Raw genomic sequence first — 49,088 nt, 5'->3', positions numbered from 1 at the left:
CCGCTAACGGGCTGCAAATATACCACCCTTTTTCTCTACCAAACAAACTTTTTATCGCCTTTTTTTGAAAGTTTTTTGTCCAATGCTTATTTACAATAAGTTACATCCAAATTATTTTTGATTCAACCTAATGCTATGACTGCATTAGAACAAAAACCTTCGGTTTTATAATATCTATAATATAAGAACAACTCTTCTATATATATTATATGAAGATGATTTTACCTTTGGGATGAAACGGCATCCTTTTTATGCTTACTACCTATTCTTTATAATATACTATATATATGTATACCTAAAAATCACCTCTTATACTATATATACAATAGCATTAAAAGATATAGTGGACAGCCCGACCAGAAGCACCACGGAGGGTAATGCTATAATACTATAAAAGCCATTTAACTTTGACCTCAGCAAAAGTTTGCGTGTCTTAAACGGAGTAAACATTATTAACCAATTATAACATTTGTAAGATTTAACTATTTTTTCACTGGTTTTATCAAGTAAAGTCTAGATTAGTTAATATTTTTGAATGAAATATAAACAAACACATTATGAATTTAGCAGAAATTGATTTTCAAAGTTTTGACTCTGGAAAGTTAATGGACTTTATCACCGAATACGGATTAAAAGTAATAGGTGCCATTCTTATCTGGATTATTGGATCGTGGATTATTAAAAATATCCTGAAGGCGACTAAAAAAATTATGTCGAAAAGTAATTATGAGGAAAGTCTGCAGAAGTTTTTATTAAACCTTTTTAGCTGGGGCTTAAAAATCCTTTTAATCATTACATTGCTAGGAACCCTTGGAGTACCAACCACATCGTTTGCTGCCATTATTGCTGCTGCAGGTTTAGCCGTAGGTATGGCTCTACAAGGTTCTTTAGGTAATTTTGCAGGTGGGGTTTTAATTATGATTTTTAAACCTTTTAAAATTGGCGATTTAATTGAAGCACAAGGTGAAATAGGCGTTGTAAAACACATTGAAATCTTTACAACAAAATTAACCGGACTTTCAAACAGAGAAATCATTATTCCAAACGGTGCCTTATCTAACGGAAACATTATCAATTATACCACTGAAGGAACACGTCGAGTAGATTTAGTTATTGGTGTTAGCTATGATGCCGACATTAAACAAACCAAAGAGGTTTTAATGAACGTTTTAACATCTCACCCAAAAGTTATTGACACGCCTGCTCCAACAGTTAACGTTCTTGAGTTGGCAGATAGCTCTGTAAACTTCGCGGTAAGACCATGGTGTAACGCTGAAGATTACTGGACAGTTTACTTTGAATGTACCGAAAATATTAAGTTAGCTCTTGATGCTGCAGGTATTGAAATTCCTTACCCACATCAAGTTGAAATACAAAAGAAAGGTTAAGACTTCGGTTTTGGTTTCATAACCACAAAGTCCTTTAAATAATAAGGCTCAAAATAAGCGACATCTTCGGTGTCGCTTTTTTTATACTTAGCATCACTAATTGCCCCCATCTCGTTTGCTGATGGTAATTTATCGTCAACAAAAATAGCATTTGGATGCTGAATTAAAGTTTTTGTTTTTTCAACGCCATTACCTATAAAGTATACTTTACCCTGATTTAAATATTCCGCGAAAGCGTTTTCATCTAAAATCTGAGCTTCGGTTGCTCTTACCTCGTTATAATTTGAATCGTAAATTGCCGAATACACTTCCATACGTCTGGCATCTAACATCGATACGATAATGCCTTCCGTTATTTTCACCTGCCAAGCCAATGCTTGTAATGTAGGCACTGAGACCAAAGGTTTATCTAATGCAAAACATAAGCCTTTTGCTGCCGACACCCCAATACGTAATCCTGTATAAGAACCAGGCCCTTTACTAATGGCAATAGCATCTAAATTATTTGCATCAACATTTGCTTCTTTTAAAACTGAATCTATAAATACATGTAAACTTTCGGCATGCGAATAGTTCTTACTGTTATCTTCTTTTAAAAAGATTGTCTCTCCATCTCTCGATAAAGCTACAGAACAGTTTGTTGTAGCCGTTTCTATGTTAAGTATTAATGCCAATTTTAATTTGTTATTGTTTTTCCCATGTAAAAGTCTAAAACTTTTGTCTTAAAAACAAAATCATACTTCGCATTTATTAATAAATTCTGTGCATTTAAGTATCTTATTCTGGTTTGCTCTAAATCGAAAGCCGTCATATTCCCTAATTTGTAGCGTTCTTCCGCATTTTCGAAGGCCAGTTTTTGAGATTCGATAGATTTTTTTGCAGATTCATATGCTTTCAATGCTGCTTGCGCATCTGTAAAGGCTCTTTGAATATTTCCTTCTAAATCTAATTTAGCTTGTTCTAAATCTAATTTAGAGTTTAATTCCTGTATTTGCGATTTGGCTACTGCCGTTTTGTTTTGAAACTGAGAGAAAATAGGAATGTTTACCCCTAACCTAAAAGAATGCGATTTTTGATTATTAAGCTGATTAAAAAATGAATCTTCATTTTCAGTTAAATTAGAATAAAAAACATTAGACCCAAAACCATATCCAAAACTTACACTTGGCCAATATCCTGCTTTGTTAATTTCGGTACCCAACTCGGCGACTTCTATATTTTTCTCTGCCAGCTTAATTTCATTTCTATTACTATAAGCATATTCTAAAATAGAATCGACATCATGATAAAATAAAGCAAAATAAGACGCATCGATATTTATCATTTCTACCTGAAATCCTTTGTATGGAATTTGAAGCAATTGCGACAATGTTAGCAAGGACAAATTATAATTGTTTTCTGCAGTTGTTAAACTCTGCTCATCTGAAGCCAAAGTGGCTTCGGCATCAAAAATATTGGCTCTGGGCTGAACTCCTGCATCTACAAAACTTTTAACCTGCTCTAATTGTCCTTTTGAAAATTCAATTTGAGCTTTTGCTGCTTCTAAATTCTCCTTGTTGAACAAAATATTTAAATAAGCATTCGCTACATTTAGTGAAATGTCGTCTTTTAATTGCTGCAATTGTAATTCACTAGCTTCCTGAGACAACAAGGATTGTTTATAAATATTGGTATTACGGAAACCATTAAATACATTTTGGGAAACCTGTATCCCCACATTCGTTTGGTGCGATGTACGATTAACAAACTGACCCTGAAACAACTCCTGATTACCAAACCCCATGGATTGGCTTGCACTTGCTCCCAAGGATGGTAATAAATTACCTTTTGCAGCCACTACATTTTGTTCGCTAGTTAATATAGAATTATTGGACTTTTGTACACTAATATTATTTTCTAAGGCATAGTCGACACATTCCTGTAAGCTCCATATTTTTTCCTGAGCAAAAACCGCAGCTCCTACAAAAAATACGACTATACTTATTTTAGTTTTATATTTAAACATACTCTATCTTATCTTTTAGTGTGCAGGTGGTCCTGGTCTTACTTCTACCTTTTCTTCATCAGATGTTTTATTCCAGATTTTTATCTTATCCTCTTTTTTGAGTCCTTCTGTAATTTCAACATTAATACCATCTGAAATTCCTAAAACCACATCTACTTTTTTATACTTTCCTTCTGCTTCTAAAACCTCTACAAAAGGTTTTTCAGTAATTCGATTGTATTGCAACAACGCTTCTCGAATAGCAAAGACACTATCTTTACTTTCAATATCAATTTCTGCATTAGCACTATAGCCCGCTCTTACATTGGTACCTTCATCTATAGTTACGTTAGCCTTTATAGTAAACTGAACAGCGCCGTTTTCTTCAACACCTTTAGGCGCAATAAAGATTAACTTAGCTGGGAAATCTTTATCTTTTATGGCTCCCAATACGACTTTTATCTCTCTACCTTCAGAAAGCTTACCCACTTCGGCCTCATCAACCTTACCTTCAAAAATCATTTGACTCATATCGGCGACAGTGGCAATGGTTGTTCCTTCATTAAAGTTGTTACTCTCAATAACCTGATCGCCTTCTCTCACCGGAATCTCTAAAATAGTTCCTGAAATTTGTGCTATAATATTGGTATTGGCAGAAGATCCTCCTGAAATAGAACCTCGCTTAATAATTTGATAATTATTTTGTGCCTGCTTTAAAGTTTCTTTCGCCTGGTTAAATGTTAATTCACTGTTTTCAAAGTCCTGTTGAGAAATCACCCCTTTTTCAAAAAGCGATTTATTTCTATTGTATAACGTTTCAGCATTACTAAAAGACAACTGTGCAGTTTTAATTTGGCTACTTGCACTCACTAAACTTTGCTCATTAGGTACTACTCGAATTTTAGCAATTAAATCGCCCTTTTCAACCCTATCGCCTTCTTCAACAAGAATCTCATCGATGATTCCGGAAATTTGAGGTTTTAATTCAATTTCTTCTTCAGGATTCAATTTCCCTGTTGCCACAGCTTTGGTATTAATCGAGGTGTAAAATGGCTCTTCAACTTCGTATTCTTCAATAGTCTTTGAATTGGCATCCTTAAAATACTTCAACACTACCAGTAATAGGATTAAAACAACAATTCCTATAATAATTTTTACTGTTTTATTCATGTTTATATTGATTGTTTATTCTTCTCTTAATGCTTCTATTGGTTTTACACTAGTTGCCTTAATGGCCGGAATGAGTCCTATCAACGTTCCAAAAACGACTGAAACAACTAATGCTATAAATAGTACAAGAATAGATACTGATGCATTAACCAAAACTGCTTCACTACCTTGTCCGTAAAAATGATTTAATGTAATTAAAATCCACCCACCAGATATAACTCCAAACATTCCAGCAACCATTGTTAAAAATACCGCTTCGACAACTATTTGTCTTTGAATTTCAAAAGGCGTGGCCCCCAATGCACGCCGAACACCTATTTCTTTAGTACGTTCTTTTACGGTAATTAACAAGATATTTCCAATGGCGAAGACACCTGCTATTAATGTAGCAATACCTACAAACCAGGTTAAAAACTGCATCCCGGTTAAAAACTTATACCTTTTTGCAAACTCCTTTCCAATATTAATAGCCCCAAAAGCCTGATTATCCTCTGGATGTACTTGATTCAGATTTTTTAACAGCAACTTGGTATCCATTTCTATTTGTTCTATATCGTATTCCGGCTTACCTGTAATCATTAAAAAAGAAACTTTATCTGCCTGATTATAGACTTGCTGAAATGTAGAAAAGGGAATATACACATCTTCACTTGGGCCGAAATTATCAATAACTCCCTTTTTGTATACCCCAACAACCAGATAATTAATATCTCCAATTTGAATATATTCGCCTATGGCCTTTTCGTCTTTTTTGAACAGCTGCTTATAAGTATCCTCAGAAATAACCGTTACTTTTTTATGGTTATCAATATCATTCTGATTGATAAATCGCCCACTGATTAGATTTCTTTTTTTGATTTTGTCTAAAACAGGATAATCTCCAAGAACATTTAAATCTGCTGAGAGAAAATCTCTAACCACAAGTGCTTGATTCATATTTCTGGGTACCGTAAACTCAATACCTTTTATATTTTCATCTAATTTTTCAATATCCGACAACCTTAACCGAACCCTTTTTCCTTTTTGAAATCCGTTAAAAGGAATACTAGTTTGACCTCCAAAAACAATAACACTATTCGTTGAAAAATCTCCAAACAAACGATTAAACGTATTCTCCAAGCCACGAGCAGCGCCTAGCAAACTAACCAGTAACAATATTCCCCACCAGACACCAACCATAGTAAGGATGGTTCTCAACTTGTTTTTACTTAAACTGTCGAAAACTTCCTGCCAAGTATCTTTATCGAATAAAAATCTAAACATACTAATCGTTTCTTAAAGCTACTATTGGTTTTATCTCTGACGCCTTCTTAGCAGGAAAATATCCGGCAATGGCTCCAGAAATTATTAAAATTATTGTTGCACTTATCACGAGACTGGTACTTACATATGGATTAATAATAGAATATTGCACCAAACTTGGTCCTATAATTTTTAAAACCCAAACACCAATAAGTAGCCCAACGTATCCGGCAATAGTCGTTACAACTATAGACTCAATTAAAATTATCGAAACAATGGATTTTGGTGACGCTCCTAAAGCCTTTCGTATTCCAATCTCTTTCGTGCGCTCTTTAACTATAAAAATCATGATATTACTAATCCCAACAATTCCAGCTATTAAAGTTCCCAAACCAATAATTAGAATAATACTGGTTAATGCCATACTAAACATACTCACCTTTTGAGCTTCTGAAGCCAGATTATGAACCCTTATCGCACGCTGATCTGTAGCATCTACTGAAAATCTATCTTTTAACTTTATCATTAAAAGATTACTGAATGCCAAAGCCTGATCATAATTTAACTCGGGATTATAAGTTAAATATATTTGATCGATATAATCGTTATTACCATACAAACGCTGAACGGTAGATATTGGCGTATAGATAAGTCGTTCTTCGTCATCTCCACCATCGTCTGTATAAACACCTACAACTTTATATGGAATACCACTTAAATTAATATATTTTCCTAAAGCTTTTGTTTCTTTAAAAAGATCTTCTTCTACAAGTCGTCCAATAACAACAACCTTGCTCGTATTTTGTATATCGTTTTGATTGATATACCGTCCCTCTTTAATTTCTGTTTTTTCTAAAAACTGAAAGTCCGGATGAACAGCCGACAGACTATAACTTTTTTTCTCACTTCTGAAAGATGCATTGACACTTCTGTTAATCCGACCGGTAATAAATTCTATATCGCTATCAAATTCATTTTTTATATAATCGAAATCTTCATTTTTAAACCGAATTCGTCTGCCAGCCTGAAGTCCTTTACTCGCAGTAACCGTTTTCCCTGAATTTATAAAAACCCGATTTAAAGCCTCATCACCGAAAGCTTGTTTAAAGGTATTTTTTAAACCATTGGCGATTCCAAAAAGAATGACAAATAACAAAATAGCAAATGAAACGGTAAAACCAGACATAACACTTCTGGTTCTGTTTTTATTAATACTTTGAAATATTTCTCGCCAAAGATCTAAATCAAACATATTGTTCGGCTCTTACTTGATCAACTTTAGTATCTTCCATAATAACACCATCACGCAAACGGATAATACGTTTACACATATTGGCGATATCTTCTTCATGAGTTACCATTAATATAGTCTTACCTTCATCATTTAACTGCTGAATAAAAGCCATAATTTCATAGGATGTTTTTGTATCCAGTGCACCGGTGGGCTCATCGGCAAGAAGTAATTTTGGGTTGGCTGCCAAGGCTCGAGCAATCGCAACACGCTGCTTCTGTCCTCCGGAAAGTTCCTTTGGTAAATGATGAGACCATTCTGCCAAGCCAACTTTTTCTAAATGAAACATAGCTAATTCTAAACGTTCCTTACGTTTCATTCCTTGATAGTATAAAGGTAAGGCAACATTTTCAAGTGCAGTCTTATAATTGATAAGGTTAAACGACTGAAAAATAAAACCAAGAAACTTATTACGATAAACGGCAGATTTCTTTTCGGTAAGATCTTTTATAGCCAAACCATCCAAAATATAGTCCCCAGAATCGGCTTCATCGAGCATTCCAATAATGTTCAGTAATGTGGACTTACCAGAACCCGAAGAGCCCATGATGGCAACCATCTCACCTTCTTTAACAGATAAATCAATACCCTTTAATACGTGTAAACTGGAATCCCCTATTGGATAGGATTTGTGCAATTCATGAATTTGTAACATATACTAAGAAAGTTTGTTTACTTGGAGTCGTTTTGAAGTTAGACTCACTAAGCAAGAATATGTTACAAAATAGTTTAAATAATTTACACTTTATTTTTTTGAGGTGTTAAATTTCTTATAAATAAGATAGCCAATGCCACCTACTAATATATACGGAAGCGCCATTAAATAGACAATACCATCGTTAATTCCCTGTGCTGCCGACTGCCCTTCTTCACTTTCTAAAACTGCACGACACATGGCACACTGGGCATTTGTTTCTACAAAAGAAAACAATGCTAATAAACCGAATACAATTTTATATTTTACTGAATTAAGCATAATAAGGAGAAATCATTATGTACACAACAACACCTGTAATAGCAACATAAAGCCATAATGGAAATGTAATTTTCGCAATTTTCTTGTGTCTTTCAATATTATTGGTAATACCTCGAACGTATGTTATAAGCACAAAAGGTATTACGATAATAGACATTAAAATATGCGTAATTAAAATAAAATAATACATATACTTTAATATACCTTCCCCACCAAACTTTGTAGAATCACTCGTCATGTGGTACGCCACATACATAACTAAAAACAGTAACGATAATAAGATAGCAAATTTCATAAGTTGCTCGTGCAACTTAATCTTTCCATTTTGAACAGCAATAAAAGCCATTACCAAAACTAAAGCTGTAATCGCATTTATTACGGCATAGATTGGCGGTAAAAAAACAGGTAAAGTTGCATCTATTTTAACACCAAATAAAATCGCTACGACAACCGGAATAACAACCGATAAAACAACGATTAACTTATTATACTTCTTGTCGTCTATAATTTGCTCTGATTTATTCATGAAGTAATTTTTTAATATCTTCTTTTAATGCTGTAATTTCCTGAGGAGCGCCATCTTCATCTACTTGCTCTTCTTCTGAAGCGATTCCTCTGTAATATATAATTGGATTTCCGTAATCGTCTTTTCGTGAACGAATGAATCCGCTTTTGTCGATTAATGCAAAGTTACCAGAATGTTCGAAACCTCCAGCAGCGTTTTCATCTTCGGCTGAATACAAATTAAATCCTTCGTTTGATAATTTATAAATATCATCACGATCGCCTGTCATTAAGTGCCAGTTTGGGTTGGTAACACCATACTGAGTTGCATACTCTTTTAGCACTTCAACTGTATCGTAAGCTGGATTTATAGTGAACGATGCTACCCCAAAATTATCAAAATCTTTAAAGCTGTTTTGTACCTGAACCAGATTTTTACTCATACGCGGACAAATGGTTGGACACGTTGTAAAAAAGAATTCTACCACATATACTTTACCTAAGTAATCTTCATTGGTAATGGTTTTCCCATTTTGGTCGGTAAATGAAAAACTAGGCACTTTTTTAGCCACTCCATCAACTTCAATAAAAGCCAAATCGGATGTAATGTCTCTTTTTTCATTTGCAAAATCGCTGCGGCTTTCGTCTCGAACAACGTCGCCATTTTGAATGCGATCAATAATTTTAGGAATGAACAAAATACCAAACAACAGAATGATAAATGCAATGCCTATGTATGAATAATTATTCTTCTTCATGACTGCTTTTTAAATCGTTTTCTCTTCGGCTTGTCGAATCGAATTCACCTTTACGCTTCTGTCTGTATTCTGTAAACAAGATACGTAAATCGTCACTCATTTTATTTTTAATTTCGGCAACTTCTATAGTGTTATAGCCATATAAGCCATAAACCGGATTGTTCTTTTCTTTCTCTCTATCTTCTCTATCATCGAAGCGCCCACGTTGATAAAGGTCTTTGTCAACAATAAATATTTTGTTGGTTTCTAAACGAGAACCTAAAGCTTCTTCAGTTTTAAGACTTGCATATACTCTTTGAATTTGTTCAGGAGACCCGTAAACAAAATGCCAGAATTTCAAATCCTCATAAGTAAAAACTTCTTCCTTTAATTTTTCAACAGATTTCTCGGTTCCGTTTGGTACAACCAACACAATCTGAAACTTTTTAAACCCTTTAAATTTATCGTAAACCAACTCCTTTAAGTTCGATACTTCAACCGCATTATCAATTGGGTTTATTCCTAAAAATCCCAATACTGTAATATGATTTTTTAAAAGAATCCTTTCTTCCTCTTCTGAAGTAAATCCTTCGATATCCAATACCGATTCATTAACAATATCCAGCGGAGTATAATTATGTGTTGCCGGATATAAAAACAATAGGAACGTTACAGGCAGAAAGAACAAAACTGCTAAAACGACGTATCTACTTATTTTCTTATAATTCATTAAATACCTGTTGTGTATTGCGGTGCAAAAATAAAAAAAGGCGGTTTAATAACCGCCTTTATATTTCTATTTAACTAAATTATAATAGTTAAAAATCTGATTTGATATATCCTTTATCGTAAACATTAAATACATACCCACCTTCTTGTAATAAGATGAAGGTTAAATAAAGAATTAAGAAAATAGTTGTCCAAACAACGGCACGTCTCAAGCCTTTAGTTTCATCACGCATGTGCATGAAATCCCAGGTAATGTAATATGCTTTTACGATAGTTAAAATGATAAATATCCAGTTAAGTAATTTCATACCTAACACTTTTATCATTAACGATTCTGGTTTGTAAATACCTAAAATAACTTCAACTGCAGTTACAAGAGATAAGAATACTAATACACCCCAGATTTTTTGTGTATTCGATTTAAATTTAACTAAACCTCTTAATATTTCTAATTTATGATCTTGTGCCATTTTAACGCTATTTTTAATATTAAACTAGGTAGAAGAATGTAAATACAAATACCCAAACTAAATCGACAAAGTGCCAGTATAATCCAACTTTCTCAACCATTTCGTAGCTCTTACGTTTTTCGTAAGTTCCTAAAACAACATTAAAGAAAATAATGATGTTTAAAACAACTCCAGAGAATACGTGGAATCCGTGGAAACCAGTAATAAAGAAAAAGAAGTCAGCAAATAATGGCGAACCATATTCGTTATGTTGCAAGTTAGCTCCTTCAACAACTAATTTACCGTTAGCTTTTAACTGGTATAGAGATTCAGCTCTTGTTAAAACTGTTTTATGACCGTGCTCGGTTAATTCCTGTGTTCTGATTAAAAGGTTATCGTCAGCCTCAAAACTGTGAATTACATCTTCTACAGTGTAAGTTGGTAAAGAACCTTCACCTACGAACCATAATCCATTTTTACGTTCTTGTTGAACACGCTCATGCTCACCAGCAACAACAAAATCTTTTAATGCTACACGGTGACCTTCAGTATCTACGAACTGTAAAATATTACCACCTTTAGTTTCTACTGCTCCGAAATCTCCTTTAATAAATGTAGCCCACTCCCATGCTTGAGATCCTACGAAGATTAAACCACCAATAATGGTTAAGAACATGTATAAAGTAACTTTCGCTTTATTTAAATGGTGTCCTGCATCTACAGCTAAAACCATAGTTACAGACGACATAATAAGAACGAACGTCATGAATGCCACATAAATCATTGGCAACTCTTGCCCGTGTAAAAACGGTACGTGAGTAAATACTTCATCGGCTATTGGCCACGCATCGATAAATTTAAATCTTGAAAACCCATAGGCCGCTAAAAAACCTGAAAATGTTAAGGCATCCGAAACGATGAAAAACCACATCATCATCTTACCGTAACTTGCCTTAAGTGGCTCATTACCACCACCCCAAGTTTTACCTTCTGTCTCAGTAGTTACAACTGTAGTACTCATATAAGTTGGTTATTATTTTAAAATTTGGACAAAAATAAGTATTTTATTCATGTAATGAAACATCAAACTTAATTTTTAAGGGCTTAAATGCCGATGTTTACCGATGTTTACAAAGATTTTATAAAAATGTGAATTATTTTATCTTACGAAATATAAAAACAGAAATAGATACACCCACAGTATATCAACAAAATGCCAAAATGTTGCAGCTAGCTCAAAGCCAAGCATATTGCTTGATGAATACTTCTGTTTAAAATGATTATAAATTACAACTAACAAACAAACTAACCCCGCTACAACATGTAATATATGCATTACCGCAATAACATACACATAAGACATGGTTACATTACTGGTTGGCCCTGTAAAGTTGTAGCCTAAATCTATGATTTGCTGAAACCCGACAAACTGATTGTAGATAAAAACAACACCTAATATTAAAGTAACAACAAGCCAAAGCATGGCTCCATTCCTATTATCTTTCTTTAAGGCTTGCTTTGCTAATAAAATACTGATGCTACTTAATACAATAACAACTGTACTGATAATAAAAGCATTTGGTAATTGGAAGTCTTTTAACCAGTCTGGTCTAGAACTACTCACAATAAAAGCACTTGTCCATCCTGCAAACGACATCACTAATGAAATGATACCAAACCAAAGCATCATTTTTTTTGCTCTTCCGGTTTTCTCTTCTGTTGTACCTTGTGTTAAATCCATGGTTTATCTTATAAATTTATCTATGACGTATACAATTTGTATTAACGATATATACGATACGCTAACAAGCATTAATTGGCGCGCGGCCTTTTCAGTCATTACTTTAAATAATCGGAAGGCGTAATACAGCATCCATAATCCTAATAAGAATACAATCAGAGCCGACACGATACTTAATTGTAATTTTCCTGTAAAACCAAATACTGGAATAATAGATACCAAAATAGTCCAGATGGTATACATAATAACCTGTACAGCGGTACCTTTATCTTGTTTTCCTGTTGGCAACATAAAGAATCCTCCCTTTTTGTAATCTTCATACAAAAACCAGCCTATCGCCCAGAAATGTGGGAATTGCCAGAAAAACTGAAGCGCAAATAAGGTGCCTGGTTCAATACCAAAATCGTTGGTTGCAGCTACCCATCCTAACATAAACGGTATAGCTCCTGGAATGGCCCCAACAAATACTGCTAATGGTGTCTTAGTTTTTAATGGTGTATACACACAAGTGTATAAAAAGATAGATATCGCACCAAACATTGCCGTTTGCTTATTAATAGCGTACAAAATAATGATACCCGCCAATGTAAATACACACGCTATAATAAATGCTGTGGTTACCGACATACGCCCCGAAGGAATTGGTCTGTTTTTGGTACGGTTCATTAAGGCATCTAAATCCTTTTCTATAATTTGGTTAAATGCATTCGATGCACCAACCATAAAATACCCACCTAAAGCCAGTAATAAAAGTGTCTTATAGTTTACTGTATCTACCCCAAGTAAATAACCGGCAAGTGACGAAAACACGACACTTAATGCCAAACGCATTTTAGTAATTTCTTTAAAATCTGAAATAACCGAAGGGGCTGTTAATGAAGTTTTTGAGTTACCCAATGTTCTTTTTACTTAATCGCTTTCATTTTGCGAGTGCAAAGATACTTTTTAAAACCAATCTGACCAATGCTTTTTACAGGTATTTAAAAAAGTTAACTGACTTTAAAGAACTTACTCTAAAAATCGAAATACCAATTAAATAAATCGGTACGGATTCCGAAATTCATCCAAACGGTGTTTGACTTAAATGTTGATGTTGTTTCGGCTTCCGGATTAAAATCTCTAAAAGTTACATCTGCATAAATTTTTAGGTTTGATGCCGGATTTATTAAATATCCCGCCTGAAGATTTCCATTAAACACAGTGGTTTTATTTCCTTGACCAACTTCAACACCTTTATCGAATGGGCGATCGTCATAATCGCGATACACATCACCTCCATAACTGTAATTGTCCGTTCCATCATTAAAATCTAATCCGCGTGTACCAAAAATCAACTTAGCATTAGCAAACCATCGGTTATAATGATAGCGACCGATTAATATAAATTCACTAAAGTTAGCTCCCCATAAATGTGCCATAGACTGGTTGTTATGCCCGTAATTCGTGGCAATCGTATTATGAGAATAGGTATAAGGACGAATACGATTGTATTCTGCCTGAAGCAATAGATTATCAACTTTAAAGGCATTGTAATATTTAATACCAAACTGATAACCATATTTATTGGACCAACTTCGTTCGCCAGCTTTTACATCGCTGAGTTTAAATTCATCTAATACAAACTGACTATAAACATTAATGTTGTCGTTCACTTTATATTTTGCTGATGCTCCCAGAATGGCATTTCCAGCATCCTGTCCGGTTTCAAACTCTATTGCTCTGTAAAAAATAATCGGGTTTAGGTAATTAATATCAAATCCACGGTTATTAGCATCGGTCCACATTACTGATTCGAAAAAACCAAGATTTAAACGTTTCGATACATTCCAGCTTAAATAATGATTCGCCATGTACTTGGTTAAAAAGGCACCGTCTTCGGTAACTTCCGGACGCACATCGCGCAACCACATCCAGGTGTTGGTGTATTTAATTTTCCAGAACTGCGTATTTAATTTTAAAAACGGGTGCGGACTTGACACATCACTTAATAATAAGGAACGATACCCATCGCCTATAAAGTTTTTACCATGCCCAAACTGAATGTTTAAAAAATCTACAGGTGCATAAGACAAATAAGCTTCGGCAACAGGATAATCATACGAATCTGTTTTGAATCGTTTTGCTATACCTCGTCCGGGAATAATAGCCGGATCAGGCCCGAAAGCTTTTAAGCTTTCTGCATAGTCGTTAAAATATTGAGCAAAACGCCCCTGGCTTTCATAAACCGTAGTGAAAAAATTAAACTTCTTCCCTAATCCTCCTTGCACTCTTAGACCTCTCGTATTATTATAAGTTGAACTGAAATCGGCATCGGTATCTTTACCAACTTCCAAATCGAATATCGGATCGATGGTAAACCAATACTCTTTTCCCTGCAATTGCACTAAATGCTCATTCCATAACTTTCTACCAAACCAGGTCTCTCTCTTCTGCAGAAGCTTTTCTGTTTCTGCATCAAAATCGTAATACTTCGCGACATCCTGATAAACAAAAGGCTTTGATGCCGTATGACTGTTCGTTCCCACTAAGTTGATTTGCCTATCGAATTTGGCATAATCGGCATGCGTAAATGGAATGTTTAACTGACTTGAATACGCCTTATTTTCAAAAGCAACTAAAGTAGCATTAACACTATCAAACTCTGTTTTTGCTTTTTCTTCTATCGCTGTAATGGTTTTCATTTTTGATTCCTGATTTTGAATATCAGATTGATTAACAAGAGGAATCTTCACCTTTATAGAATATTGTTTAAATGTCTTTCTGCCATTATAAGTTGCAGGTGCCACCTTTGGGAATTCTGAAAATACACGCTTTGTTTCCGTTTTCAGTTCTTCATACATGGCATCAACATAAATAACTTTAAAGCTACCAAGCGTATCTACCTCAAAAAGCACCACAATATCTCCTTTATACTTATCGTCATTAACTTTTTGCGGTACATTAAAAGTGTTATAAATATGATTATAAACATTACTATCGAAACACTTTTGTAATTCACTAACCGATACCGAATCGCAATTTGAAAATACCGGTGGTTTCTCGTAATACAATCCATTTTGTGCATATACACTATATTGAAGACATACAAAAAGTAGGATGATGAATTGCTTCATGAATACCAGATTATAGTTGATAGAGTTGAATTTGGCAGAAAGATACTATATTTTTAATAATGCATTCGTTAAAAAAAGCCGATATCGAAAAACGACATCGGCTTAAAATTTTACTGGTTGGATAAAATTAATCCTGAACTTCGAAAATTATTGGTAAATCGTAAATAACATCTACATTTTTATCGCGTTGTTTCCCAGGTGTCATTACAGGGATAAAATCAATAACGCGTTCGGCCTCATTTTTTAATTCCGGATGTGGCGCTCTAATTTGTAAATCTTTTACCTCTCCTTTTTTATCTATAGTGAAGCGCGTTCTAATAACCTGTTTACCCGACAAACCATATTCACCACCTAAACCTGTATTAAATTTACGCTGAATAAGCTTTGTGATTTTATCTGACATGCATTTTTTACGTCCTGCATTATCCTTTTCCTTTTCACAACCCGGATAAATAGGCACTTGTTCTACTCTAATAAAACTAACCGCTGGCTCGACAGTTGGAGCATCAACAAGTTTTATCTTATCTGGATCTAAATCACTATTAGATAAAGAGGGTTCATCTTGTGCTTTAAAATTGTCTGTGGGTTCAATATCCGAATCGTTTTCTATCACTTCGGGTGGTAAATCCGTATCAGGTAATTCTGGTTGTGGTGGCTCTGGAATATCTACTTTTTCCTGATACACTTCGTAGTTTTCAACGTCGATTTCCTGTGGTCCATCATCATAAAAAACATCCCCAAAATCCATAGGCAGTTCAGATTGAAATTTCATTTCTAATAGTCCGTAAGCTGAGAGCAGGCAAACTATTAATCCGATTTGAAAATAGAGGGTCGTGTTTTTTTGTAAATTAGCCTCATGCTTTTGTGATTTTTTCACGATTTGCTCATTTTGCCGAATGAGATCGTGAGTTTTCTTTTGATTACTCATAATTATTAAAAGTTAAATGTTAATATTATGATAAAGTCACAATAAGCATACCAAAAAAGAAAACCCGTTACAGAAATTGTAACGGGTTTTTAATATTATAAACGTTTGTTATTAAACGAGATACCTTAGTCTTGTACTTGAAAAACGATTGGTAAAGAATATGGTACAGTTACCGCTTTTCCACGTTGTTTACCTGGTTCCATTTGAGGAAGCATTCCAATTACACGAGCTGCTTCTTTTTCTAAACCTGGGTGTGGTGCTCTGGCACGAATACCTGTTACCTTACCTGACTTGTCAATTTTAAAGATTACGTTAATACGTTGTCTTCCTGATAATCCTAAATCACTTGCTAAATCGGTATTAAACTTTTTACCAACAAACTGTGTGATTTTTTCAGACATACAATCTTTTTTCTCTTGATTGGTTTTCTTTTTCTCACAACCAGGGAAAACAGGTACGTTCTCGATTACTGCGAAAGGAACCTCAATATCTTCTTCTACTGCTGCTGCAACTTCTACGTCTGCTACCTCAACAATTTCTGTTTCCTGAGATACCTCTGTAGATTCGATAACGGTTTCTTCAACTTCAACCTCATCCTCTACAACTTCAATAACTTCTGGAGCTGCTGGCGGTGGTGGTGGTGGTGGTGGCGTAGCCATTTGGTTTGTTAGAGGAATTTCTTCTTCTATCTCTTGTTCCATCGCTACCATACCGATTTCAACTTCTTTATCGTCGTAAGTTTTATAGTTAATAGCCATGTTTGTTAAAAATAACAACAATGCTAAACCAATTGCAAAGTAAAGTGAACTATTACGTCCAACATTAGCTTTAGGATTCTTTTTAGGTTCCATAATTTAATTTCGTTTTTTCAGGATTGCTAAAATAACCATTTATTTGTCAAAAAAGCAAGTCTTTATAATTTTTTAATCTGTGTTCTGTTGTATACCAACACTACTACTACAGCCAACAAAACCCCTACTGAGTTTGCAATAACATCCTCAAAATCAGGTTTTCGCGTCACCGTTACCATCCCTTGCAATACCTCAATAATTATACCAAAAATTGTTGAAAATAATGCGGAATAAATTAAAGCTTTTACGTTGGGCATCTTAAACTTAAACAAAAACGTACCGTACCACAGTAAAGCTAACACTAAATAGGTCAAACTATGAAATACTTTATCGGCATTTGAAATCCCTACATCAGGCATTTCTTTTAGCTTCATTAAGCAAACGAACGTTAATGCTAAAGTGTAAAGAACACTTATTAAAAACAGATTTTTTTTAAGCACCAATTAGGGCTTTATAATCGTCTGCAGACATTAAACCTTCTACTTGAGAAAGGTCTGAACATTTTACTTTAATCATCCAACCGTCTCCGTATGGGTCACTGTTTACTGTTTCAGGAGCATCTTCTAAACCTTCGTTAAACTCGATAATTTCACCTGATACTGGTAAAAATAAATCTGATACGGTTTTAACAGCTTCTACAGTTCCAAAAATTTCTTCAGCTTCTAAAGTTTCATCAACAGTTTCAACCTCAACATAAACAATATCACCTAACTCGCTTTGTGCGAAATCTGTAATACCAATTGTTGCTACATCACCGTCTATACTTACCCACTCGTGGTCTTTAGTATATTTTAATTCTGCTGGAATATTCATTTTTATTATATATAAGTTTTAGTTTCGGCAAATGTATTTATTCAAAACCTAAATTCAAACACTTATTGTGTTAATTCCCAAAATTATATCGAAGGGTAAAACCTGATCGAATTGTTGTTTGCGGGAAGGCTGTACTAATCGCATAATCTGAAAACGCATAATCGAAATAGAAAATACCGGTTAGGTTTTTACTGAAAGCATAATCGGCCGAATATTTAAGTCCCCAGATGGTTTGACCAGAAGTTACCTGATTGTTTTCCAAATCTAGATATCTAATAATGGTTTTATTATCTCTTACCGAAATATCAGCTTTCATATTCAGATCACTTATAATGCGCTTACTTGGACCAGCCAGATTAGAATTTATTCTTAAGTCTTTAATTCGATACCCTAGCCCAATCACATATTCTTTACCCTGAACTTCGGTCATTAAATTATTATCGAAACTTAAAGATAGTAGTCTGTCGCGTTTAATTTCAGCTAAGATTTTAACTGAATTCTTCATTTCGAAATCAATACGCACTAACGGACTAAACATCTCGGTTAAGTTAATGTTACTGTATAAGGTTTCGTTCTTATAATTTCCCGACTGATTTTTAACATCGGCCGGCTGGCTATCGTATGCTACACTAAAATCAGGTTTTACATAATCTAAATTCGATTGGAATTGATTAATTGTATAAGTTGAACGGTACCCATGCGTTAAAGAGAAACGTTTAAAATTCTTTTTAAACCAGGTAAACTTCATAAATCCGGTATACTTTAAATCCCAGTTAGGAATTGGCATATCTCTAAACGCAGATGTTTTCACTTTCCCTGCATCCTGACCTGAATAAGCGGCTAAAAATGCCGGTAATAATACCGCCTGACTGTTTTTTCCAAATCCTTTAGGGAATCCGTCTGCATCTACATCTGTAATATCAACACCTTTGTCCTGAGCTAAACGTCTTGCAATGGTTAAACGGTTTGCTCTGAAATCGTTGAACGCTGCACTTGAGTTTTCATCACTTGAACTAAACGCTGTCTTAATTAATACAGTAGAAATATTAAAGTTACCAAAATTGTTAGGTGTTAACGATTCGTATTCATACTCACCACCAATATTATTTACTCGGTAATTCTCTGTATAATTATCGTAGTAGGCACGGTTACCAACCAAGTCTATCTTTAAATCTCTTAAAGGCTCTAAACTTGCCGAGATATCTAACTGTTTTGTATTGGTTGTTGAATACTGCTGATTAAACTCTGGAAAAACGGTTAACCATCCTTTTCTCGCGGCCATATATCGCACATCGCTTTGGCTACCAAACGTGAAACCAACAGTTGGTTTTAAGGTTCCAATAAAACCAGGTGTTTGTAAATACCCCGGTAAGAAAGTACCGTTATTCTCTGAATAATTTATCTGAATACGTTTAACAGCTGTTAAAAGATCAATACCTGTATTTAATGCTTTTGTTCCTGCCTGACTGTTTTTCTTAGGTTGATTTTGTTGCGTGCCAGGAGGGTTGTTTCTATTAGTATTAGAGGTACTTGTACGAGCTATTGGCTTTTTAACCAAACCTAATTCTCGATACAATCTATTCATGTCGAAACTTGAATTGATGTTATGCGTATTGGCATTTTGTACCGTATTCCCTAAATCGTAAGTCACGCCATCAACTTCTAATTCTCCATACAAATCAGATCCTTTTTGCCATTGAAAGTTTGCATTATACTGATAAGTGGCACTAATAAAACTTAAGGCCGGAATTTTATTAATCGGTACCTCGTAGGTTACACCCAAGTTTTGCATTTGACGGTTAGGATCTCCAAAATCGAAGAAACCATCCCAAACATCTAAACTCGGATCCTGTAACTGCTCTCCGGCTATGGTATTCTTAAAATAGTTACGTACAATATTGTTATTGGCAGCGGTGAAATTGAAACTCAACGCGTCCGTTAAATTATAATTTATGGTATACTGAAAATCGAACATATAATTTCTTCTAAACAGTTCTTCCACGCCAATATTTCCAGCGCCTAATTCAACCTCTCTGTACTTCTGACGGTTAAACTGTCTGTTAATATCTGTATTTACCGTAAAGCTTGATGGCAATAAATTAAGATTGAAATCTTTTAATAATTTCCAGTATTTCCCGGTAAATAACGAATCGTTCTTTTTAAATGGTTCGATACGGAATGGCTCAAAATTATAAGCATAATTCGCTCCGGCACGTACCGTTTTATTAACCGAATTTTCAATCTCAAAATCTCTGTGCTCAACCTTATTATACGAGTAGTTCAAGGTCAGGTTTTCTACATCGTAAAAATGTGGTTTCTCTTCTTCGTTGGTTTTTATCTTACGAACACCAATAAAGTTGATACTTTGACGCTTGGTATAATCTTCCGATTGTTCTTTAATACGATCTCTATCTGCACTTGTTTCAGCTGCATCCAATCTCGATTCTAAAGTTAAATCTTCGTAATACTGATCGTATTTTGGAGTGATTAACTCTTCACTTTGTGCATAGTTAAATGGCACCTGAATACCCCACTGTTTTGGCAACAACTGCCCTACGTTAATATTCGTAACCACATCGTATTGCTTCACATCTTCCAGACTACGCTGACTAGGTCCTTGCTCGATGCCACCAAAACCAGACGTGCTTTGTCTACCTGTAGCACTAATATTCATGAAATCGGCAAGGTTGGTGTCAATACTAACAATAGCTGCCCAACCACCTTCGTTATCCATATCAGATAAACGTAACTCATTAAACCAAACCTCAGCACATACATCGTTACTACTTGTAGCGTTTTTAACACCAACCATAAGAGTTCTTATATCTCCAAAGTTAGGATTACCTTTTACTCCAACACGATGTTGTCCGGAAACATATCCTGAATACGGATCGGCAACAGCACTAATTTCGCCATTAATAACATCGTAAAACGTTGGATCTTCATTACTCAATGTCATATCGGCAATACCCTGAGCTTTTATTCTTCCTAAAATTTCGATAGGTAAATTAATCTCGTTGGCTTCTGGCCAGATGCCTTCTCTTGATGAAGAGGTAGACACCTGTAAAGGAATTTCAATCTGGTAGAAGTTTTCGGTAAGGTCGTTACCCATTCTAATGAAACCAACAATATCATTATCAGTTAAATTCCCAACACCATCTTCGCCGTCTTCAGCATGAATAAACATTCTAAGACGTTTAAACTGACGCATGTCTATACTTATATTTTTATAAACCGCTTTAGAATCTTCAGCTTCCAGATTACAAACTTTAACAACTAACGATTGCTCATTTTGATCGATAACCGTGTTATTATTGAATAATTGTTCTGGCTCGATACCCGGCGGACGTTGGTAGCTACCTTCGTTTTCAATGGTTCCAATTACACCCACTGAAAAATCGGTTTGTGAATCTTCAGGTGTTGGGTCGTTCTTATCAAGAGCCTGAGTATAACGACGCCATTCGCTACGCACCAATTCTAACGAACCGAAACGGAATACCGTTGGCTGAACGAAATCTTTTAAATACACACGGGTGAAACGAATAGAACGGAAATCGGTAATACCCCCATAACGTTTGTATTCTGAAACATTAGTATCGTCAAACTTTTCTAAAGGCACGTTAATTGGTATTCTGAACTGATACCATCGTACATTTTTGCTATCGCCATTTGGCAATGATCTTGGTCGTTCTTTAAAATCTCTTAAAAACTCCTTAAGCGGATTTGAACTCGGAAGATTATCAAAATCGGCTTTCGATTCCGGTAAGTTTTGTCTAGTAATTTCAAGAGCATACTCAAAATAACTATCGATAGTATTCATCGTGTTATCTCGGTTCACATCCTCAACATCTGGTTGGGTATTAGCACCGCGGTCGGTATTTGAGAATGTATCAGGCGTATTTCCTTCTACTCCATTGTACTTTTTATAACGTTCAAAAATACCTCCTTCGGCATTTAAGAAATAGGTGTAGTTATCGTTTGAAGGGTCATCGCCAAAGTTAGATCCAAAAATAGCAAGCTCTTCCGCATCATCATAACCATCATATCCCACATCCTGATTATCTCTTTCCTGACCCGTAGTGTCAAAAGTATAAATTAAAGATTGGTTTAAAGGCGCCACCGTTCCCCACTCAGTTGGATTAAGTAAACTTACATCACCATCCTTTGGAAGACCATTCTCATATAACTTTTTACCATCTTTTATGATATCCTCTGAAATGTTTCCTAAGTTGAATACCAGGGTTCCTCCTGGATTCGCTGTATTTTCCTGAAATGGATCCTGCAACCAGAACTCGATATATTCCACATTTTGTTGTTCAAAATCGGTTGACGTTAACTGACGTGTAATCCCTGCCCAGGAATCCTGCGGATTATTAATCACATTATTAGTCGTGGTTGGATCAAAGTTATATGGTCCACGCTCGGTTGGATAGTATGCTAAATCTAATGTATTTAAAACCGAATTTTGTCCCTGAACCAAATCTCTTTCTGGATATAACTCCTGAATAAACACGCGACTCGTGTATAAACTCGATAAATCGTTGTCTGATATACCATTTGGTCGTTGTGCGCTATAAAAAATAGGATCGATGTTATACCAGTTAAGCATCGCTCTCTGATAACCATTCTGAATCCCGTTTTGATCTTCGTTAGGGTTTGTGGCAACATTCAGTTCCAACGGTCTACTTGATAAAAACCACGATTGCTGCGATTTTAAATCGATACTGTTTTGTGTTCCTTCAAAGTCATCAATATACGATGTTGCTTCTCCATTTAGATTAGTTCCTTTTGGAGCTCCCGGAGCCAGATATGCAAACTCACCACGTAATGATAAATTCGACTCTACATCGGTATCTATATTAGGCAACTTATTTACCAATCGTGTAAAGAAAGGTACTTTGGTTGCGTAATTTCCGTTGAAACCAAAAATGGTATTATTTATAGGCTCTGAACCGTAATTTGCTTTTTGGGTAATCGGGCGTTCATTTAAATTTAAAAGTGTTCCGCCCAACACAAAGTTTTCATTGAATTTATGTTCAATGTTAATACCGGTAAAACGTTTGGTTTGTTGTCCGAACACCGCGTTGTTTTCTGTCGATACTTCAATAGGTGTATTCGATGCCTTTAATGCTTCATCTAAAATTTGAACACGTCCCAATTGATAGTTTACCGTATAGTCGATACCTTCTACTAACACACGACCACCAGCAGTAACCTTTACAGAACCACGAGGCACATTAAATGACCCTATAGGAATACCATCGCTTCCGCTCGATTTAAAACGTCCTTTTAATTTGAATTTATTCTTTTCAACCTGTTCTAATGCAGCTGTCTTGGTACTGTTATAAAGTACGTTGTAGACATACTTTTTCTGATCGTCGTTATAACTTGCTTCGTTGGCATAATCACCATCTCCTAAAACCTTAAATAAGTACTCTCCAAAAGGCTCGGCACTGGTGAATATAATTTTACCGTTTTGCGGAATAACAGTTATACCGGAAACGAAATCGAAGAATCCGTCACCATTGGTTTGCGGATCGTTATTATAATTGAGTTTGTCTAAATTAAATACGCGTAATAAAGGAATATTTTGTAATTGTGCTTCTTCAGGGGTGCTCCCTGTTACAGGATTCCCGTAAATGTCTTTAGCAAAACTTCCACTAACCGGTTTAATGTAGTTTAACGGCGATGCTTCGTTGTAGAAAATATTTAATTTGAAATCTTCCTGACTTAAATTGTATGCGCCGGTATCGTAGACGTTTTTCATCATTAAGTCCCAGATTGGCTGCGTTACATTGGTAACACTACTTTTTAATAATTTTAATACCAGGTTCGTATTTACCACATTGGTAACCTGACCAGAACTGTTTGTCGTAACGTCGGTCGCATCAACACCATCGTTTGCAAATTCCCCAACCTGATACACTTGTCCGCCAACAGTATACTGAAAAGCAACAGCAAGCACCTCGTCATTATTTAAACGTTGATTTAATGAAATATACCCCAACTGACTATTGTATGTATATTCCTGACCATTAACTAACTTTCTTGCATTTTCCAGTTTCGCATAGTCGAATCCTTCATTTACTCCTGAAATATTAAAACCAGATTGAACTGTAGAAACATCACGAATACCTGAATTTAACTGTGAATTAGCTCCACCAATGTTGGTAGGATCGAAAGCATTATTTTCATTATCTGGAAAAGCTCCGGGCGTAGCAAACACATTAACTGTAGACGCCACTTTATCGGTTTCCCCTAAATCCTGCAGCGCAACAATATTTCTAACGTTATCAGTTTTATTACTTCGGTTGGTTACCCAAACCTCTAGCCTTGTAATTTGTAAGCCTCGGTTATTAATGAATGGGTAATTCTCTAATGCTCTATCGTAATTTTCTCTAAAGTACTGAGATAAGAAGAAGTGTCGGTTTTCGTCGTAATCACGAATAAATAATTCAAACTCTTCTAAGGTTCCTCCGCCTTGAGCAACCACTCTGTTAGCTTCAGATTTTTGTTCGGAAAATACCGCGGTAACGGTAGTTCTACCAAATTGTAATTGTGTTTTAACACCAAATAAACTTTGAGCTCCTGTAATTAAGGAACTGTTTAATGGCATATTAACGTTACCGACTTCTATTTTTTGAATGATATCGTCTTCTGTTGGCGTGTATTCTAATTTGATTAGATTCTGAAAATCGAAAGTCGATTGCGTATCGTAATTCGCACTAATCTGTAAACGTGTTCCAACTTTCCCCAATAAACTTAAGCTAATACGCTGGTCGAAATCAAAGGTGAAATTACTTCTATTTCGCGGAGAAAATGTCGGGTTATCCTGCTTTGAAAAGAGCACACCTAAATCCATTTCCACAGACCCTTGCGGAACTACTTCAATATCTCCACTCCCAAAAATACTTTCAAAAAGTCCAGATTTAACATAGAATTCGGGAAGCAAGTTTTTTTGAGCTTCTTCTTCTCCTTCCTTTTTTCCATCGAAAGCATCAATCTTTTGCTTGTAGTATTCTCTTAAGCTCTCCTTTGCCACCAAATCGTAATACTCTTTTGGTGTTAAGATTACCGGATACTTTATATTATAATTACCTATCTTTTCGGTATAGATATAACGATTGGTAACAGGATCATAAGTGTATTTAGACTCGATACTTTCCGGATCGGCAGTCTTAATAGTTCCTAAATTAAACCCAGTTTTTAAAGAATCTGGCTCCTGAGCCCAAAGTACTACCGAAAATAATAATGCTAAAGCTAAAAAAAAGCTTTTGTAGCGTTCATGCGTACGCCTGTAGTTTGATTTTTTAGAAATAAGGTTAGTTATGTTCAAAATCGAATTATAAATTTTTTAAAGCCTGCTTGATTATATTTTCTACGGTTGCTTCTGGTTCTGCTTTTAAAATCTTGTCTACAACACGCTCTGCCTGCTTTCTCACATAACCAAGAACCTCTAAAGCAGATAACGCTTCATCTTTGTTGGTATTGTCTTTAGAGACAGAAACTTCGCCAATATCGTAAATTTTAAGAACTTTATCCTTTAAGTCGATGATAACACGCTGTGCTGTCTTCGCTCCAATACCTTTTATAGACTGAATTAAAGCTACATCTTCACCTGCAATCCCTTCAATAACCTGCTTGGGAGTCAAGGAGGATAACATGGTACGGGCAATACTTGCTCCAATACCGCTAACCGATATAAGCAACCTGAACACTTCACGTTCTATCAAAGAAGAAAACCCATACAAGGTATGGGCGTCTTCTTTAATTTGTAGGTGTGTATATAACTTTAAAAATTCTTTATCTGGAATTTCGGAATACGTATGTAGTGAAATGTTTAATAAATAGCCAACACCGTTACAATCTATAACAACATCGGTTAAGTTTTTCTCTACAAGTTTCCCTTGAATATGTGTAATCATTTATAGCAATAGGTTTCATCCCAAATGTAGTAAAATTATTTAGAATGGAATGACTATAAACTTTGCTTTTCCTTCTCCTGTTTTTCCTTTTGTTGTGCGTCAACGACCGCTATTGCTGTCATGTTTACAATTTCGTCTACACTAGCACCAAACTGAAGAATATGAACAGGTTTACGCATACCCATCATGATTGGTCCAATAGAATCTGCCTCGTTTAACTCCTTTAAAAGTTTATACGTAATGTTAGCCGAATCCAAGGTTGGGAAAATCAAGGTGTTTACCTTTCTGTCAACCAATTTAGAGAATGGGAATTTATCTTTAAGCATATCTGCATTTAAAGCAAAATCGGTTTGTAATTCTCCATCTACAATCATATCCGGATAATAACGGTGTAAATACGCTACAGCATCACGAACTTTTGACGCTCTTGGATCTGATGAAGACCCAAAATTAGAATATGAAGTCATCGCCATTACTGGTGTTAAACCAAACATTTTAACCACTTGGGAGGTCATCTGTGCGATTTTGGTTAACGTTTTAGTATCCGGATCAATATTGATAGAGGTATCACTTAAGAATAATGGACCACGTTTGGTCATCATCATATTGGTAGTTGCCACACGTCTTACGCCATCAGCCATACCAATTAACTCTAACATTGGTTTCACAACTGTTGGATAACTTCTTGAATAACCTGTAATCAAAGCATCAGCATCACCTTCGTTAACCATCATAGCTGCAAAGTAATTACGCTCACGCATTAAACGTTGTGCCGAATAATAAGTTACACCACGGCGCTTACGTTGTTCCCAGTATACTTTAGCGTATCTATCCTTTCTTTCGTTTTCTTCTTCTGTTTTAGGATCGATGATTAAAATATCTTCAGCATCAAATTCAATTTCAGCCATCAATGCCTGAATTGCTTCTTTTCTTCCTAATAAAATTGGAATCGCAATGCCTTCTTCGTAAGCTATTTGTGCAGCTTTTAAAACCGGTAGCTGATCTGCTTCAGCAAACACCACACGTTTTGGATCTAACTTCGATCTGTTCAATAACAAACGTACCATTTTGTTATCGGAACCTAAACGCTCGCGTAACTTATCCTGATATTCTTCCCAATCGGTGATAGGTTCTTTTGCCACACCACTTTCCATAGCAGCTTTAGCTACAGCTGGTGGTACTTCAACAATTAAACGCGGATCGAATGGTTTCGGAATGATATATTCTTTACCGAAAGTTAATTTAGTTTCTCCGTAAGCAATATTTACCTGCTCTGGCACCGGTTCTTTAGCTAAACGCGCTAGAGCCTCAACCGCAGCCATCTTCATTTCTTCATTAATTTTTGTTGCACGAACATCTAACGCACCTCTGAAAATAAATGGAAAACCAAGTACATTATTTACCTGATTAGGATGGTCACTACGTCCTGTAGCCATAATGACATCTTTACGGGTTTTTATTGCTAAATCGTATTTAATCTCCGGATCAGGATTTGCCATAGCAAATACGATAGGATCGTTTGCCATTGATAATAACATCTCTGGAGACAATACGTTCGCCATAGATAAACCAATAAAGACATCAGAATCTACCATCGCTTCTTCCAAAGTATCAATTTTTCTATGCGTCGCGAACTCAGCCTTTTCTGAAGATAAGTTTTCTCTATCGTCACGAATAACACCTTTACTATCCAGCATAACCATATTCTCACGTTTAGCACCAAAAGCCTGGTATAAACGAGAACATGAAATCGCTGCTGCACCGGCACCACTAATTACGATTTTTGCCTCTTCAATTTTTCTTCCTGTTAATTCTAAAGCATTAATTAAGGCTGCCGCCGAAATAATAGCTGTACCATGCTGGTCATCATGCATTACAGGAATATCAAGCTCTTCCTTTAATCGGCGTTCAATTTCAAACGCACCCGGAGCTTTAATATCTTCAAGATTGATTCCTCCAAAAGTTGGAGCAATATTTTTTACAGTTTCAATAAACTTATCGACATCCTCTGTATCGACTTCAATATCGAATACATCGATATCTGCAAATATTTTAAATAACAAGCCTTTTCCTTCCATTACTGGCTTAGAAGCCTCTGGACCAATATTTCCAAGCCCTAAAACTGCTGTACCATTGGAAATTACAGCGACTAAATTTCCTTTCGCTGTATATTTATAAGCATTGTTTTTGTCTTTCTCAATTTCTAAACACGGTTCTGCAACTCCTGGAGAATATGCCAGAGATAAATCTCTTTGTGTTGCATATTTTTTGGTTGGAACTACTTTAATTTTACCTGGAGTAGGTTTTGCGTGATATATAAGTGCCTCTCTGCGTTTACTTTCTTCGCTCATAAATTAATAAGTTAACTGAAAGCAAAGATAGTAATACTATATTAGGTAAGCCTTGAATCTTTTAAGTTTTTAATGGTACTTTTTTAGCTAAAAAACATATTATATCACTATTTAATCTTCAATGAAATCGATATGTAAAACTTTATAATTGAACGGAATTTTCAAAATAACTTAATACTTGTTGTTTATAAGTTCGTGAAATTGGAAAATTCCATTGGGCATTAACAACAACTTCATTTCCATTTAAAGTAGCATAACGGGGATTAACTAAAAATGAACGATGAATGCGAAGAAACCCATTAAGACGTTGTTTCCATTCTGATATTCTCATATTGTTTTTAAATTCTTTACCATCCACTAGAACTGCCAGAGTAAACTCGCCTCGGCTTTCAATATATGCCAAGTTCTCAATATTAATTGTCGTTTTTTTTCTGTCGCTGTAAATGGTAATGGTTTCCTGCTCTTTTGGTTGCACCTTTTTGAAAAACATAAACTCTAACAACACGAAGAAGCCAATTATTAACCAAATAAACACAGGGCTTATTAAAACCTTGTCTAACAAATCTGCCTTAAGTTCAAGAAAATACCAGTAAGCAACTGCTATAGCAATATATCCCCAATAAAGCGACAACATAGCAATATAAAAATAGTGAATCCACTTTTTAACACCTTTAAGAAGATTAGCCTTTTCAACTCCAAATTTTACGATTAACGCTGCAGGTAGGAAAAACAAAGCAATTAACCACGCATTCAAAAAATTCGTAATAGAATTTTGTAACAACAAGGCTATTAAAACGGAGGCTATTAGCCAATACCCAATTCTAAATAAAGGATGTTTCTTCATAGCCTAAAATTATAATAATTCTGTTTCATTTGCTTTCTTACCCTTTAATGTTTTACCTTAGAAAGGGATTTTACAACTCCAGAACGGTTTATAACATCGTTTGAAACCAGGTTTTATAGATACTTTTAAAGGTAAACTTAAAACAAAAAATTATGTTGAATTTATTTTATGAAGGAGGCACATTATTCATGACCATCCTTACGGTTTTACTACTAGCTGTTATTGTTTGTTTCGTTAAATTCCCGGAATGGATTAAAGACATGGGGATTTTAGCCCTCTCGTTTGGGATTTTAGGACAGATTATTGGACTTTACAGTGCCTTTAAAGGGATTGAACAAATGGGACAGGTGAGTCAGGAAATGATGGCTGGTGGTTTAAAAGTCAGCTCCATTACAACTATGTACGGCTTACTGATTTATATTATCTCTGTTATTTTAAGCTTGATTAATAAACAAAAATTAATCAAATAACAATCGGTAAAATAGAACATTGACTTTTTAAGGTTTTAAAAAGTCAATGTTTCGTTTTAATCCAGAAAATTTGGTACGCTTTACCGCAGATTTTTTAAATATTTCACCGAAAACTTCCTGGGTAATCTCTTCCCAGTCTTTTTTAGTCATCGATAATAATTCCGGGTACGGATTGAATAACGGTTCGTTGTGGGCTTTTGAAAATCGGTTCCATGGACATACATCCTGACACACATCGCAACCAAACATCCAGTTGTCAAATTGTCCTTTAAATTCAGTTGGAATGTTATCTTTTAATTCGATAGTGAAATAGGAAATACATTTACTGCCATCAACAACATAAGGTTCCGTTATGGCCTGTGTAGGGCAAGCATCTATACATTTGGTACAGGTACCACAATGGTCGGTGGTTGCAGAATCATATTCCAATTCTAAATCCACAATTAATTCAGCTATAAAATAAAAGGACCCTACCTGTTGGGTTAGTAAATTACTGTTTTTGCCAATCCAGCCCAATCCACTTTTGGCTGCCCAGGCTTTGTCTAATACTGGTGCAGAATCGACAAAAGCACGGCCATGAACTTCTCCTATTTCCTCATGAATAAAATGAAGAAGTTCCTTCAACTTATCTTTTATTACAAAATGATAGTCCGTTCCGTAAGCATATTTACTAATTTTTGGTGCTTCAGAATCTTTCTGAACGTCTTCTGGATAATAATTTAGCAATAAGGAAATCACACTTTTTGAATCCTCAACCAACTTTGTTGGATCTAAACGTTTGTCGAAATGGTTTTCCATGTATCGCATTTCGCCATGCATTTGCTTATTCAACCAACGTTCTAGAAGTGGTGCTTCAGCTTCAAGAAAACCAGCCTGGCTAATACCACAAGATAAAAAACCGAGGCGTTTGGCTTCGGTTTTTATCAATTGTGTATGTTTAGATTTTGTATTCATTTATTCAAATAATCCACCTTGAACAGATCCGCGAACGCGACCTAAATGTTTATATGCTTGTTCGGTGACTTCACGACCACGAGGTGTACGCATAATAAACCCTTGTTGAATTAAAAAGGGTTCGTAAACTTCTTCTATGGTTTCTGCGCTTTCACTAACCGCAGTTGCCAAAGTTGTAATACCCACGGGACCACCCTTGAATTTATCGATAATGGTGGTTAGGATTTTATTATCCATTTCATCCAATCCATGGGCGTCAACATTCAGAGCTTGTAAAGCAAACTTTGCTATTTTAATATCGATACGTCCATCGCCCTTTATCTGGGCAAAATCACGAACCCTACGCAATAAAGCATTCGCTATACGAGGTGTTCCTCGACTACGTCCAGCAATTTCTATAGCTGCTTCCATACTAATAGGCACATTTAAAATGGATGCACTACGCTCTATAATGGTTGATAGTAATTCGGTGTTATAATACTGTAATCGACTTTGAATTCCAAAACGAGCACGCATCGGTGAGGTTAGTAAACCTGAACGGGTAGTAGCTCCAACCAAAGTAAAAGGATTCAAATTAATTTGAACGGTTCTTGCGTTTGGCCCAGATTCGATCATGATATCAATTTTATAATCCTCCATAGCCGAATATAAATACTCTTCAACTATAGGGCTTAATCGGTGAATCTCATCAATAAACAACACATCACGTTCATCAAGATTGGTTAACAATCCGGCCAAATCCCCTGGCTTGTCTAAAACAGGACCTGAAGTCACTTTAATACCTACATTAAGCTCGTTAGCCAGAATATGTGCTAAAGTCGTCTTACCTAATCCCGGAGGTCCGTGAAACAACGTGTGATCTAAAGCTTCATCACGCATATTAGCAGCCTGAACAAAAACCTGTAAGTTTTCCAACACCTGATCCTGACCTGCAAAATCGTTAAAGCTGAGGGGTCTTAACTTTTTTTCTACATCCATTTCTTCCGGAGAGAAATGCTCGTTTGTGGGATCTAAGTTTTCGTTCATATTAAAACCCCTTCGACTCCGCTCAGGGTGACATTTAGTGTAGCGTTTAGAACCGAAAAACAGATTCTAATGATTAACTATTCAATTAAAAGAAATTATATAGTTCCTTTTATAAAGCAAATATAAAGAAAAAGCCTTTCTAAATTTAGAAAGGCTTTTTGGTATTTAAATATTGTTTGTCTTAGTGTTGAAGTTCTTCTTCACCATCCTTTAAAGGAACGTTTTGCGGAACGAAGTCAACATCATGACCTGGTTTACTGTAATCGTAAGCCCAACGGTATACCGTAGGAATCTCTCCTGGCCAGTTTCCGTGGATGTGCTCTACTGGAGTTGTCCACTCTAACGTAGTCGATTTCCAAGGGTTTTGAGTTGCTTTCTTACCATAAAAAATACTGATAAAGAAGTTGTATAAGTAAATGATTTGAACCACACCACCAACTAAAGCGAATACAGTGATAATAACATTTACATCTGCTAAATCATCAAATAATGGGAAGTTACTGTTAGTGTAGTAACGACGAGGTAAACCAGCCATTCCGATAAAGTGCATTGGGAAGAATACACCGTAAGCACATACTGCAGTAATCCAGAAGTGAATGTATCCTAAGTTTTTGTTTAACATACGTCCGAACATTTTAGGGTACCAGTGGTAAATACCAGCAAACATACCGTAAAGTGCAGAGATACCCATTACTAAGTGGAAGTGAGCCACAACGAAATATGTATCGTGAACGTTAATATCTAAAGCAGAATCTCCTAAAATAATCCCTGTTAAACCTCCGGTGATGAACGTAGATACGAAACCGATAGAGAATAACATCGCAGGGTTCATTTGTAAGTTACCTTTCCATATGGTTGTAATCCAGTTGAAGGCTTTTACTGCTGATGGAATTGCAATTAATAACGTTGTGAATGTAAACACAGATCCTAAGAATGGATTCATACCTGATACGAACATGTGGTGACCCCATACAATCGTAGATAAGAATGCAATTGCTAATATAGAAGCAATCATCGCACGGTAACCAAAGATTGGTTTACGAGAATTTGATGCCATAATCTCTGACACAAGACCCATCGCAGGTAAAATAACGATATATACCTCCGGGTGACCTAAGAACCAGAATAAGTGTTCGAATAATACTGGTGAACCACCGTGGTAGTGTAATACTTCACCTTGAATAAAGATATCTGATAAGAAGAATGATGTACCAAAACTTCTATCCATGATCAATAATAATGCAGCAGATAATAATACCGGGAACGATACGATACCAATTACAGCTGTAATAAAGAAAGCCCAGATAGTTAAAGGTAATCTTGTCATGGTCATACCTTTTGTACGTAAGTTAAGTACAGTAACCACATAGTTTAATGATCCTAATAACGAAGAAGCAATAAAGATAGCCATGGCTACTAACCATAAGGTCATACCCATACCAGAACCACCCTGCGCCATTGGTAAAGCACTTAACGGAGGATAGATTGTCCAACCTGCAGCAGCTGGTCCAGCTTCAACAAATAAAGAAATTACCATGATGATACTAGAAAGGAAAAATAACCAGTAAGACACCATGTTTAAGAATCCTGATGCCATATCGCGAGCACCAATTTGTAACGGAATTAATAAGTTACTGAATGTACCACTTAATCCTGCTGTTAATACAAAGAATACCATGATGGTACCGTGAATGGTAACTAATGCTAAATATATATCGGCATCCATTACACCTTCAGGAGCCCATTTACCTAATAAAGCTTCAAACAATACGTTTGGCTCTTCAGGCCATGCAATCTGCATACGGAACATCATAGACATTAAAATCCCAATAACTCCCATGATAGTACCAGTAATAAGGTACTGCTTAGCAATCATCTTGTGGTCCATACTAAAGATATACTTCGTCATGAAGGTCTCTTTATGATGATGTCCGTGGTCGTCGTGAGCGTGAGTATCTGCGTGTGCTGACATAATCTTATATCGTATTTATCTTTTTATTAATTGATTAGTTAAGAGAATTTTTAAATTCCTTTTGCTCTTTAATCCAAGCGTCAAACTCTTCTTGAGTTTCAACAACAATTTTCATTTGCATATTGTAGTGAGATTTACCACAAATTTTGTTACAAATTAATAAGTAATCAAACTCGTAGCGATCTAAAGCATCCTCTCCTTTAGCAACTAATTCTTCACTCTTTTCTACTCTGATTTTGTTGATGTTTGCAACTTTTTCAACCATATCAGGGTTTAGTCTCATTTCCTCGCTTGTTACAGTTGGAGTAAATCCGAACTGAGTAATCATACCAGGAACACAGTTCATTTGCGCTCTAAAGTGTGGCATGTAAGCCGAGTGTAATACGTCTTGAGAACGCATTTTAAATAATACCGGTTTTCCAACTGGCAAGTGTAATTCTTTAGTAATGATATCGTCTTGAGCATTAGGATCAGCTTCATCTAAACCTAAAACGTTAGCTCTATCGATATCAATTAAACGTACATTAGCTTTTCCTAACGTGTTATCCTGACCAGCATAACGCGCTGTCCAGTTAAACTGCTGAGCGTATAATTCAACTACCATCGGGTCGTCACTTTCGTCAACACCCATAATGTTAACCCAAGTATTCAATCCGTAGATAATTAAACCTGCTAATACAATTACAGGAATGATTGTCCAAATAGCTTCTAACTTATTGTTATCTGCAAAGAATAACGCTTTCTTACCTTTTTCACCTTTATATTTAAATGCGAAATAGTGTAATAAAAATTGGGTTATAGTTTGAACAAAAAATATGATAACTAACGAAATAGCCATTAAGTTATCGATTGTTGGACCATGTTCTGAAGCAGAGTTAGATAGTAAAGGTAAATCTCCCCATTTAACTATACATACAATGGTAATGATATAAATGAAGGCTAAGAAGCCCATCATTAAATAAGCATTTATTTTGTTGTCCTTATCGGTAGCTACTTGGCCACATTCCGATGAAGCCTGAGCCAAATCGAAAATCTTTACCATTTGCCAGATGGCAACCAGAATAAATACTAATACTATAATTGTTAATAAAGCAGTCATTGTTATCGTTCGTCTTTATTTATATCTTAATTAATAATGGAAATCTTCACTTTCTTTGATTAAAGGATATCCTTTTGCTAATAACGGTGCTTTTGTTAAAGCGGTGAAAACAACAAATATGAATAAACCTCCGAATAATAATATTGAACCGATTTCTGGGATTCCTATAAACCATCTATCTCCAACTGTAGCAGGCATAATCATATTGAAAATGTCAACATAGTGACCAAATAAGATTACGATACCTGTCATTACCACAAACCAAGGCACACGTTTAAAATCAGCATTCATCAATAATAATACTGGGAAGATGAAGTTAAGTGCCACCATACCGAAGAATGGTAATTTATAATCGTTAATACGAGTTATAAAGTATGTTACCTCCTCTGGAATGTTAGAGTACCAGATAAGCATGAATTGTGAGAACCATAAGTATGTCCAGAAAATACTAATCGCGAACATAAACTTAGCCACATCGTGTAAGTGGTTTGCGTTTACAAATTCTAAGTATCCTTTAGATTTTAAGTAGATGCTCATTAAAGCGATAACTGTAATACCACTTACAAACATACTTGCAAATACATACCATCCAAATAATGTAGAGAACCAGTGTGGATCAACACTCATTACCCAATCCCAAGACATCATAGATTCTGAATAGATGAAGAATACTAAGAATGCCGCAGCAATACGGAATGATTTCTTAAAGTTCGTGTTATATTGTGCGTTATCTTGAGCGATAGAAAATTTACGAGCAAAGTGACGGTATAAAGCCCATCCTGCAATAAATACTAAACCTCTAACAGCAAACATTGGTAAGTTTAACCAACCTGATTTTCCTTGAATTAATTCATCATGAGCAACCACTTCTGGATCCATCCAAATGAAAAGGTTGTAGTGACCAATTGTACCAGATGCAATAGCAATCGCTAATACAATTAAAGCTCCAGGTAATACGTAAGCAGTGATTGCTTCCATAACTCTGAATAATACTGGAGACCATCCTGCCTGCGATGCAATTTGAATCGCATAGAAGGCTAAAACGCCTAAACCAATCATCATAAAAAAGAAAGCTCCAACATATAAAGCAGACCAAGGACGGTTTGCTATCTGGTGTTGAACATGCTCTGCGTGAGCGTCACCGTGGTGCGCATCTTCAGCGTGAGCAACTTCTCCGTGTACTGCCTCTCCATGAGCATCATGAGTATCGGCTACTACATGAGTAGCTTCTTCACCATGACCACCACCGTGATGTGATGCCTCTTCAGCAAGCATAGTTTTTACTTCGTCTAAAGATTTATGAGATGTCATAAAACCATATCCAACACCTAACAATCCTAAAACCATTAGAATGATAGAAAATGTCTTTAATTTATTTGAAAATGTGTACATATCTATATAATCTTATCTTCTTACTTTACTAAATCAGCTCTTAATTTTAACACGTATGAAACTACTTGCCAACGCTCTTCTTCATTGATTTGATTAGCGTAAGAACCCATAGCATTTTTACCGTAATAAATAGTGTGGTAAATACTTCCTGCTGTAATCTCTCTATCGGCGTAGTTTGGTATACCTAATATTTTTTCACGTTTTACTAAGTTACCTTGACCGTCACCTTTATTACCGTGACAAATACCACAGTAAATATCGTAAAGCGCTTTTCCTCTTTCTAAATCAACCTGAGTAGAATCTAAAGGACTAACTAAATTCGCTTTAGCTAATTCATATCCCTCTGTAGAATTTTCAATATCGAAAGGAACAAATCCTCTAGCTATTGTACCTGCTACAGGTAATTGTGCTTCTACTCCGTTTTTAAATGCAGCCGATTCGCTATATGTTTCATAGCCTACAGATTCATACATATTTGGCATGAATTGGTAGTTTGGTGCTGTATCCTTTTTACATGATACCGCTACTAAAACAACTGCTACTGCTAATATTTTAATTAAGCTCTTCATCTTTATCTTAATGCGCTTTATCAATTAAATTAATTTCTACTGCTCCAGTTTCACTTAGTAAACTTTGTAATGCTTCTTCGTTACCGTTAACAGAAATTTCCATTAAGAAATGATCGTCTGTTGTTCTTGGATCTGGATTTTCAGCATTTTTAAATGGCCACATTCTACTACGTAAGTAAAACGTAATTACCATTAAGTGAGCTGCAAAAAATACCGTTAACTCAAACATAATTGGTACGAAAGCCGGCATATTTTCAATAAAGCTAAAACTTGGTTTACCACCAATGTTTTGTGGCCAGTCTTCAATCATGATGAAATTCATCATAGTGATGGCTACTGTTAAACCTACCAATCCGTATAAAAATGCTGTAATAGCAATACGCGTTGGTGCTAATCCCATAGCTTTATCTAGTCCGTGAACCGGAAACGGTGTATATACTTCGTCAATGTGATATTTTGCTGCCTTAACCTTTTTTACAGCCGACATTAAAATATCGTCATCATTATAAATAGCGTGAATTACTTTAGATGCTTCCATTGTTTACGCTTAGATTTTAGTGTTGTTAACTTTTCCAGAAGTTCTTTCGTCAGCTCCTGTTCCTACTAAACTTTCTCCTGCCTCTCTAATCTTCTTGTAACGTTCTCCAGAAGACTTAAGGATAGTCTTAACCTCTGCCTGTGCAATTACCGGGAATGTTCTTGAGTATAATAAGAATAATACGAAGAAGAATCCGATAGTTCCAACAAAGATACCGATATCAACAAATGTTGGCGAGAACATTGTCCAAGACGATGGTAAGTAATCACGGTGTAACGATGTTACGATAATTACGAAACGCTCGAACCACATTCCTATGTTTACCACGATAGAGATAAAGAATGAGAACATGATACTTGTTCTTAATTTCTTGAACCACATGAACTGTGGAGAGAATACGTTACAAGTCATCATCGCCCAATATGCCCACCAGTAAGGTCCTGTTGCTCTATTTAAGAAAGCATATTGCTCATACTCTACTCCAGAATACCAAGCAATAAATAACTCAGTAATATAAGCCACACCTACAATAGAACCAGTAATCATGATTACGATGTTCATTAACTCGATGTGTTGTACTGTAATATAATCTTCAAGGTTACATACTTTACGCATTACAATAAGCAATGTGTTTACCATCGCGAATCCTGAGAATACCGCACCGGCAACGAAGTAAGGAGGGAAGATAGTAGTGTGCCATCCTGGAATTACCGAGGTAGCGAAGTCAAACGATACGATGGTGTGTACAGAAAGTACTAACGGTGTTGCTAAACCTGCAAGAACTAAAGATACTTCTTCAAAACGTTGCCAGTCTTTTGCTCTACCTGTCCAACCAAAACTTAATAATGAATAAATTTTCTTTTGGAATGGTTTAATAGCTCTATCTCTTAACATAGCGAAATCTGGTAATAAACCTGTCCACCAGAATACTAATGATACAGATAAATATGTAGAAATCGCGAATACGTCCCATAATAATGGTGAGTTAAAGTTAACCCATAAAGAACCAAATTGGTTCGGGATTGGCAATACCCAGTATCCTAACCATGGACGACCCATGTGAATAATTGGGAATAAACCTGCTTGTACTACCGAGAAGATAGTCATCGCTTCCGCAGAACGGTTAATTGCCATTCTCCATTTTTGACGGAATAATAAAAGTACAGCAGAAATAAGAGTTCCTGCGTGACCAATACCAACCCACCAAACGAAGTTAGTAATATCCCAGGCCCAACCAACGGTTTTATTTAAACCCCAAGTTCCAATACCTGTAGATATGGTATAAATGATACATCCAAGACCCCAAAGAAAGGCAGCTAGTGCAATACCAAAAACTATCCACCACTGTTTATTTGCTTTTCCTTCAACAGGCTTTGCTACATCCACAGTTACATCGTGGTAAGACTTCTCTCCTGTAACTAAGGGTCTTCTAATAGGTGCTTCGTAATGAGACGCCATAATTATATAATTGATTCTTTAATTAGATTTATGCTTCAGTTGTATTTCTCACTTTCGTTTGATAGATCACGTTTGGTTTAGTACCTACGTGCTCTAGTAAGTGATACATACGGTTATCTTCTTTAAGTTTAGCAACTTTGCTCTCCTTATCGTTAATGTCTCCAAAAGTCATAGCGCCGCTAGAACAAGCCGCAGAACAAGCTGTTTGGAATTCACCATCCTTAATTACACGTCCATCACGTTTAGCATCAAGAACTGTTTTTTGTGTCATTTGAATACACATAGAACATTTCTCCATAACACCACGAGAACGAACTACAACATCTGGATTTAATACCATACGTCCTAAATCATCATTCATATGATAATCGAACTCATCGTTACCGTTATATAAGAACCAGTTGAAACGACGAACTTTATAAGGACAGTTGTTAGCACAGTATCTAGTACCTACACAACGGTTATACGCCATGTGGTTTTGACCTTGACGACCGTGTGATGTTGCAGCCACAGGACATACAGTTTCACAAGGTGCGTGGTTACAGTGCTGACACATTACTGGTTGGAAGGCAACCTGAGGATTAGCCGAAGCATGCTCCATTTCACCGAACTCACTTAATGAGCTTCCTAAACCAGAGATGTTATCTTTCTTCTCATCATCACCTGCGAATGACTCTTCAGATGAATAATATCTATCGATACGTAACCAGTGCATATCACGGCTACGACGTACTTCAGATTTACCTACTACAGGTACATTGTTTTCAGCGTGACAAGCAATAACACATGCCCCACATCCTGTACAAGAGTTTAAGTCGATTGATAAGTTAAAGTGGTGACCAATTGAACGATCGAACTCATCCCATAAATCAACGTCTGGAGAAGTTACTGGTGTTTCCTCGTGGTTTAATGACACTTGAGGAATAGCATTCCAGTACTTTTTATCTTTAGTGTTGAATATCTCTAAAGTAGTTTCTTTAACAATATCACCACGTCCCATTAAAGTATTGTGCAACTGTACACAAGCGAATTCGTGCTCACCAGCAGCAGCTTCAACAGTTACATCCTGTACGTTGTTGAAGTTGTGGTATAACGTATACGCATTGACACCGGTTTGCATTTCTTCTTTAATCCCTTTTGTTTTACCATATCCAAATGATAAACCTACAGAACCTTTAGCCTGACCTGGTTGAATTAACACAGGAACAACTAAAAACGTACCGTTTACAGTAACTTTAGCATAACTACCATTTAACGCACCATTAGCAACGTTATAGTTTTTTAAACCTAAGGCATCAGCATCAACTTTAGAAACCGTTAAGTAGTTATCCCAAGATGTTCTGGTAATCGGATCCGGGAATTCTTGTAACCATGGGTTATTGGCTTGTTGCCCGTCTCCCATACCTACTTTGGTATACAATGATAATTCTAAACCAGAACTTTTAGCAGAAGCCGCTAAAGCACTAGCTGCAACATTAGATGGTTTTTCAACGTCGTTGTTTTCAACTAAACCTTCTAAAGCATCAATATCGTTAATTGCATGAACTTCTTGAGATACAAACTGCCCATCGTGTAAGGCTTGGTTAAACGATGCTCCGTTTAAAATATCTGAAGTCCAGATTTCTTTAATATAATCGTTGTAAGCTACACTATTAGATGTCCAGATTAATAACGCTTCCTGGAATTGCCTAGTGTCGAATAACGGACGGATAGTTGGCTGCATTAATGCATAGTGTCCGTTTTTAATTTCAACATCACCCCAAGACTCTAAATAGTGAGGAGCAGCAGCGATATACTGAGATTCTGAAGCTGTTTCATCTTCTTTCATTGAGAAGGTAATAGATAATTCAGTCTTCTTTAAACCTTCAGCAAAATCTGCAGCATTTGGTAATGTATATAATGGATTAACCCCAGCCATAATAATTGCAGAAACCTTACCTGCTTTCATATCAGCAACTAAGTTTGCAACATCTTTATCATTACCTTGTCTTGTTTTAATAGCAACCTTAGCATCAAAAGCCTTACTCGCTAAAAACTCGTTTATTTCTAGAACAACAGTTTGTGCATTTACGTCTTGAATTCCTGTAACTACAACACCATTTGAACCTGCCTTCTTTAATTGAGCAGCTGCCTTTTGAACAGCTTCGTCTATGTGCGCTGGTAATTCACCTGCAACGGCACCACCGACTACATAGCTATATAATTTAGCTAACGCTACTTTTTGCTGACTTGGTGTTAAAGGCACACGTTTATCGGCATTAGCACCTGTTAGCGACATGTTAGATTCAAACTGAATGTGACGAGACATTTTACCGTGGTTAGGTACTTTGTTCTTAGCATAGCCAGAATCAAATCCGCCACCTTGCCAGTCACCTAAGAAATCAGCTCCAACAGATACAATAGTCATCGCTTTAGAGAAATCGTAACCAGCTAAAGCACGTTTTCCATATTTAGCCTGGAAAGCATCTAAAGCAGCAGATTCTGATACCGCATCGTACACAACGTGTTGTACATTACCGTATTCTTCTTTAAAATCTGCAATTAAGTTACGTGTAGAAGGACTCGCAAAAGTTTGTGTTAATAAAACAATCTTCTTGTTAGCCGCTTTTAACTCATTTAACTTTTTAGTCGTATCAGCATCGAAATCACCCCATGTAATGGCATTACCATCTCTTTTAGGACCTTGTACTCTTAAACTATCATACAATCCTAAAACCGAAGCATTAACTCTGGCATTAGCACTACCATTTGTAGCAGCCAAAGCATTATTTTCAATCTTAATTGGACGACCTTCACGTGTTTTCACTAAAACACTAGCAAAATCGAAACCATCTGCAATAGTAGTTGCATAGTAGTTAGCAACACCAGGAATAATTTCCTCTGGTTGTACTACATAAGGAATCGACTTAACTACAGGACCTTCACAGGCAGCTAATGATGCCGCAGCTGTACTGAATCCTACATATTTTAAGAAATCGCGACGCGTTGTAGAACTTGACTCCAATGCATTTTTATCACCTAAAAATTCATCTGTAGGAATCTCGCTTACAAACTCGTTTTGTTTTAGCGTCTCAACAATAGAGCTATTCTCGTTTAGCTCTTCAACACTTTTCCAGTATTTCTTGTTTGATGACATATTATATAATTGAATTACTTCTTATTAAATTTTATTAATAGTGGCATTTTCCACATTCTAAACCACCCATTTGTGCAGCTGTAAGCTTATCTACACCATACTTCTTAGATAATTCTTCGTGAATTTTCTCGTAGTATGCATTGTCTTCTACTTTAACATTTGTAGTTCTGTGACAATCGATACACCATCCCATTGTTAATGGCGCATGTTGATACATTACTTCCATAGTCTCAACAGGACCATGACATGTTTGACATTCAACACCTGCTACAGAAACGTGCTGAGAGTGGTTGAAGTAAACGAAGTCAGGTAAATTATGAATACGAACCCATTTTACCGGATGTGAATCTCCAGTATATTTTTGGTTAGCATCATCCCATCCTGCTGCTGCATATAATTTTTTGATTTGTGCATCATAAAAGTCTTTAGTATACTCTGCAGTTGTTTCACCGTTATATTCATAAATAGATTTATGACAGTTCATACAAACGTTTACAGACGGAATACCTGAAGTTTTACTAACACGAGCTGAAGAGTGACAGTATTTACAATCGATACCGTTATCACCAGCGTGAATTTTATGTGAGAAATGAATTGGTTGCACTGGTTGATACCCTTGATCAACACCAACCTGCATAAAATATCCATATACAAAGTAAGCACTTGCAAGCAATAAGAAAATTGCAGACACTAACATTAAGAATTGATTCTTAACAAATGCTTTCCAAAGCGGCATTCTTTTAGAGGCTTCAGGTAATTCAACACCCTGAGCTTCTGCAAAACGACGAAGCGTTTTGTTTACTAAAATTAAACCTATTGCCAAAAGTGCAAATAATACAGCAAGAGCACCTAACACTAACTCGTTAGATACACCTCCTGTAGTCGCACCAGCAGCAGTTCCAGCGGCAGCAGTTGCCGCAGCAGCAGGCGCTTCTTTTTTAACTTCTGCAGTATAGGCTAAGATATCGTCAATATCTTTTTCAGATAACTGAGGAAAAGCTGTCATTGCAGCTCCACCGTACTCGTTATAAACTTTGTTACCATAAGCGTCACCAGACTTGATAACACCAGAACTGTTATGAACCCAATCATAAATCCAAGCTCGGTCTAACCCTTGCTCATCGGCTAAACGCGCTTCAACATTTCGAAGCGCTGGTCCTGTCATCTTTTTATCCAATTGGTGACATGCAGCACAATTCGCGTTAAATAATGATTTTCCTTTTGCTGGATCTCCTTCCTGAGCAGAAAGGGAAGCGGTAAAGATTAATAAAACAATTAAACCTAAACCAAGAATGTTCTTGCTTAATTTACGGTGAATCACCTTTTTCATATTGTTGGTTATATTAACTTCTAAACTTTGGTATGATTTTTTCATACAATAATTTAAAATAAAACGCAGTTATAAAATCTCACGCAAAAGTAACATTTAAACTCGATTATAGAAATGTTAGACAAGTGTTAATGTCTAATTTAGAGGGATTCTAAATAATAAAAATAGCCCCATTTTCACTTTATTACGTATACATTTGCATAAACCCATTACACAATGAAACCTTTGAAATTAAAAATCAAGCTATTAACAACATTTATCATTGTTATTGTAACCAATTTTTGTTATGGACAAGAAGGTAAGGTTACTATAAATCAAGATAAAAACATTCCTACGTTACTGAATTTAAAGAAAGAAATTAACAGTAGTGAAAATGATTCTGAGAGATATAGAATACAAATTTATTCAGGCAATAGAAGCAAAGCCGAATCAACTCAATCTCAATTCGAAGAGCTTTTTCCAGATTGGCATGCCAGTATTCAATATGAAACACCAAATTTTAAAATTTGGGCTGGTAATTTCAGAACCCGACTGGAAGCCGACCGTGCTTTAAAAAAGATAAAAACAGAATTTCCAACAGCCTTTATTTTTAAGCCGAAAAAGACAAGTTAATTCGACACTCATACGAATAAGAAAAGCGACATAAACATGTCGCTTTTTTTTTATGCTTTAAACAGTTTTACAAGTTAAGTTAAGTTAAGTTAAGTTAAACGCAAAAAAAAAGACACTTATTTCTAAGCGTCTTTCCTTTTATGACTAAGCTACTATTTAAGCTTCTTCTTAACTTCAACCTCGTGGAATGCTTCAATAATATCACCTTCTTTAATATCATTGTAATTTTTAATCTGCATACCACAATCGTATCCTTTAGTTACTTCTTTAACATCGTCTTTGAAACGTTTTAACGACGCTAACTCTCCAGTGTAAACAACCACACCATCTCTAATAATACGAACACCCGAGCTTCTTAAGATTTTACCATTAGTTACCATACATCCAGCTATGCTACCAATTTTAGAAACTTTAAAGATTTCTCTAATTTCGGCTGTACCAGTAACCTCTTCTTTATACTCTGGAGACAACATACCTTCCATCGCATCTTTAAGATCGTTAATAGCATCATAGATGATTGAGTAAGTTCTGATATCGATTTCCTCTCTATCCGCTGTAGCACGAGCATTTCCAACAGGACGAACGTTAAATCCGATAATAATCGCATCTGAAGCAGAAGCTAATAATACGTCACTTTCGGTAATAGCACCAACGCCTTTATGTAAAATGTTAACCTGAATTTCTTCAGTTGATAATTTCTGGAATGAATCGGTAAGTGCCTCAACAGAACCATCCACGTCACCTTTAAGGATGATGTTTAATTCTTTGAAGTCTCCTAATGCAATACGACGTCCAATCTCATCAAGTGTAATATGACGTTGCGTACGCACCGATTGCTCACGTTGTAATTGCGAACGTTTTGCTGCAATTTGTTTTGCTTCACGTTCGTCTTCGAATACGTTGAATTTATCACCTGCTTGTGGTGCACCATCTAAACCAAGAATAGATACCGGAGTAGATGGACCAGCTTCGATAACATCGTTACCACGCTCGTCGTGCATTGCTTTAACTTTACCACTGTTTTTACCAGCTAAAACGTAATCTCCAACTTTTAATGTACCACCTGTTACTAATACTGTTGCTACATAACCTCTACCTTTATCAAGGAAAGCTTCTACAACCGTACCTACTGCAGGCTTGTTAGGATTCGCTTTAAGCTCTAATAATTCAGCTTCAAGTAATACTTTTTCTAATAATTCTTTAACACCGGTTCCCACTTTTGCAGAGATATCGTGTGATTGAATTTTACCACCCCAATCTTCTACTAAAAGGTTCATATTTGCTAATCCTTCTTTAATCTTATCAGGATTCGCTGTCGGCTTATCAATTTTGTTAATTGCAAATACAATTGGAACACCTGCAGCCTGTGCGTGAGAAATCGCCTCTTTAGTTTGTGGCATGATATCATCATCGGCAGCAGCCACAATAATAGCAATATCGGTTACCTGAGCACCACGAGCACGCATCGCAGTAAAGGCCTCGTGACCTGGTGTATCAAGGAATGCTATTTTTTGTCCGTTTTCTAATTCAACTCCATAAGCTCCAATGTGCTGTGTAATACCTCCAGACTCACCAGCGATTACATTTTCCTTACGGATGTAATCTAAAAGCGATGTCTTACCGTGGTCTACGTGACCCATTACCGTTACAATCGGCGCTCTTGGTTTTAAATCTTCTTCTTTATCTTCAACAACTTCTATTGACTCTTCAATATCTGCTGTTACAAATTCTACTTTATAACCAAATTCTTCAGCAACAATCGATAAAGTTTCTGCATCTAAACGTTGGTTCATAGTCACCATCATACCAAGCGACATACAAGCTGAGATAATTTGTGTAACAGGCACATCCATCATAGTAGCCACCTCGTTCGCTGTAACGAACTCGGTTACCTTAAGGATTTTGCTTTCTGCAGCTTCCTGCATCAACTCTTTTTGAGTTTGATCTCTGTGCTGATCTCTCTTATCTCTACGGTATTTAGCTCCCTTACCTTTAGTTGATTTTCCCTGAAGTTTTTCAAGTGTTTCACGCACTTGTTTTTTAACATCTTCATCACTAGGATCCTCTTTAATAATAGGGCGTCTAGCTTTGTTACCTCCTTTATTAAAACGATCGTTAGGACGGTTAGTGTTTCCTCTGTTATCACCACCACCTTGACCTGGCTGACCTGGTTGATTTGGACCTCCTGCTTTACTTATACGACGACGCTTTTTCTTATTGGCATCGGCAGCATTACCTGGCTTATTATCACCTTTTTTATCTTCCTTCTTTTTCTTAGGCTTATTAAATTGAGATAAGTCAATTTTATCACCTGCAATTTTAGGACCGGTAAGCTTTTGGTACTGAGTTTTTACTTTTTCTTCTGCAACGATTTCACCGTTTTCATTAGTAACAAGTGTTTTCTCAACTTCAGGACCTTTGTGCTCTTTAGGTTTATTTACTTGCACAGGTTTTGGAGTTTCAACTTTTGGTTTTTCTTCTGCCTTTGGTTCCTGAACAGGAGCCTCGGTTTTCACTTCTGTTTTTGCCACCTCTTCTTTTGGAGCTTCGGTTTTAACAGGCTCTTCTTTTGGAGCTTCAACCTTAGGTTCTTCTTGTTTTGGTGGTTCTGGTGTTTCAGCCTGAGGAGTTTCAGCAGGTTTTTTAGGATCTAAATCAATCTTACCTACTTGCTTAGGACCAGAAAGTATTTTAGTGGCTTTTACAATTTCTTCCTTTCTAGCTGCCTCTTTTTGTTTTTCTTCAAGTTCACGCTCACGTTGCTCTCGCAGCTCCTCTTTTTCTTTCTGCTTAGCTTCACTAACCTCTTTAGATGCTACTTTTTTGTTTGCATCTACTTGAAATTCACTAGAAAGCACATTGTATACTTCCTCGGAAATTTTCGTGGTTGGTCGCTTCTCTATTTCGATACCTTTAGAATCTAAAAATTCTACGGCACGATCTAAAGAAATATTCAGCTCGCGTAATACTTTATTTAATCTAATTGTTTCAGCCATAAATTGCCTTTAAAATACTCAAATATATATGTTATTCTTCGAATTCTTCTCTTAAAATTCGAATAACTTCTTTAATAGTTTCTTCTTCTAAATCGGTACGTTTTACTAAATCTTTAACATCCTCTTCTAAAATACTCTTTGCAGTATCTAATCCAACTCTGCTAAATTCTTCAATAATCCATCCTTCTATTTCATCTGAGAACTCACTTAATTCTACGTCTTCCTCAGCACCTTCTCTAAACACATCGATATCGTAGCCTGTTAACTGACCCGCTAAACGGATGTTGTGACCACCTCTACCAATAGCTTTACTTACTTCTTCCGGCTTTAAGATGACTTCTGCACGTTTATTATCTTCATCGATTTTGATTGAAGTAACTCTTGCAGGACTTAACGCTCTGGTAATATATAACTGTAAGTTATTTGTATAGTTAATAACGTCGATATTTTCGTTACCTAACTCACGAACAATACCGTGAATTCTAGAACCTTTCATACCAACACACGCTCCAACAGGATCGATTCTGTCATCATAAGAATCTACCGCTACTTTCGCTTTTTCACCTGGTATTCTTACTACATTCTTAATAGTAATTAAACCGTCGAATACCTCTGGAATTTCTTGTTCGAAAAGTTTCTCTAAGAATGAAGGCGATGTTCTAGACATGATAATAGTTGGTTTTGCTCCTTTAAGCTCTACACTATCAATAACACCTCTTACATTATCTCCTTTTCTAAAGAAATCTGAAGGAATTTGTTTGTCTTTTGGTAAAACAATCTCATTACCTTCATCGTCTAATAAAATAACAGCTCTGTGACGAATGTGGTGCACTTCAGCTGTATATATTTCTCCTACTAAGTCTTTAAAGTTTTTAAATACTATAGTATTGTCGTGTTCGTGAATTTTTGAGATTAAATTTTGGCGTAATGCTAAAATAGCACGTCTTCCTAAATCTATAAGCTTTACTTCTTCTGATACGTCCTCACCTACTTCGAAGTCTGGTTCAATTTTACGAGCCTCTGTTAATGAAATCTCCTGATTTGGATCTTCAACCTCACCATCAGCCACTACAACTCTGTTTCTCCAGATCTCTAAATCTCCTTTATCAGGATTTACAATAATGTCGAAATTATCATCATCACCATATTTCTTTTTTAAGGCGCTTCTAAACACTTCCTCTAAAATCGCCATTAACGTAACACGGTCAATTAGCTTATCGTCTTTGAATTCTGAAAAAGATTCAATTAACGCGATATTCTCCATAACTCTTATTGAATTAAAATTTAATCATAACTTTTGCTTCTACAATATCCTCGTAAGCGATGTTCGCTTGTTTTGTTACAGTTACTTTCCCTTTACCTACAGGTTTAGGTTCTCTAACCTTCCATTCTAATGTTATATCTGCTTCGGTAGCCTTTGCAAGTGTTCCTTCAAATTTCTCTGAAGCTGTTTTTACTTTAAGGTCTCTATTCAGATTCTTTTTATACTGCCTTTTGTTTACTAATGGAGATGCTGCTCCTGCCGACATAACTTCCAGAGAAAAATCATGTTCTTCTCTATCGATATTATGTTCTATTGCACGACTTACAAACATACAGTCTTCAACCAACACACCACTATCGCCATCAATCACAATTTTAATATGATTATCTGGACTAATAGTGAACTCGATTAAAAACAAGTCTGAGCGTTCTTCCAACGCAGCACCAAGTAAATCTTTTACGGTTTCTTTAAACATTTTTTATTATAAAAAGAGGGGACCCTATGTCCCCTCGTTCTTAATTTCGCCTTTCAACGCTGCAAATATATAACATTTTATTGATTTTTAAAGGAATATTTCATAAATTTAGATATAAACACCTATAGCTACAAGTAAATTAAAATCATTAAATTCATACCAGAATTTTTAAAAATCAATCAATCCTAACAAACATTAAACTCAAATACAAAACCTCAAAACCAATGAAAAAAATTCTTGTTCCCACCGATTTTTCTACTGAAGCTGAAAACGCCCTAAAGGTCGCCGCTCAACTGGCAAAAAAACACAAGTGCGAACTTCACTTATTACATATACTTGAAATTCCATTGCATCAGGTAGATCCAATTAGTGGTTTTAGTGAATTACCGGAAGCTATGTTTTTTATGAAACTGGCACACAAGCAATTTACCGAACTAAGAGAAAAAAGCTATCTCGAAGGACTTAATATTCAAGAACATGTCGAGTTTCATGAAATTTTTAAAGGTATTTTTCATGTTTGCAAAAAACAAAACATCGATTTAGTTATTATGGGCTCGAGTGGCGCTAACGGACTCAAAGAAATATTCATTGGAAGTAACACCGAAAAAGTAGTGCGCACCTCAGAAGTACCTGTATTGGTTATTAAAAACGAACACAACAACTTTAATGTTGAGAATATGGTTTACGCATCAGATTTTGAAACCGATAGCCAAAGTGCCTTCGAAAGTGCTGTGGGATTCGCAAAACTTTTTAAAAGCAAA

40 protein-coding genes (1 of these 40 cut by a window edge) are annotated in these 49,088 nt (G+C 35.9%); 4 read left to right on the top strand and 36 right to left on the bottom strand.

All coding sequences use genetic code 11. From position 1 onward, the window contains the following. The first annotated feature begins 557 nt into the window (after window positions 1-557). Window positions 558-1,388, top strand: coding sequence for a mechanosensitive ion channel family protein (locus NO995_RS17735; protein WP_258228637.1), 831 nt, complete (start codon window positions 558-560; stop codon window positions 1,386-1,388). Here NO995_RS17735 and tsaB read toward each other — a convergent pair. The 23 genes from tsaB to NO995_RS17620 all read right to left on the bottom strand — a co-directional run bounded on the left by tsaB (window position 1,385) and on the right by NO995_RS17620 (window position 29,036). Then, window positions 1,385-2,062: a tRNA (adenosine(37)-N6)-threonylcarbamoyltransferase complex dimerization subunit type 1 TsaB gene (gene tsaB / locus NO995_RS17730; RefSeq protein WP_258228636.1), complete on the bottom strand. Its 678-nt coding sequence runs from the start codon at window positions 2,060-2,062 to the stop codon at window positions 1,385-1,387. The two genes, NO995_RS17735 and tsaB, sit on opposite strands and share 4 nt — an antisense overlap. A gap of 2 nt (window positions 2,063-2,064) precedes the next feature. After that, the gene (locus tag NO995_RS17725) at window positions 2,065-3,393 is read right to left on the bottom strand and encodes a TolC family protein (protein WP_258228635.1); all 1,329 of its coding nucleotides are present in this window, start codon (window positions 3,391-3,393) and stop codon (window positions 2,065-2,067) included. Window positions 3,394-3,408: 15 nt separating this feature from the next. Next, window positions 3,409-4,542 (bottom strand): efflux RND transporter periplasmic adaptor subunit, encoded by a 1,134-nt coding sequence (locus NO995_RS17720; RefSeq protein ID WP_258228634.1) that lies wholly within the window; start codon window positions 4,540-4,542, stop codon window positions 3,409-3,411. A gap of 15 nt (window positions 4,543-4,557) precedes the next feature. Continuing rightward, the gene (locus NO995_RS17715) at window positions 4,558-5,805 is read right to left on the bottom strand and encodes an ABC transporter permease (RefSeq protein ID WP_258228633.1); all 1,248 of its coding nucleotides are present in this window, start codon (window positions 5,803-5,805) and stop codon (window positions 4,558-4,560) included. A 1-nt stretch (window position 5,806) separates the two neighbouring features. Continuing rightward, entirely contained in the window at window positions 5,807-7,036 is a 1,230-nt protein-coding gene (locus NO995_RS17710) for an ABC transporter permease (RefSeq protein ID WP_240575275.1), read from the bottom strand. Beyond that, the gene (locus NO995_RS17705) at window positions 7,029-7,730 is read right to left on the bottom strand and encodes an ABC transporter ATP-binding protein (RefSeq protein ID WP_240575271.1); all 702 of its coding nucleotides are present in this window, start codon (window positions 7,728-7,730) and stop codon (window positions 7,029-7,031) included. The genes NO995_RS17710 and NO995_RS17705 overlap by 8 nt, the downstream gene beginning before the upstream one ends. 90 nt (window positions 7,731-7,820) lie before the next feature. Continuing rightward, window positions 7,821-8,051, bottom strand: coding sequence for a hypothetical protein (locus tag NO995_RS17700; protein WP_258228632.1), 231 nt, complete (start codon window positions 8,049-8,051; stop codon window positions 7,821-7,823). Beyond that, a complete protein-coding gene (locus NO995_RS17695; protein WP_240575269.1) occupies window positions 8,044-8,577 on the bottom strand; it encodes a DUF420 domain-containing protein in 534 nt (177 codons plus the stop codon). Before NO995_RS17695 ends, NO995_RS17700 begins: the two co-directional genes overlap by 8 nt. Beyond that, the gene (locus NO995_RS17690) at window positions 8,570-9,313 is read right to left on the bottom strand and encodes an SCO family protein (protein ID WP_258228631.1); all 744 of its coding nucleotides are present in this window, start codon (window positions 9,311-9,313) and stop codon (window positions 8,570-8,572) included. Before NO995_RS17690 ends, NO995_RS17695 begins: the two co-directional genes overlap by 8 nt. Next, the gene (locus NO995_RS17685) at window positions 9,300-10,022 is read right to left on the bottom strand and encodes a hypothetical protein (RefSeq protein ID WP_258228630.1); all 723 of its coding nucleotides are present in this window, start codon (window positions 10,020-10,022) and stop codon (window positions 9,300-9,302) included. The genes NO995_RS17690 and NO995_RS17685 overlap by 14 nt, the downstream gene beginning before the upstream one ends. Before the next feature lie 88 nt (window positions 10,023-10,110). Next, window positions 10,111-10,491: a cytochrome C oxidase subunit IV family protein gene (locus NO995_RS17680; RefSeq protein ID WP_240575266.1), complete on the bottom strand. Its 381-nt coding sequence runs from the start codon at window positions 10,489-10,491 to the stop codon at window positions 10,111-10,113. A 19-nt stretch (window positions 10,492-10,510) separates the two neighbouring features. Further along, window positions 10,511-11,491, bottom strand: coding sequence for a cytochrome c oxidase subunit 3 (locus NO995_RS17675; protein WP_258228629.1), 981 nt, complete (start codon window positions 11,489-11,491; stop codon window positions 10,511-10,513). A 138-nt stretch (window positions 11,492-11,629) separates the two neighbouring features. Continuing rightward, a complete protein-coding gene (locus NO995_RS17670) occupies window positions 11,630-12,211 on the bottom strand; it encodes a cytochrome c oxidase subunit 3 (RefSeq protein WP_258228628.1) in 582 nt (193 codons plus the stop codon). Between the two features lie 3 nt (window positions 12,212-12,214). Beyond that, window positions 12,215-13,108, bottom strand: a complete 894-nt coding sequence (gene cyoE, locus NO995_RS17665) for a heme o synthase (protein WP_258228627.1) — start codon at window positions 13,106-13,108, stop codon at window positions 12,215-12,217. Between the two features lie 116 nt (window positions 13,109-13,224). Continuing rightward, window positions 13,225-15,324 carry a gliding motility protein RemB gene (locus NO995_RS17660; RefSeq protein WP_258228626.1) on the bottom strand — a complete coding sequence of 700 codons (2,100 nt, stop codon included), beginning with the start codon at window positions 15,322-15,324 and terminating at the stop codon, window positions 13,225-13,227. A gap of 127 nt (window positions 15,325-15,451) precedes the next feature. Continuing rightward, a complete protein-coding gene (locus NO995_RS17655; RefSeq protein WP_258228625.1) occupies window positions 15,452-16,252 on the bottom strand; it encodes an energy transducer TonB in 801 nt (266 codons plus the stop codon). Between the two features lie 125 nt (window positions 16,253-16,377). Beyond that, window positions 16,378-17,103 (bottom strand): energy transducer TonB, encoded by a 726-nt coding sequence (locus NO995_RS17650; protein ID WP_240575257.1) that lies wholly within the window; start codon window positions 17,101-17,103, stop codon window positions 16,378-16,380. A gap of 62 nt (window positions 17,104-17,165) precedes the next feature. Then, window positions 17,166-17,477, bottom strand: coding sequence for a VanZ family protein (locus tag NO995_RS17645; RefSeq protein WP_258228624.1), 312 nt, complete (start codon window positions 17,475-17,477; stop codon window positions 17,166-17,168). 58 nt (window positions 17,478-17,535) lie between these two features. Further along, on the bottom strand, window positions 17,536-17,916 hold the full coding sequence (gcvH, locus tag NO995_RS17640) for a glycine cleavage system protein GcvH (protein WP_240575253.1): 381 nt from the start codon (window positions 17,914-17,916) through the stop codon (window positions 17,536-17,538). A gap of 70 nt (window positions 17,917-17,986) precedes the next feature. After that, window positions 17,987-25,252, bottom strand: a complete 7,266-nt coding sequence (sprA, locus tag NO995_RS17635; RefSeq protein ID WP_258228623.1) for a cell surface protein SprA — start codon at window positions 25,250-25,252, stop codon at window positions 17,987-17,989. A gap of 7 nt (window positions 25,253-25,259) precedes the next feature. After that, window positions 25,260-25,841, bottom strand: a complete 582-nt coding sequence (gene ruvA / locus NO995_RS17630; protein ID WP_258228622.1) for a Holliday junction branch migration protein RuvA — start codon at window positions 25,839-25,841, stop codon at window positions 25,260-25,262. 53 nt (window positions 25,842-25,894) lie between these two features. Next, window positions 25,895-28,192, bottom strand: a complete 2,298-nt coding sequence (locus NO995_RS17625) for an NADP-dependent malic enzyme (protein WP_258228621.1) — start codon at window positions 28,190-28,192, stop codon at window positions 25,895-25,897. Between the two features lie 142 nt (window positions 28,193-28,334). Further along, window positions 28,335-29,036: a LytTR family DNA-binding domain-containing protein gene (locus tag NO995_RS17620; protein ID WP_258228620.1), complete on the bottom strand. Its 702-nt coding sequence runs from the start codon at window positions 29,034-29,036 to the stop codon at window positions 28,335-28,337. 152 nt (window positions 29,037-29,188) lie between these two features. Between NO995_RS17620 and NO995_RS17615 the strand changes: the two genes are divergently transcribed. After that, complete coding sequence (locus NO995_RS17615) at window positions 29,189-29,506, top strand: MotA/TolQ/ExbB proton channel family protein (RefSeq protein WP_258228619.1); 318 nt, start codon at window positions 29,189-29,191, stop codon at window positions 29,504-29,506. A 27-nt stretch (window positions 29,507-29,533) separates the two neighbouring features. Here the strand turns inward: NO995_RS17615 and queG are convergent, their stop codons facing one another. From queG to NO995_RS17565, 10 genes are all read right to left on the bottom strand, one after another. Then, window positions 29,534-30,460 carry a tRNA epoxyqueuosine(34) reductase QueG gene (gene queG / locus NO995_RS17610; RefSeq protein ID WP_258228618.1) on the bottom strand — a complete coding sequence of 309 codons (927 nt, stop codon included), beginning with the start codon at window positions 30,458-30,460 and terminating at the stop codon, window positions 29,534-29,536. Next, window positions 30,461-31,486: a Holliday junction branch migration DNA helicase RuvB gene (gene ruvB / locus NO995_RS17605; protein ID WP_258228617.1), complete on the bottom strand. Its 1,026-nt coding sequence runs from the start codon at window positions 31,484-31,486 to the stop codon at window positions 30,461-30,463. A gap of 181 nt (window positions 31,487-31,667) precedes the next feature. Next, window positions 31,668-33,458: a cbb3-type cytochrome c oxidase subunit I gene (locus NO995_RS17600; RefSeq protein WP_240575244.1), complete on the bottom strand. Its 1,791-nt coding sequence runs from the start codon at window positions 33,456-33,458 to the stop codon at window positions 31,668-31,670. 34 nt (window positions 33,459-33,492) lie between these two features. Continuing rightward, window positions 33,493-34,557, bottom strand: a complete 1,065-nt coding sequence (locus NO995_RS17595) for a cytochrome c oxidase subunit II (RefSeq protein ID WP_240575243.1) — start codon at window positions 34,555-34,557, stop codon at window positions 33,493-33,495. Window positions 34,558-34,587: 30 nt separating this feature from the next. After that, window positions 34,588-35,949, bottom strand: a complete 1,362-nt coding sequence (locus NO995_RS17590; RefSeq protein ID WP_258228616.1) for a quinol:cytochrome C oxidoreductase — start codon at window positions 35,947-35,949, stop codon at window positions 34,588-34,590. Between the two features lie 20 nt (window positions 35,950-35,969). Continuing rightward, window positions 35,970-36,518 carry a cytochrome c gene (locus NO995_RS17585; RefSeq protein ID WP_240575232.1) on the bottom strand — a complete coding sequence of 183 codons (549 nt, stop codon included), beginning with the start codon at window positions 36,516-36,518 and terminating at the stop codon, window positions 35,970-35,972. A 7-nt stretch (window positions 36,519-36,525) separates the two neighbouring features. After that, window positions 36,526-37,056 (bottom strand): DUF3341 domain-containing protein, encoded by a 531-nt coding sequence (locus tag NO995_RS17580; RefSeq protein WP_240575231.1) that lies wholly within the window; start codon window positions 37,054-37,056, stop codon window positions 36,526-36,528. A gap of 9 nt (window positions 37,057-37,065) precedes the next feature. Then, entirely contained in the window at window positions 37,066-38,514 is a 1,449-nt protein-coding gene (nrfD, locus tag NO995_RS17575) for an NrfD/PsrC family molybdoenzyme membrane anchor subunit (protein ID WP_258228615.1), read from the bottom strand. 28 nt (window positions 38,515-38,542) lie between these two features. Further along, a complete protein-coding gene (locus NO995_RS17570; protein ID WP_258228614.1) occupies window positions 38,543-41,650 on the bottom strand; it encodes a TAT-variant-translocated molybdopterin oxidoreductase in 3,108 nt (1,035 codons plus the stop codon). A gap of 34 nt (window positions 41,651-41,684) precedes the next feature. Beyond that, entirely contained in the window at window positions 41,685-42,980 is a 1,296-nt protein-coding gene (locus NO995_RS17565) for a c-type cytochrome (RefSeq protein ID WP_258228638.1), read from the bottom strand. 216 nt (window positions 42,981-43,196) lie between these two features. On the opposite strand from NO995_RS17565, the gene NO995_RS17560 reads away from it, so the two are divergent. Continuing rightward, on the top strand, window positions 43,197-43,592 hold the full coding sequence (locus NO995_RS17560) for an SPOR domain-containing protein (protein ID WP_240575228.1): 396 nt from the start codon (window positions 43,197-43,199) through the stop codon (window positions 43,590-43,592). Between the two features lie 152 nt (window positions 43,593-43,744). On the opposite strand, the gene infB is transcribed toward NO995_RS17560, so the two are convergent. From infB to rimP, 3 genes are read right to left on the bottom strand one after another with little or no spacing between them, the layout of a single operon-like run. Further along, on the bottom strand, window positions 43,745-46,588 hold the full coding sequence (gene infB / locus NO995_RS17555) for a translation initiation factor IF-2 (protein ID WP_258228613.1): 2,844 nt from the start codon (window positions 46,586-46,588) through the stop codon (window positions 43,745-43,747). Window positions 46,589-46,619: 31 nt separating this feature from the next. Then, the gene (gene nusA / locus NO995_RS17550; protein WP_240575225.1) at window positions 46,620-47,852 is read right to left on the bottom strand and encodes a transcription termination factor NusA; all 1,233 of its coding nucleotides are present in this window, start codon (window positions 47,850-47,852) and stop codon (window positions 46,620-46,622) included. Between the two features lie 13 nt (window positions 47,853-47,865). Continuing rightward, window positions 47,866-48,327 carry a ribosome assembly cofactor RimP gene (gene rimP / locus NO995_RS17545; protein WP_258228612.1) on the bottom strand — a complete coding sequence of 154 codons (462 nt, stop codon included), beginning with the start codon at window positions 48,325-48,327 and terminating at the stop codon, window positions 47,866-47,868. Between the two features lie 224 nt (window positions 48,328-48,551). Between rimP and NO995_RS17540 the strand changes: the two genes are divergently transcribed. Next, a protein-coding gene (locus tag NO995_RS17540) for a universal stress protein (RefSeq protein ID WP_258228611.1) crosses the window boundary here: on the top strand, window positions 48,552-49,088 show its 5' portion. It continues 294 nt past the right edge of the window; the window shows 537 of its 831 coding nt (coding positions 1-537); its start codon is at window positions 48,552-48,554; its stop codon lies beyond the right edge, outside the window.

The organism is Aestuariibaculum sp. M13 (assembly GCF_024723255.1).
Taxonomy (GTDB): Bacteria; Bacteroidota; Bacteroidia; order Flavobacteriales; family Flavobacteriaceae; genus Aestuariibaculum; species Aestuariibaculum lutulentum.
The sequence above is the reverse complement of the archived record's forward strand: the minus strand, read 5'-3'. Positions and strand labels throughout refer to the sequence as shown.

Coding starts and splice junctions, on each gene's coding strand:
- NO995_RS17735 (WP_258228637.1), top strand. CDS start 558: ATGAATTTAGCAGAAATTGATTTTCAAAGTTTTGACTCTGGAAAGTTA.
- NO995_RS17725 (WP_258228635.1), bottom strand. CDS start 3,393: ATGTTTAAATATAAAACTAAAATAAGTATAGTCGTATTTTTTGTAGGA.
- NO995_RS17720 (WP_258228634.1), bottom strand. CDS start 4,542: ATGAATAAAACAGTAAAAATTATTATAGGAATTGTTGTTTTAATCCTA.
- NO995_RS17715 (WP_258228633.1), bottom strand. CDS start 5,805: ATGTTTAGATTTTTATTCGATAAAGATACTTGGCAGGAAGTTTTCGAC.
- NO995_RS17710 (WP_240575275.1), bottom strand. CDS start 7,036: ATGTTTGATTTAGATCTTTGGCGAGAAATATTTCAAAGTATTAATAAA.
- NO995_RS17705 (WP_240575271.1), bottom strand. CDS start 7,730: ATGTTACAAATTCATGAATTGCACAAATCCTATCCAATAGGGGATTCC.
- NO995_RS17700 (WP_258228632.1), bottom strand. CDS start 8,051: ATGCTTAATTCAGTAAAATATAAAATTGTATTCGGTTTATTAGCATTG.
- NO995_RS17695 (WP_240575269.1), bottom strand. CDS start 8,577: ATGAATAAATCAGAGCAAATTATAGACGACAAGAAGTATAATAAGTTA.
- NO995_RS17690 (WP_258228631.1), bottom strand. CDS start 9,313: ATGAAGAAGAATAATTATTCATACATAGGCATTGCATTTATCATTCTG.
- NO995_RS17685 (WP_258228630.1), bottom strand. CDS start 10,022: ATGAATTATAAGAAAATAAGTAGATACGTCGTTTTAGCAGTTTTGTTC.
- NO995_RS17680 (WP_240575266.1), bottom strand. CDS start 10,491: ATGGCACAAGATCATAAATTAGAAATATTAAGAGGTTTAGTTAAATTT.
- NO995_RS17675 (WP_258228629.1), bottom strand. CDS start 11,491: ATGAGTACTACAGTTGTAACTACTGAGACAGAAGGTAAAACTTGGGGT.
- NO995_RS17670 (WP_258228628.1), bottom strand. CDS start 12,211: ATGGATTTAACACAAGGTACAACAGAAGAGAAAACCGGAAGAGCAAAA.
- NO995_RS17660 (WP_258228626.1), bottom strand. CDS start 15,324: ATGAAGCAATTCATCATCCTACTTTTTGTATGTCTTCAATATAGTGTA.
- NO995_RS17655 (WP_258228625.1), bottom strand. CDS start 16,252: ATGAGTAATCAAAAGAAAACTCACGATCTCATTCGGCAAAATGAGCAA.
- NO995_RS17650 (WP_240575257.1), bottom strand. CDS start 17,103: ATGGAACCTAAAAAGAATCCTAAAGCTAATGTTGGACGTAATAGTTCA.
- NO995_RS17645 (WP_258228624.1), bottom strand. CDS start 17,477: ATGAAGCTAAAAGAAATGCCTGATGTAGGGATTTCAAATGCCGATAAA.
- gcvH (WP_240575253.1), bottom strand. CDS start 17,916: ATGAATATTCCAGCAGAATTAAAATATACTAAAGACCACGAGTGGGTA.
- ruvA (WP_258228622.1), bottom strand. CDS start 25,841: ATGATTACACATATTCAAGGGAAACTTGTAGAGAAAAACTTAACCGAT.
- NO995_RS17625 (WP_258228621.1), bottom strand. CDS start 28,192: ATGAGCGAAGAAAGTAAACGCAGAGAGGCACTTATATATCACGCAAAA.
- NO995_RS17620 (WP_258228620.1), bottom strand. CDS start 29,036: ATGAAGAAACATCCTTTATTTAGAATTGGGTATTGGCTAATAGCCTCC.
- NO995_RS17615 (WP_258228619.1), top strand. CDS start 29,189: ATGTTGAATTTATTTTATGAAGGAGGCACATTATTCATGACCATCCTT.
- queG (WP_258228618.1), bottom strand. CDS start 30,460: ATGAATACAAAATCTAAACATACACAATTGATAAAAACCGAAGCCAAA.
- ruvB (WP_258228617.1), bottom strand. CDS start 31,486: ATGAACGAAAACTTAGATCCCACAAACGAGCATTTCTCTCCGGAAGAA.
- NO995_RS17600 (WP_240575244.1), bottom strand. CDS start 33,458: ATGTCAGCACACGCAGATACTCACGCTCACGACGACCACGGACATCAT.
- NO995_RS17595 (WP_240575243.1), bottom strand. CDS start 34,557: ATGACTGCTTTATTAACAATTATAGTATTAGTATTTATTCTGGTTGCC.
- NO995_RS17590 (WP_258228616.1), bottom strand. CDS start 35,949: ATGTACACATTTTCAAATAAATTAAAGACATTTTCTATCATTCTAATG.
- NO995_RS17585 (WP_240575232.1), bottom strand. CDS start 36,518: ATGAAGAGCTTAATTAAAATATTAGCAGTAGCAGTTGTTTTAGTAGCG.
- NO995_RS17580 (WP_240575231.1), bottom strand. CDS start 37,056: ATGGAAGCATCTAAAGTAATTCACGCTATTTATAATGATGACGATATT.
- nrfD (WP_258228615.1), bottom strand. CDS start 38,514: ATGGCGTCTCATTACGAAGCACCTATTAGAAGACCCTTAGTTACAGGA.
- NO995_RS17570 (WP_258228614.1), bottom strand. CDS start 41,650: ATGTCATCAAACAAGAAATACTGGAAAAGTGTTGAAGAGCTAAACGAG.
- NO995_RS17565 (WP_258228638.1), bottom strand. CDS start 42,980: ATGAAAAAGGTGATTCACCGTAAATTAAGCAAGAACATTCTTGGTTTA.
- NO995_RS17560 (WP_240575228.1), top strand. CDS start 43,197: ATGAAACCTTTGAAATTAAAAATCAAGCTATTAACAACATTTATCATT.
- infB (WP_258228613.1), bottom strand. CDS start 46,588: ATGGCTGAAACAATTAGATTAAATAAAGTATTACGCGAGCTGAATATT.
- nusA (WP_240575225.1), bottom strand. CDS start 47,852: ATGGAGAATATCGCGTTAATTGAATCTTTTTCAGAATTCAAAGACGAT.
- rimP (WP_258228612.1), bottom strand. CDS start 48,327: ATGTTTAAAGAAACCGTAAAAGATTTACTTGGTGCTGCGTTGGAAGAA.